Origin of the sequence: Novosphingopyxis sp. YJ-S2-01, from assembly GCF_016093175.1 — a bacterium.
Classification (GTDB): domain Bacteria; phylum Pseudomonadota; class Alphaproteobacteria; order Sphingomonadales; family Sphingomonadaceae; genus Novosphingopyxis; species Novosphingopyxis iocasae.
In genome coordinates, this window is record NZ_JAEDAI010000001.1 from 1,095,674 (window position 1) to 1,151,018 (window position 55,345).

The window sequence follows — 55,345 nt, forward strand, 5'->3', positions numbered from 1 at the left end:
ATCGCTAGCGTCAGCATTTTTCTGTTCGGCGGGCTCGGATATTGGGCCAATGGCCTCATCTATTCCAGCGCCAAGGCGCTCGATATGATCGAAACGCTGCGCGGTTCAGCCCTCTATCTGGGCAGTGCCATGGCCACCAGCTCGGGCACGACGCTGGCTTTGATGCTCACGCTCGTCGGTTTCATGATGCGTCTCGATACCGAGTTTGACCGTTCGGTGTACAAGCGGATCAAGAATATTGCGCTGTTCAGCACGCTGTCGCTGGCGGGATCGGTGATCCTGCTCCTGGTGTTGACGCTGCCGATCGGACAGTTCGAGAAGGTACCGGCGCAGTGGTATCCGATCCTTTACACCGTGATCTACACGCTGGTGATCTTCCTCGCGGGTCTGCTGGTGGGTACCGTGACGCTGGTGTTCGGCACCGTGCTTCTGTTGATTCAAAACGTGACGCCGGGCGACGAAGCCTAGTCGCCTGATCGCCCCGGGCACGTTTCCGGCGGCTGCGCGTTCGCAGCGCCATGAAACCACAGCATCAACGGTACCCCTATAGTGCGATCGTCGATCGCCCTTCGTTCGATTGGCCCGGTGGACGCCGTGTCGCGCTCTACATCGGCGTAAACCACGAAGTCTTTCACTTCGGCAAAGGGCTGGGTGCGACGCTGGCGCCCTCTCAGACCGAGCCTGATGTGATGAACTACGCCTGGCGCGATTACGGCAACCGCGTTGGCGCGTGGCGCATGTTCGATCTCTTTGACGAACTGGACCTCAAGACCACCGCGCTCGTGAATGCCGAACTGGTCGAGCGTTGCCCGCGGCTGGTGGAAGCGTGCCGCGACCGGGGGGACGAGATCGCCGCGCACGGCATGACCAATGCCGAGGCGCAGGGGGCGATGGACGAAGCGGCAGAACGCGCGATGATCGAGCGGACGACGCAAGCGCTCGCCTCGATGGGCGCAAGGCCGCGCGGTTGGCTCGGCCCCTGGATATCACAGAGCGAGCAGACGCCCGATCTGCTTGCGGAGGCGGGCTATGACGATCTGCTGGACTGGGCGCATGACGATCAGCCGGTCTGGTTCGAGACGCGATCCCGGCCCATCCTGTCGGTGCCCTATTCGCAGGAGATCAACGACATTCCGGCGATCGTCGCACGTCAGCAGGAGGCGGAAGGCTTTGCGACGATGATCGAGCGCGCGGTCGAGCAGCTATTGATCGACGGCCGGAAGCATCCGGTGGCGCTTGGCATCGCGCTGCATCCCTATGTGATGGGGCAGGCACACCGCCTTCCGGCTCTCCGCGAAGTGCTGAAAAGGCTGCGCGAAAAAACCGACGAGGGCATCTGGTGGACCACCGCGGGGGAAATTGCCGACCATCATCGGCGGATCGAGAGCGCGAACGACACAAGCCGATAGCTTCAAGGCTCAGCCGACCCAATGAAAAAGCCCGCCGGATCGTCTCCGGCGGGCTTTTTCTTTTTCGAACCGAAAAGCTTGGGAAGCTTATTCCGGAGCCGGGCCTTCGCCAGCGCTGTCGGTGACGACTTCACCGAGCGGATCGCTGGTCGCCACAGCGGCGTCCGCGTCCTGCTTCAGTTCGGCCTCATGCTCTTCGGCGGCAGTCTGCGCGGCGATGAGCTCTTCCTGGATCTTGCGCTGCTGGGCACGTAGCGCCGTATCGCGGCTGTTGGCCGCAATGCGCACGCGGTTCATCGCCGCGCCGGTACCGGCGGGGATGAGGCGGCCCACGATCACATTCTCCTTGAGGCCCGTCAGAACGTCCTTCTTTCCTTCGACCGCGGCCTGCGTGAGCACGCGCGTGGTTTCCTGGAACGAAGCGGCCGAGATGAACGAGCGCGTCTGTAGCGAAGCCTTGGTGATGCCGAGCAGCACCGGCTTGCCTTCCGCAGGCGTCTTGTTCTTGCCCAGCTTGGCGTTGATCGCGTCCATCTCCTCACGGTCGACCTGCTCTCCGGGGAGGAGAGTGGTGTCGCCGCCGACGGTGATCTCAACCTTCTGCAGCATCTGACGAACGATCGTCTCGATGTGCTTGTCGTTGATCTTCACGCCCTGCAGTCGATAGACTTCCTGGATTTCGCTCACCAGGAACTCGGCCAGCGCCTCGACGCCCATGACTTCCAGGATGTCGTGCGGGTTCGGAGAACCGCCGATCAGGTTATCGCCCTTGCGGACGAAATCGCCTTCCTGAACGTCCAGCACCTTGGTCTTGGGGATCAGGTACTCAACCGGATCGCCCTCTTCCGGAACGATCGCGATCTTGCGCTTGGCCTTGTAGTCGCGAACGAACTCGACCTTGCCCGAGATCTTGGCGATGATCGACACATCCTTCGGGATGCGCGCCTCGAACAGCTCGGCAACACGCGGCAGACCGCCGGTGATGTCGCGCGTCTTGGCAGCTTCGCGGCTGACACGAGCCAGCACGTCGCCCGCTTCCACCTGCTGACCGTCTTCGACCGACAGCATGGTGCCGGGGCCGAGGAGGTACTTCGCAGCTTCGCCCGAATCCTCGTCCAGCAGCGTCAGGCGAGGACGCAGGTCCTCCTTCTTGCCACGGCCGGTTTCGCGATATTCGGTGACGACGCGCTGGGCGATACCCGTCGCTTCGTCGGTCTGCTCGGTGAGCGTCTTGTTGTCGACCAGATCCTGGAACTTCACCATGCCCGGCTTTTCCGTGATCACCGGCTGGGTGAACGGATCCCACTGGGCCAGCTTATCGCCGGGCTTCACGCTGTCGCCATTGTCGACATCCAGCACCGTACCATAAGCGATGCGGTGGACGGCCAGCTCGCGGCCTTCCTTGTCCGTGATGACCAGCTCGCCCGAGCGGCTCATCGCCAGACGGCGGCCACGCTTGTCGACGATCGTCGGCAGGTCGCGCAGTTCGATCACGCCTTCATGGCTGGCTTCGAGGTTGGACTGCTCGTTGAGCTGTGCCGCGCCGCCGATGTGGAACGTCCGCATCGTCAGCTGGGTGCCGGGCTCACCGATCGACTGGGCGGCAATCACGCCGACCGCTTCGCCGATGTTCACGGGCGTACCGCGGGCGAGATCGCGCCCGTAGCACTTGCCGCACACGCCGACCTTGGATTCACAGACGAGAGGGCTGCGGATCTTGAGCGACTGCAGGCCCATCTCCTCGATCTTGGCGACGGCATATTCGTCCAGCATGGTGCCGGTCTTGTAGACCACTTCGCCATCCTCGACGATGTCCTCGCCGATGGTACGGCCCAGCACGCGCTCGCCGAGCGAGGCGATGGTGGAGCCGCCCTGGATGATCGCGCGCATTTCGAGCAGACGCTCGGTGCCGCAATCTTCCTCGACGATGGTGCAATCCTGGCTGACGTCGACCAGACGGCGGGTCAGGTAACCCGAGTTCGCCGTCTTGAGCGCGGTGTCGGCCAGTCCCTTACGGGCGCCGTGGGTGGAGTTGAAGTATTCAAGGACGGTCAGACCTTCCTTGAAGTTCGAGATGATCGGCGTCTCGATGATCTCGCCGCTCGGCTTGGCCATCAGGCCGCGCATACCGGCAAGCTGCTTCATCTGGGCCGGGCTACCACGGGCACCGGAGTGGCTCATCATGTAGATGGCGTTCACTTCGGCTTCGCGGCCATTCTCATCCTTCGGCGTGGCCTTCAGCTTTTCCATCATGGCGTTCGCCACCTGGTCGCCGCAACGGCTCCAGCAGTCGATAACCTTGTTGTACTTTTCCTGCTGCGTGATCAGACCGTCCTGATACTGCTGCTCATAGTCCGCCACGGTGGCCCGCGCGTCCTCGACCAGCTGAATCTTCTCTTCCGGAATGATCATGTCGTCCTTGCCGAAGGAGATGCCGGCCTTGAACGCGTTGCGGAAGCCCAGCGTCATGATGGCGTCGGCGAACAGCACCGTGTCCTTCTGGCCGGTGTGACGATAGACCTGATCAATCACATCGCCGATTTCCTTCTTGGTGAGCAGGCGGTTGACCAGCTCGAAGGGCACCTTGTGGCTCTGCGGCAGACATTCGGCCAGCAGCATACGGCCCGGCGTCGTTTCGACGCGCTTCATATACTGCTTGCCGTTCTCGTCCGCCTGCGGAACGCGGCTGACGATCTTGGAGTGCAGCGACACCGCGCCCACTTCCAGTGCCTGATGCACTTCGGCCATGTCGGACAGCATCATGCCTTCGCCGGGCTCACCCTCACGGTCCATCGAGAGGTAGTAGAGACCCAGGATCATGTCCTGTGAAGGAACGATGATCGGCTTGCCGTTGGCAGGCGACAGGATGTTGTTGGTGCTCATCATCAGCACGCGCGCTTCCAGCTGCGCCTCGAGGCTCAGCGGGACGTGCACGGCCATCTGGTCACCGTCGAAGTCGGCGTTGAAGGCCGAGCAGACGAGCGGATGCAGCTGGATCGCCTTACCCTCGATCAGCACGGGCTCGAACGCCTGGATGCCGAGACGGTGGAGCGTCGGTGCGCGGTTGAGCATCACGGGATGCTCACGGATCACCTCGTCCAGGATGTCCCAGACTTCCTTGCGCTCCTTCTCGACCCACTTCTTCGCCTGCTTCAGGGTCATGGAGAGACCCTTGGCATCGAGACGGGCATAGATGAACGGCTTGAACAGCTCGAGCGCCATCTTCTTGGGCAGGCCGCACTGGTGCAGCTTGAGTTCCGGCCCGGTCACGATGACCGAACGGCCCGAATAATCGACGCGCTTGCCGAGAAGGTTCTGACGGAAGCGGCCCTGCTTGCCCTTCAGCATGTCGGACAGCGACTTCAGCGGACGCTTGTTGGCGCCCGTGATCGTACGGCCGCGACGGCCGTTATCGAACAATGCGTCGACCGATTCCTGCAGCATGCGCTTTTCATTGCGCACGATGATGTCCGGTGCGCGCAGCTCGATCAGGCGCTTCAGGCGGTTGTTGCGGTTGATCACGCGGCGATAGAGATCGTTCAGATCCGACGTCGCGAAGCGGCCACCGTCCAGCGGCACCAGCGGGCGCAGTTCCGGCGGAATGACCGGCACGACTTCCAGGATCATCCATTCCGGGCGGTTGCCGGAATCGATGAAGCTTTCGACCACCTTCAGGCGCTTGATGATCTTCTTGGGCTTGAGCGTGGACTTGGTGGTCTCCAGCTCTTCCATCAGATCGTCGCGCTCACGCTCCAGATCGAGATCCATGAGCATGATCTTGACCGCTTCCGCGCCGATGCCGGCGGAGAAGGCGTCCTCGCCATATTCGTCCTGCGCTTCGAGCAGCTCGTCCTCGGTCAGCAGTTGGAACTTCTCCAGTGCGGTGAGGCCCGGCTCGATCACGACATAGTTTTCGAAGTACAGGATGCGCTCGAGCTGCTTCAGCTGCATGTCGAGCAGCAGGCCGATGCGGCTCGGCAGGCTCTTCAGGAACCAGATATGCGCAACCGGCGCGGCCAATTCGATATGGCCCATGCGCTCGCGGCGGACCTTGGTGACGGTCACCTCGACGCCGCACTTTTCGCAGACGATGCCCTTATACTTCATGCGCTTGTACTTGCCGCACAGGCACTCGTAATCCTTCACCGGACCGAAGATGCGGGCGCAGAACAGGCCGTCACGCTCGGGCTTGAACGTACGATAGTTGATCGTCTCCGGCTTCTTGATCTCGCCGAAGGACCAGCTGCGGATGCGCTCGGGGCTCGCGAGACCGATCTGGATCTCGTCGAACGTCTCGGGCTTGGCGACCGGATTGTTGAATTTGCTCAGTTCGTTCATTTTTGTTCCTCTTTGGACCGATAGGCCCATTCAGATACTGTCAGGGTCGGTGGGGGAGGGCGGCCGCGGCCGCCCCGACCCTTATTCGGCCGCCTGCGGAAGCGCGTCCGGGCCGTCCTCGCCGTCTTCGCTGTCGTAGCTGCGCAGATCGACGTTGAGGCCGAGCGAGCGCATTTCCTTCACGAGCACGTTGAAGCTTTCCGGAATACCCGCCTCGAAGGTGTCGTCGCCCTTGACGATCGCTTCGTAGACCTTGGTGCGGCCGATCACGTCGTCCGACTTCACCGTCAGCATTTCCTGCAGCGTGTAGGCCGCGCCGTAGGCCTGGAGCGCCCAGACCTCCATCTCACCGAAGCGCTGTCCGCCGAACTGCGCCTTACCGCCCAGCGGCTGCTGGGTGACTAGGCTGTACGGCCCGATGGAACGCGCGTGGATCTTGTCGTCCACCAGGTGGTGCAGCTTCAGCATGTAGATGTAGCCGACGGTCACCTTGCGGTGGAAACGATCGCCCGTACGTCCGTCGTAGAGCGTGACCTGGCCCGAGGTATCGAGCCCGGCGCGCTCCAGCATCTCGGACACGTCCGCCTCGCGCGCACCGTCGAACACCGGGGTGCCCATGGGAACGCCGAAGGTGGTGTGCTCGGCCAGATCGATGATCTCGGCATCCGAACGCGCCTTGATCTCCTCGTGGTAATCCTCGCCATAAGCGGTGAGCAGGCGCTCACGGATCGCTTCGGGCGGGGAGCCCGCTTCCGGATTGGGGTTGGCATGGCGCCAGGCGTCCAGATCCTGCTGGATCTGCTGCCCAAGACCGCGTGCGGCCCAGCCCAGATGCGTCTCGAAGATCTGCCCGACGTTCATGCGCGAAGGCACGCCCAGCGGGTTCAGCACGATATCGGCATGCGTCCCGTCTTCGAGGAACGGCATGTCCTCGATCGGCAGGATGCGGCTGATGACGCCCTTGTTGCCGTGACGGCCGGCCATCTTGTCGCCCGGTTGCAGCTTGCGCTTCACCGCCACGAAGACCTTGACCATTTTGAGCACGCCGGGAGCCAGCTCGTCGCCGCGCTCCAGCTTCTCGCGCCGGTCTTCGAACTTCTCGACGATCAGCTTCACCGCTTCGTCATACTGGGCCTTCACCGCTTCGAGGTCCGACTGAACTTTGTCGTCGGCAACCGCGAACTTCCACCATTCGTGCTTCTCGGTCTCTTCCAGAAGCTCTTCGGTCAGCTCGCTGCCCTTCTTCACGCCCTTGGGCGCTGCGGTTGCGGTCTGGCCAACCAGCATCTCGCGAAGCCGGTTGTAGGTGGCGCGGTTCAGAATGGATCGTTCGTCCTCGCGGTCCTTCGCAAGGCGTTCGATTTCCTCGCGTTCGATCGCCAGAGCACGCTCGTCCTTGTCGATGCCGTGACGGTTGAACACGCGAACCTCGACCACCGTGCCGGCAACGCCGGGCGGCAGACGCAGCGAGGTGTCACGCACGTCGGACGCCTTCTCACCGAAGATGGCGCGCAGAAGCTTTTCTTCCGGCGTCATCGGGCTTTCGCCCTTCGGCGTGATCTTACCGCACAGGATATCGCCCGGATGCACTTCGGCGCCGATATAGACGATGCCCGCTTCGTCGAGGTTGCGCAGCGCTTCCTCCCCCACATTGGGGATGTCGCGGGTGATGTCTTCCGGCCCAAGCTTCGTATCGCGGGCCATGATCTCGAATTCCTCGATATGGATCGAGGTGAACACATCGTCCTTTACGATGCGCTCGGAGATCAGGATCGAGTCCTCATAGTTATAGCCGTTCCAGGGCATGAACGCGACGAGGCTGTTCTTGCCGAGCGCCAGCTCACCCAGCTCGGTCGACGGACCGTCGGCGATGATGTCACCGGCGGCGACATGCTCGCCCACCTTCACCAGCGGGCGTTGGTTGATGCAGGTGTTCTGGTTCGAACGCTGGAACTTCTGCAGACGATAGATGTCCACACCGGACTTGCCGGCTTCGACTTCGCCCGTCACGCGGATCACGATACGGGTGGCGTCCACCTGATCGACGATACCGGCGCGCTTGGCGCCGATCGCCGCGCCCGAATCGCGGGCCACGGTGGCTTCCATGCCGGTGCCGACCAGAGGCGCCTCGGCGCGCACCAGCGGCACGGCCTGACGCTGCATGTTGGCGCCCATCAGTGCGCGGTTGGCGTCATCGTTTTCCAGGAACGGAATCAGGGACGCACCGACCGACACCAGCTGCTTGGGGCTGACGTCCATCAACGTGATGATGTCGCGCGGCGCCATCAGGAATTCGCCCGCCTGACGGCTGGAGACGATATCCTCGACAAACGCACCGTCTTCGGTCAGCTCGGCATTGGCCTGGGCCACCGTGTGCTTCTGCTCTTCCATCGCGGAGAGATAGACCACTTCGCTGGTGACCTTGCCGTCTTTCACCAGACGGTAAGGCGTCTCGATGAAGCCGTATTTATTGACGCGGCTGAACGAAGCGAGCGAGTTAATCAGGCCGATGTTCGGGCCTTCCGGCGTCTCGATCGGGCAGATACGGCCATAGTGCGTCGGGTGAACGTCGCGGACTTCGAAGCCTGCGCGCTCACGCGTCAGACCGCCCGGCCCGAGGGCCGAAACGCGGCGCTTATGGGTGACTTCCGATAGCGGATTGGTCTGGTCCATGAACTGCGAGAGCTGGCTGGAGCCGAAGAACTCGCGCACGGCAGCCACAGCGGGCTTGGCGTTGATGAGGTCGTTCGGCATCACGGTCGACACGTCGACGGAGCTCATGCGCTCCTTCACGGCGCGCTCCATGCGCAGCAGGCCGACGCGGTACTGGTTTTCCAGCAGCTCGCCCACCGAACGCACGCGGCGATTGCCGAGATTGTCGATATCGTCGATCTCGCCCTTGCCGTCCTTCAGGTCGACCAGTTCCTTGACTACGGCGAGGATATCCTCGGTACGCAGCGTCGTCACCGTGTCCTCGGCATCGAGGTCGAGGCGCATGTTCAGCTTCACGCGGCCCACGGCGGACAGATCGTAACGCTCGGGATCGAAGAACAGGCCTTCGAACAGCGCATCGGCGGTCTCGCGGGTCGGCGGCTCGCCGGGGCGCATGACGCGGTAGATCGCGTCGAGACCCATGTCGCGGTTTTCGGCCTTATCGGCCTTCAGCGTGTTGCGGATCCAGGCACCGGTGCTGAAGTGATCGATGTCGAGCAGTTCGAGCGTCTTGATCTTGGCATCGTCGAGCTTTTCCAGATTCTCCGCGGTGACTTCGTCGCCCGCTTCGATGTAGATTTCGCCCGTCTTTTCGTTGATCAGATCGAACGCGCTGTAGCGGCCGAAGATTTCCTCGGTCGGGATCAGCAGCTCTTCCATGCCGTCGTTCTGCGCCTTCTTGGCGGCGCGCGGCGTGATCTTCTGACCGGCGGCGAAGACGACTTCGCCGGACTTCGCGTCGACGATGTCGAACGCCGGCTTCTGGCCGCGCCACGCTTCGGCGACGAACGGAATCTTCCAGCCGTCCTTCGCACGCTCGAACGTCACGCGGTCGTAGAAATGACCCAGGATCTGCTCGTCGTCCATGCCCAGGGCATAGAGCAGCGTCGTCACCGGCAGCTTGCGCTTGCGGTCGATACGCACGTTGACGATGTCCTTGGCGTCGAACTCGAAATCGAGCCACGAACCGCGATAGGGGATCACGCGTGCGGCAAACAGGAACTTGCCGGACGAGTGGGTCTTGCCGCGGTCATGATCGAACAGGACGCCCGGCGAACGGTGCATCTGCGAAACGATGACGCGCTCGGTTCCGTTGATGAAGAAAGTGCCGTTCGACGTCATGAGCGGCATGTCGCCCATGTAAACGTCCTGCTCTTTGATATCGAGCACGGAGCGGGCTTCAGTGTCGGGATCAACCTCGAACACGATGAGGCGCAGCGTCACCTTCATCGGCGCGGCATAGGTGATGCCACGCTGGCGGCATTCCTCGACGTCGAACTTGGGGTCTTCCAGTTCGTAGTGCACAAAATCGAGCTCGGACGTTCCGGCGAAATCGCGGATCGGGAAGACGCTGCGCAGCGTCTTTTCCAGGCCCGACACATAATCGATGGACGGATCGGAGCGCAGGAACTGCTCATAGCTCTCGCGCTGAACCTCGATCAGGTTCGGCATCTGGATGACTTCGTGAATATCGCCGAAGATCTTCCGGATGCGCTTCTTGCGCGTGGGAACATCGACCATCGTGTCGGAAAGCTTGGTTGCCATGTCAGTTTGTGCCTCGTTGAGCCGCAATAAATGTCTCGAAGCGCTGGGGCCGAATACGCGAAAAGGCCGCACGGCTTACTCCCCGGAAGGAGGCCTGCAGCTGTTTCTGACGCATCGGTAGGACCGGCCGATCAATTCTTGAGGTGCGCTGCGCGACGGCGACCTGTCCCGATCGGGGCGGTTGAGCTTGGATATAGGGCAGTGGAGCCGTTTGGTCAAGCTGGCCGGGAACCGAATGGCGCTCATAGGGTTGGGAAGAACAAACAGAAAACGAAAGGCCAAGAAATGACCGATCATATCGAAAACCCGAAATTGCAGGATCATCCAGCAGACAATGCCGAGAAAGATCCGGAAAACTGGGTGACGGGCGATGAGCCTATGACGGGCGCACAGAAAAGCTACCTGACCACGCTGTGCGAGGAGGCTGACGTTGAGCTGCCCGAAAAGGGCATGACCAAGGCCGAAGCTTCCGAGCGGATCGACGAGCTGAAAACCAAACTCGGAAAATAACGCTTCGCAATGCCGAAAAAAACCGCCGCCTCGGCAAGAGCTGGGGCGGCGGTTTTTTATGAGCAGGAAGCGCGTTGCCGCGTCAGATCACCGCAAGCTGCCGGTTGGTCAGCTTGCCGCCATATTGTTTCTGCAGGCGCACCTTACGGGCCAGATCTTCGATGATGACCTTTGAAAAGTCCACGTCGGTCAGATCCTCGATATAGGTGAGCCCGCCCGGCGTATCCACGTTCACCTCCATCATCTTGTCGCCCGCGATATCGAGTCCGGCCAGATACATCCCGTCATCGATCAGCTTGGGGCCGACGATCTCGGCGACTTTCAGCATGTCGTCGGTCGGCTCGATCATCTCCACGCCGCCGCCGGCCGAAATGTTGGAGCGCATGTCCTCACTCTGCGAAAAGCGGCGCATGATCGCGTAGCAGTTGTCCACTTTCAGCGGGCGGCCGTTGAGCGTAATCATGCGAACATCGCCTTCGGCCGCTGCGGGGAGATATTCCTGAATGATGGCATAGCCGTCGCGCGTCACAGCTTCGATGATCTGGTTGAGGTTCTTCTTATTGCCCTCATCGATGATGAAGACGCCCTGGCCGCCCGATCCCTGCAAAGGTTTAATGACGCCTTTTCCGTCATGCTTTTCCAGGAAGGATTTGATCTCGTTCGCCTCGCGCGTGATGCAGGTGGCGGCGCGCACCTCTTCGGGGAAATTCTGGAAATAGGTCTTGTTCACCGCATCGGTGAGGTTCTCCGGATCGTTCAGCACGATCACCCCATGGCTGGCCGCAACCTGCGCAAATAGCAGGCCCGCGGGCGGCGCCCAGTCGCGCTCGCCAAGCTCCTCCGCCGGGTCGGAGCGCAGCATGAGCACATCATAATCCTCCACGCAGATGCGCTGTTTTTCGTTCTCCGGATCGTGGAGATGCTTGAGATAATTGCTGTCGTTCTTGAATTTCTTCTGCTGGCCCAATGTCGCCATCGCGCAGATCGAGCCCTCGGCATCGTAGATGAAGTCGCCCAGCCCGATCAGCGCCACTTCATGCCCCAGCGCACTGGCTTTGCGCGCCAGGCGGATGGTGGTGTAATTGTCCTTTTCGGTTTCGACCTTGTTGACGGCAAATGCTATTTTCATGACTCGGAACTCTCTTGATATAGCTGCGTGATATCGAGCGTGCGGACACGGTCGAGGCGTTTCATGGCGTCGAGATCATCGAGGTAGCGCGGCAGCAGATCCGGCTTCAGCAATAGACCTTCGTCGATCAGTCGCTCCAACGTGTGGAGCTGCTTCAGCGCGAACTTGCCGACAAACAGGATCTCGAAATCACCGCCATTGGCGAGATAGTCCATGATCTCCATGATCCCGCGCAGGTAGACCGCGTCCTTGGTCAACCCGCCGCCGCGTTTGGCGCGCAGAGCGGTGTGAAAAGCGCTATGCTCATCAAGCTTATAGTCCTCGTACAGCGTCGCGAAGATTTCCGGCATCTCGCAATCGAGCACCGCCATATGCGCTGCTTCCACGCGCGCCGCGAGCACACGCAGGCGGGAGGCGGGCAGGTAGCCGCACAGATATTCGGCAAGGACGGCAAGTCCTTCCTGCATCCGATCATAATCGGCGAGGCCGCATTCCAGAACGCGGAGCGGTTGCAGGCGGCCATTGTGGCGGGTGACGCTGTGCGTGCCGATCTCATGCGCCAAGAGAGGGATGATGCGCGCGCGCTCGATCTCGTAATCGCAGGCGACATGCAGATTGCCCTGTATGGTGACGAGCTGCGTGCCGCGATTGGGGTTTTTCACCACTTTCTGCCGAAACTCGGAGCTCCGCTCACGATAGGCGGCCATTTCTTCCTCGCCGCATGCGATCACCGCGTCGGCGTCCGCATCGCGCGGACCGGCATCGATCACCGGCACCTCATCGCGAATGGTGCGCGCTGCGGCGAGCAGGCTTTCGGACACATTGCCGAACAGGTCCAGACTGGTCAGGACGAAGCCGGGCCTGTCGCGAAAACGCACGAGCTCGATCTGCCGATCCAGTTCGCGCTGCTTCTCGATCAACAGCGCCTCGAACATCGGGCTATCGAAATCATGGAAGTGCAGCGACAAAAGCTCGCGCCGCATATCGGTGAGATTATCTGGCAGCGCCTCATATTCGAAGGCCGGTGCCTTCTTGAAGCCGCTGTCCTTGAAGCCCGTCCAAATCGCATCGATATTGGTCGGCGTCAGACGGCCGAGCCAGTCGATCTCGTCTTCCAGTTTCTCGAGATGCTCATCGATCCGCAGCGTCTGCGGGTGCAGTTCGATCGCGTCCTGTGCCTCGCTCATCGGCCCGCCTCCGCCATGTTCCTGAGTGTGGCCCGCGCACCCTCGACCGCGAGCAGCAATCCCTGGCGAAGATGCTGGAGCGCGAAGATGTCCGCCTCTTCGCTCCATTCGTCCATGAAGATCTTCTTATATTCCAGCGTCATGACACAGGCATCCGGCCCGTAGATGCTGTGCAGCCATTCAGGAAAATTGCCACCATCTTCCCAGCGGACGTTGATGCCGACCGATGGCGCGCTGCCATTCACCGGCACGCTGCCCAGCGTCTCGGCAAATTGATCCAGCAGATCGCCGTAGACATCCTTGTTCAGCGTGGTCGCGCCGATATCGATATCCGGGTTCTTTTCGGCCGGGGCAGGCGCGCCATCCGGCCCTTCGCGTTTGAAATTATAGCTGTGAATGTCGAGGAGCAGGATGCGGCCATGCTCCTTGATCCGATCATCGCACAACCGCCGCATCGCGCGGTAAAAGCGATCGTGAATCTCGCGGCTCTTCTCCATAAGCTCATCGGGCAGCGCGTCGTCCCAGATGCGCAAGTCCCAGGTCTTGGCCGGATCGCGTGTGATGCAGATATCGCGCGGGCGATTGAGATCGCATTCGAAGCGCGAGACATTGGCGCGCACGCTGGTATCGGCCACGGTCAGGAAGTAATCGGTGAGAGGGTCTTCCTCGCGCAGGCGGCCCTTGTCCTCGATCGCAAGATAAGGCTTCAGCTCTTCGCGGATGCGATGTCCGGAATGGATGGCGGTGGCGATGATAGGGCCTTCGCCGGTCTGGACCTGCCAGTCGGCCCCATCGGGCGTGGTTGTATCGGGAGAGTAACGGTTCATATGCCCACCAATGGGCGGGCGCGCGATTGGTTCACCGGGCCGCGCCGCCGGGCGTTCCCTAATCCGCTAAGGGCGGCGCTTATTCGCTAGGGGCTTGGCTTATTCCCCTGCGAACGCGATCAGGTGCCGTTCGTCGATGCCCGCTTCGCGCAACCGGGCTGCGCCGCCCAGATCGGGCAGGTCGATCACGAACAGCGCCGTCTCCACCACCGCGCCTGCGCCGCGCAGCAGCTCTACCGCTGCAAGCGCCGTGCCGCCGGTCGCGATCAGGTCATCCACCAGCAGCACGCGCTGGCCGGGCCCCACGGCATCGGCATGCATTTCAATCCGGTCGGTGCCATATTCGAGCATATAGTCGATGCCCACGCGCTGGCCCGGCAACTTGCCCGGCTTGCGCAGCATGATTTTGCCAAGGCCCAGTACGTAGGACAGGGCCGAGGCAATGATGAAGCCGCGCGCCTCGAGCCCTGCGATCAGATCATAGTCTTCCCCTTCGACCAGCGCGGCGAGCCGATCGATCGTCTGCCGGAACCCATCGCCATCAAGAAGCAGGGTGGAGATATCGCGAAACAGGATGCCGGGCTTGGGATGATCGGGAATGGTCCGCACCAGCGCGGCGAGATCGGCGTTATCGGTCGCGGAGGCATCGGTCATCGGCATCTATTCCGGCGTCGGGAGAGGAGCTTTCGTGAAGCCGCACGCCCCGCGCCTGTCAAGCGAAGCGATGGAGCAACGTCCGCCGGATATCGTAATTCGATAAATCCGCTTGCCAGCCTGCGAGATCAGATATATCGAAAATCGATAAGTGATTTATCGGAGGACAATATGAACGAACCCATGAACGACGGCGTTCTGAAGGCTGCCGCCATCATCATCCTGATCTTTCGCACGCTGATGTGGATTGCGTTCGGTGCCCTCCTGATCCTTCTTCCGGTCCTGTGGATCTATGGCGGCAATCTCGACAGCGAGATCCTGAAGGCCGGTGCAGACTCGTCCGATCCGATGATAAAGATGATGATAAGCGCCGTGGTGGCAGGGGCGGCTGCGGTGATCTTCCTTTTCATTCGTTTCCTCACCGAACTGCAGGGCATCGTCGCTTCGGTGGGGCAGGGCGATCCGTTCGCGCGGGAGAATGCGCGGCGGTTACGGCGAATGGCCTGGCTCGCGCTGGCGATGGAGATAGGTGCCGTCGTGCTGGGGCTGATCGGCCTGTGGGCGGCCGCTTATTCAGACAAGATCGATATCGATTTCGACATTTCGGTTACGGGCATCCTGCTCATCTTACTTTTGTTCGTGCTGGCCCGGGTGTTCGAGCGCGGCGCGGACATGCGCGAGGAAATCGAGGCCACGGTCTAATGGCAATTCAAGTGCGCCTCGATGATCTTCTGCACGAGCGACGGATGACGCTGACCGAATTGGCTGACCGCGTTGGAATCACGCTTGCTAATCTGTCGATCCTGAAGACGGGCAAGGCCAAAGCCGTGCGTTTTTCAACGCTGGAGGCAATTTGCGATGCGTTGGATTGTCAGCCGGGTGATCTTTTGATATATTCGCCCTAAGGGAGAATAGCATGCCGAAACTTGGTGTTTTGTTGCTCGCGGGGGCTCTGCTCGGCCTTGCTGGTTGTGCGGAACAGAGCGAAAGCGGACATAAGGAGAAGCCGACCTACTCCATCCCCGTGCCACTGGCCTGAGCCACTTCTCTTTCGCAAGCTATTAAGGCGGCCCCGCGGGAGCCGCCTTTTTTGTGCCCGAAGGCGGGCGCGCCTTGCGAGTCGCGGAGCCAATAAAAAAAGGCGGCCTCCACCGGGGAGACCGCCCTTTTTCGTAATCATGTTCCGGCCCGGGAGGCCGGAGCTGAATTACTTCAGCTCGACGGTGCCGCCGGCTGCTTCGATCTTGCTCTTGATCTCTTCGGCTTCGGCCTTGTTCACGCCTTCCTTGATCGGCTTGGGCGCGCCTTCGACGAGAGCCTTGGCATCGGTGAGGCCCAGGCCGGTGATGGCGCGGACTTCCTTGATGACCTGGATCTTCTTGCCACCGTCGCCGGTGAGAACCACGTCGAACTCGTCCTTTTCTTCGGCTGCGGCTTCACCGCCACCAGCTGCCGGGGCCGCAACGGCCACGGCTGCGGACGCGGACACGCCCCACTTCTCTTCGAGGGCCTTGGAAAGCTCGGCGGCTTCCAAGACGGTGAGTTCGCTCAGCTGTTCTACGAGCTTTTCGATGTCTGCCATGTTCAATACGCTCCGTTTTTCTAATCTATCTACGCCGCTGCCAGAAGGGCAGCCGGCTTTGGTTCAATGGTAGTTTTATGCGGCTTCCTTGGCGCCATAGGCACCGAAGACGCGGGCCAGCTGGCCGGCCGGCTCGGCGACGACGCGGGCGATCTTGGTTGCCGGAGCCTGGATGAGGCCGACGATCGTTCCACGCAGTTCATCGAGCGAGGGCATGGACGCCAGGGCTTTGACACCGTCCGCATCGAGCAGGGTCTCACCCATCGCACCGCCGACAATTTCAAGCTTGTCGTTGGTCTTGGCGAACTCGATCGCAACCTTGGCGGCAGCGACGGGGTCCGACGATGTGGCGAGCGCCGTCGGACCGGTCAGCATGTCGCTGATCTGGCCGTAGGGCGTTCCGTCGAGAGCGATACGGGCAAGGCGGTTCTTGGCGACCTTGTAGCTGGCGCCGGCTTCACGCATCTGAGAGCGCAGTTCGGTGGACGCTGCCACCGTAAGCCCCAGATTGCGCGTGACGACGACCACGGCAGCATCGTTGAACGTGGCGTTCAGCGATTCAACCGACTCGGTCTTTTCAGCACGGTTCATGCTTTTCTCCTTGTCCATGAAGAGCCGATCGGAATCGGTTCTCCACACGCGAAAATCGAACAGGGCAGCGGGCCGCCCGGCTCGTTACGATATGTCCGTGGGGAAAAGGTGAGCCACGCGCCGCCGCGAAGAACGGGATGCGATGGCAGGGGCGGCGGTGCCGCGCCCAAATTTCAACTGTCCCCGTCTAGGCTGGAAATTAAGCCCCCCAAATCAGGGGCACCGGCTGTCTCGGACGGTGAGCGACCGGCAGGGCCGATCAGTCGGGGCGGGTAATTAGCGTTCGGCGCGGTAAAGTCAAGCGCAGCTCCGTAGGACTGCCCGCCCACCGAACCTATGTTGAATGGAAAAATGCGCGGGCGGCGCGAACTGTGCAAGGCGGCGGACGTTGCCCTTTCCGAACCCCCAAAGGAAAGGCACGCACTCATGAGCGACAAGCAGCATTTCATCGAGCCCATCGACGAAGAGCCCCGGATGCCGGGCTCCGAAGCGGACATGGATGACAAGCCGGAATGGCGTCCACGTTATGCCGGTTCGGACCGGCTAACGGGCAAGACCGCGATCGTTACCGGCGCGGACAGCGGCATCGGCCGCGCTGTCGCCGCACTGTTCGCGCGCGAAGGCGCCGATATCGCGATCGTCTATTATGCCGAAGAGGAAAGCGAGGACGCGCGCCGCAGCAAACAAATCGTCGAAGAAGAAGGACGCAAGGCGATCCTCCTGCGCGGAGATCTCGGCGACAGCGAGTTCGCGCGCGACGTGGTTCAGCAAGTGATGGACGAGTTCGGCCAGCTGGATCTGCTGATCAACATCGCGGGCGAACAGCATCCCGATTACAATCTGGAGGATATTACGGAAGAGCAGCTGCGCCGCACCTTCCAGTCCAACATCTTTTCCATGTTCTTCCTGACCCAGGCCGCTCTGCCGCACATGAAAAAGGGCGCGGCGATCGTGAACTGCACCAGCGTCACCATGTATCAGGGGCAGCCGATCCTGCTCGATTACAGTTCGACCAAGGGGGCGATCACCGCTTTCACGCGCTCTTTAAGCCAGAATGTAATGGACCGCGGTATTCGCGTGAACGCCGTTGCGCCCGGCCCGATCTGGACGCCGCTCAACCCTTATGGCGGTCAGCCACCGGAAGAGATGGACGATTTCGGTGAAGACACGCCCATGGGGCGTCCCGGCCAGCCCAATGAGGTGGCGCCGAGCTTCCTGTTCCTTGCTTGCGAGGATGCCAGCTATATGAGCGGCCAGGTGCTCCACCCGAACGGCGGCATGATCGTTCAGAGCTGACGCGGTTCCCGATAAGCCCGCGACCGCGTCGTCACCCGGCGACGCGGTCGATCACTTCGTCGATCGCTGTGTAAACCGCATCGAGCTGCTCCTCGCTGATGCAATAAGGCGGCATCACATAGACCGTGTTGCCCAGCGGACGCAGCAGCACGCCGCGTTCGCGGAACATTGCAAGCATCCTGGGTGCAAGGTCTGACAGATAGCCCTCTGCCGCGCCGACATCGACTGCGGTGATCGTGCCGAGTTGGCGGGGATTGCGCACGGCGGGATGCCGGGCGAGCGTGGCCAGCCGCTCCGTCTGCCGCTGCGCCAAAGTAGCGATTCGCTCGCGCACCGGCTCTTCGCGCCAGATCGCGAGGTTGGCATTGGCCGCGGCACAGGCGATGGGGTTGGCGGTGTAGCTGGACGAATGAAAGAACATGCGCCCGCGATCCTGGCTGAAATGCGCTTCGTAGATCGGCTCGCTCGCCATCGTCACCGCCAGCGGGATCGCGCCGCCGGTGAGGCCCTTGGAGAGGCAGAGGATGTCGGGTACAACCCCGGCTTGTTCGCAAGCCAGCAGCGTGCCGGTGCGGCCCCAGCCGGTCATTACCTCATCGGCGATGAATAGCGTGCCGTACGTCGCGCAGATGCGTGCCATTTCGGCCAGGGTGTCTGCGCCATATGTCAGCATGCCGCCCGCGCCGAGCAGCAGCGGCTCGACGATGAAAGCGGCGGCACCTTCGCGGCAGGCGGCATCGAGCGCGTCCAGCGCCGCCTGCTCCGCGCCCGTGGCGGGAAAAGGGATGGAGGTGACGTCGAACAGCAGCGGCTGATAGGCGCGGTTGAACGCGCCGCGCGCGCCGACCGACATCGTCCCGATCGTATCGCCATGATAGCCATGGTCCATCACGACGATGCGGTGCCGCTCCTCACTGCGATGCAGCCAGTAGCCGAGCGCCATTTTCAGCGCGACTTCGACGCTGGTGGAACCGGAATCGGAGAAGAACACGCGCGTCAGGCTGTCGGGCATGATGGCGCGCAAACCCGCTGCCAGCGTCTCGGCAGGCTCGTGCGTCCAGCCCGCGAAAATGATCTGGTCCAGCCGCGCGGCCTGATCGGCGATGGCGGCGGCGATCCGCGGGTTTGCGTGGCCGTGCGTCGTCACCCACCAGGAGGAAATGGCGTCGATCACCTCTGCGCCGTCCTCCAGCTGCAATACCGCACCTTTGGCGGAGGCAACCTGGGGGATCGGCTCGCGAAGGCCATGCTGCGTGAACGGGTGCCAGATGGAGGAGCGGGTCATGCGAATTGCTCCAGTTCGAACGCACTCGCAAAGGCGGTGGCCAGAGTCTGAGGCGTGAGCGGATCGAGCAGCGGCAGGCGGCCCAGCCGCGGCACGCCGCCGATCGCGCAGATGGTAGCCTCGCTGTCCGGTTCCGGTTCGCCGATGAAGGAGATGCCGAGGATGGATACTTTGCGCGAACGCAGGGCCTCGATCGTCAGCAGGCTGTGATTGATCGTGCCGAGCGCGGTGCGCGCGACGATGATGGTGGGGGCTCCCCAACGTGCGAAGAGATCGGCGTAAAGCAGATCGCGCGTCACCGGCACCAGCGCGCCGCCCGCGCCCTCGACCACCAGCGGCCCCGCAATATCCGGCAAATCGAGCTGTGCCGGATTGATCGTCACGCCGTCGATCTCGGCCGCGCGATGCGGCGAGCAGGGCGTGGTGAGGCGGAAAGCCTCGGGCAGAATCTTGTCTTTTGGCACACCCAAGGCGGCAACGCGGCCGCTGTCGCTGCCGTCGTCCAGGCCCGCCTGCACCGGCTTCCAGTAATGCGCCCCCAGCGCAGCGGCGAGGCCCGCGGCAAAGACGGTCTTGCCGATATCGGTATCGGTGCCGGTGACGACGAGAGGGCGGTTCATAGAAGCTCCTTCAAGGTATCGGCCAGCGCGTGGATCGCGGCCTCGTCGGTGTTGAGCGTGATCGAAACTCGCAACCGCGCGGTGCCGGGTGGCACCGAGGGCGGGCGGATGCCGCGCACGTCGAAACCGCGGGCCTGCAACGCGGCGGCGACGGTCATGGTCCGGGCGTCGTCGCCCAAGATGATGGGCTGGATATGCGTTCCGCTTGGCGTGATGCCGAGCGGTCCGAAGGCGGTCTTTGCGGCGTCGATCAATGTCCGCAGGCGTGTCCGGCGCTCATCCTCTACCGCCGTCGCTGCCAGTGCCGCGCGCACGACCGCCGCCATGAGCGGGGAGGGGGCGGTGGAGAAAATGAAGCTGCGGCCCCGGTTGATCAGGAAATCGCGCAACGGCGCGGGCGCCAGAATCAGCGCGCCTTCGCAGCCCAAAGCCTTGCCGCAGGTGGCCAGAAGCACCGCATTATCGTGGCCCTGAAGCCCGGCAGCGAGGCCCCGTCCCTGCGGGCCACAGGCGCCCACGGCATGCGCCTCGTCGACCAGCAGCATGGTGCCCTCGCGTTCTGCCAATGCGACGAACTCGGCCACCGGCGCTGTATCTCCGTCCATGCTGTAGAGCGTCTCGAACGCAATCCAGACGGTGCCGCGCCCGCCCTCGCGCCGCCACGTCGCAATCGCAGCGGCGGCGGCGGCCACATCATTATGCTCGAACGAACGGGCCGGGGCGCGGGATAGGCGCATCCCCTCATGCGCGCTGGCATGGATTAGGGCGTCGTAGAGAATCAGATCATCCGGTTGCGGCAGCGTGGCGAACAGCAGGCTGTTGGCGGCAAATCCTGACCCCACATAGAGCGCCGATGGCGCGCCGAAGAAGCGCGCAGCCTCTTCTTCCAGCGCCTGATGTTCTGAACCGTGACCGCGCAGCAGCCGCGACCCGCCCGAACCCAACGGCACCCCGCGTTCGAGCGCAGCGATCGCCGCGCCGCGCAAAACGTCCGACCCGGCGAGGCCGAGATAGTCGTTGGACGAAAAATCCCGGCCCGCGGGCAGGGCGAGCGCGCGGCGACGGCCCGCCTGTTCCAGACGCTGAATATCCTGCTGGTAGAAATCGGAAAGTGTCACGGCGGCACCGTCCCTAAGCGAGGCGAGCCGGGCTGCAAAGGCTTGCCGCGCCGGACGACTGCTAAGCCAGCGGGTGGAACGGCGGGCCCACCCATGCGTCCTCCATTTGTCTCTCCCAGCACAGGAAAATCCCATGAAAGTTCTCATCGCCGGCGCCACCGGTCTTACCGGCCAGCGCGTCGTCCGCCAGTTGCTCGATGCCGGTCACCAGCCCGTCGCGCTCGTCCGCGACAGCTCCGATACCTCCGTGCTCGCCGATGGCTGCGAAACGCGCGACGGTGATCTCACCGATCTGGCGGACGATGTCTGCGACGGCATGGACGCGGTGATCTTCGCCGCCGGTTCGGGCGGCAGCACCAGCGCCGAAATGACCGACAAGGTAGACCGCGACGGTGCGATCGCCTTGATCGACCGCGCGAAGGCGGCGGACGTGAAACGTTTCGTGATGCTGAGCTCGCGCGGTGCGGAGAACCCCGATCCGGACTCCAAACTGTACCATTATCTGCAGGCCAAGCACGCGGCGGACGAGCATCTGAAGGCATCGGGGCTTGTTTATTTCATTGTCCGCCCGGTGACGCTGACGAAGGAAGAGGGCAGCCGGGACATCCGCATGGGCGAAGACGTCGATATCGAGGGCAAAGCGGCGCGGGGCGACGTGGCGGCGGTTCTGGTGCGTGCGCTCGACGACGATGCGCTGAAGAACAAGGCCTATCTGATGGATTCCGCAGACGCCTGATATGAAGAAGGCCGGGCGTCGCCGCCCGGCCTCTTTTCGATCTCAGATCGGTTTTTGGCGCTTATGCGCCGGGGACGTCGGCCAGATCGACCTTCACGCCCGGGCCCATGCTGCTGCTGAGCGAGACCTTGCGGACATATTTGCCCTTGGAGCCGCTCGGCTTGGCCTTGGCGATCGCGTCGGTGAACGCGTCGAAGTTCTTGCGCAGTTCGGCATCGGGGAAGCTGGTCTTGCCCAGCGAACCGTGGATGATGCCGGCCTTTTCGACGCGGAACTGCACCTGACCGGCCTTGGCGGCCTTCACGGCGCCCTCGACATCGGGGGTGACGGTGCCAAGCTTCGGGTTCGGCATCAGGCCCTTGGGACCCAGTACCTTGCCGAGGCGGCCGACAACGCCCATCATGTCCGGCGTCGCGATGACGCGGTCATAATCGAGATTACCGGCCTGCATGTCTTCCATCAGGTCTTCGGCGCCAACCTTGTCGGCACCCGCAGCGGTTGCCGCTTCAGCCTTGTCGCCGCGCGCGAACACCGCAACCTTCATCTCCTTGCCGGTGCCGGCGGGGAGCGAAACCATGCCGCGGACCATCTGGTCGGCGTGACGCGGATCGACGCCCAGGTTCATGGCGACCTCGACCGACTCGTCGAACTTGGCGGTGGCGAGTTCCTTCACCAGCGCGATGGCCTCATCGACGCCGTAGAGCTTTTCGCTGTCGACCTTGCCCTCGAGGGCCTTCTGCTTCTTCGTCTGCTTTGCCATTATCTCAGCCCTCCACCACTTCGAGGCCCATCGACGTAGCGGAGCCCTCGATGATCTTGGTTGCCGCTTCGATGTCGTTCGCGTTCAGATCCTTGAACTTCGTTTCGGCGATTTCCTGCAGCTGGCTGCGCTTGATCTTGCCGATGAAGCCCTTGCCGGTGGTGCCGGAGCCCTTCTTCAGATTGGCGGCCTTCTTGATCAGGAAGCTCGCCGGGGGCGTCTTCGTGATGAAGGTGAAGCTGCGATCCGCATAGACCGTGATCTTGGTCGGGATCGGCATGCCCTTTTCAAGTTCCTGCGTGGCGGCGTTGAACGCCTTGCAGAATTCCATGATGTTCACGCCGCGCTGACCGAGCGCAGGGCCGATCGGCGGGGAGGGGTTGGCGGCGCCCGCGGGCACCTGCAGGTTGATGAAACCCGTTACTTTCTTGGCCATGATGGCCTCCTTTCATTCTACCGAGCGCGCATTGACGAGCCCGATCAACTAAGCGGTATTAGCGGCAGATCATCACCTGCCTCCCGCGCGGTACACCCGCTCCCAGAGGGAGAGGGAATTCTTGGAAGCGCGCGCCCTTAGCGCATGCGCCGGTCCGGCAACAGCCGGAAAGCTTATTTTGCGAGTTCGACCTGTTCGAAGTCGAGTTCCACCGGCGTGGCACGGCCGAAAATGGAAACCGACACCTTCACGCGGTTCTTTTCGAAATCCAGCTCTTCCACCACGCCGTTGAAGCTGGCGAACGGACCGTCGAGAACCTTGACCTGATCGCCAATCTCGTAATCGACCGAGACCTTCTTCTTCGGTGCGTTGGCGGCTTCCTCCTTGGTGTTGAGGATGCGCGCGGCTTCGCTTTCGCTGATCGGCTGCGGCTTGGTCGCGCCCAGGAAGCCGGTTACTTTCGGCGTGTTCTTGACGACGTGATAGACATCGTCCGTCATCTCCAGCTTCGCCAACACATATCCGGGGAAGAACTTGCGTTCGGACTGAACCTTCTTGCCGCGGCGAACCTCGGTCACGGTTTCGGTCGGCACTTCGACCGATTCGACGAGCTGCGACAGGCCGAGGCGCTCGGCTTCCGCGATGATCGCGTCGCGCACCTTGTTCTCGAAACCGGAATAGGCGTGGATGATGTACCAGCGTTGCATCGGGTCTAAAATCTTTCTCGTTCAGCCGGCGAGCGACAGCAGGAAGTTCACGATCGCGTTGAAGATCGCATCGACGCTGGTGAAGAACACCGCGAGAATCGCCGTCATGATCAGCACCATGATCGCGGTCTGCGTCGTCTCCTGGCGCGTCGGCCAGACGACCTTCGACACCTCGGTGCGCACCTGGCGGAAGAACTCTCCGGGATTGGTCTTGGCCATAGCCTCGTTCGCCTCAGTCATTTCGTGTCTTGCCGGTAAGCGGGATCGCTCCGGGACGCTTTGTCCGGAGCGATATAGGCCCGCATGTCGGAAGAGCCAGCCCTTTAGCGCGCGCGAGGGCCGATGGCAAGGCTTCGCGGCGGCGCACAGGATCGGGAAAGTCCGGGCGGTGGCAGGAGTGGAGGGATTCGAACCCCCGGCATTCGGTTTTGGAGACCGACGCTCTACCAGCTGAGCTACACTCCTATCGCCGGAAGGCGCACCGCTTAGCCGGGGGCGGGGGGAAGGGCAAGGGTGAAGGTTGCCGATTGCCTATCCGCTGGCCGCTCCACTGGTGCTGCGCGCGGCGGGCGCTATAAGACGGCGCGATGCCGCTCGACCTCGAACTTCTCGTCATGGCCTATGCGAACGGCGTCTTTCCGATGTCCGATGCGCGCGACGATCCGGAAACTTTCTGGATCGAGCCGGAACGGCGCGCCATCATTCCGCTCGATGGTCTGAAACTATCGGGATCGCTAAGGAAAGTGATCCGGCAGGACCGGTTCACGGTAACTACGGACAGGGCCTTCCCGCAGGTGATTGCGATGTGCGCCGAAAGCGCCGCCGATCGCCGCGAGACATGGATCAACGCGGAGATCGAGAACGCCTTCACTGCCATGCACGCCCATAGGCTGGCCCATAGCGTCGAATGCTGGCGGAACGGCGAGCTGGTTGGTGGGCTTTACGGCCTCGCACTCGGCCGGGCCTTTTTCGGTGAGAGCATGTTCAGCAGGGCGACGGATGCGTCCAAGGTGGCGCTCGCCTGGTTGGTCGCGCGGCTTCGCGTCGGCGGCTTCCGGCTGCTCGACTGCCAGTTCATGACCGATCACCTGAAAAGCCTTGGCGCGGTGGAGATCAGCCAGCAGGCCTATCTATCGCTTCTGGCCAAGGCGGTGCCGCGCGATCCGCGGGCGGCCATCGGCGCGGCTGGCGGAGCCGCTCAGGCGGCGGTGTCGGCGCCGCCCGTGCCCGGCATCTCGGCATCATCCGGCGCTTCCTCGACCGTGGGAGACTGGTCTTCGCTCGACCGGCTATTGGCACCGGATGGGCTTTCGGTGGTGACGCCGTCCAGTTCGGCATCCTCGCCCGGGAAACTCATTCTGCAATCCTTGACCCAAACGTCGTAGAGTCCGCTTTCGACCACATTGGCCGCAGGATGGTTCTTGAAAAGCCAGCCGGAAAAAACGCGCTTGAACTGATCCGGTCCGTTCTGGCCGCTGCGTTTGGCATTCACGAAAAGCTGCACGAAGCCGCCGGCATCCGCATAGGTTTCCCACGGCGCGGTCTTCTCGCAGGCGCGCAGGCGAATGATCACCTGATTGCCGATGCGCACCGACTCGCCCGGCTTCAGTTCGTAATCCTGGGATTTGCCGTTACGCTTGTTCAGGAAGCCGATCACCGCGACGCGCTCGGCCATCGGGGTGCCGATCCCCTCGGTCACCGGTTCCACGCCGAGATTGCCTTTAGCAGCCTCGACCGTGGCGGAAGCGCGCGGCTGCGGAAGCTGGTCCTCATTATTGCCGCAGCCGGAAAGCAGAGCGGCCGCGCCGAGGACCAAGGCCGGGGCGCCGAAGGCGGCTGCGCGCCTCATGCGTCGCCGGGCGTCCATGCCTCATAATCGCCGGTGGCACGCGCGCGCTTGCCGCCACGTTCCAGCGCACCGGCCGGACGATAGGCGCGGTCCGTGCCGGTCAGGTTGCCGGTCGGCTCCTTTTCCCAGATGCGCGCAGGAGGCAGAAAGCTTTCCGGCTCTTCATCATAGGTGCCGTGCAGCCAGCCATGCCATTCGGGCGGCACGCGGCTGGCGTCGTTCGCGCCATTGTAGATGACCCAGCGCCGTTCGGGCTGGCCCTCTTTTGCTTCCTTGCGAAAATAGACATTGCCCAAATGGTCCTCACCGACGCGAGAACCGTGGCGGGCATTGTAGATCGCCGTGCCGATGGTGGCACCGTTCCACCAGGTGAAGATTTTGCCGAGAAAGGACATGGGCTAGCCGATTAAGCGGAGCGAGCCGCTGGCGCAATGGGGAATGGTCCTTGCAGAGGCGTACAAGGTTTCGCGGGCGCGGTGCCGATCAGTCCTCGTTCGCGGCCCAGCGCACCGTATCGCCCGGCGCGATGCCGAGAGCGGCCGCCCGTCCGCCCGCCAGTTCGAGCACTGCGATGACCGGCTCGCCCGATGCGTGCGGGCTTTCATCATAAGGCACGGCATTGGCGGCAATACTCTCGATCGTCCCGTCGCGCCGGATGAAAAGGAGGTCGAGTGGGATGACCGTGTTCTTCATCCAGAAGCTGGCCACACGTTCGCGCGGGAAGGGGAAGAGCATGCCCCGGTCGCCCGCCAGATCGGTGCGGAACATCAGCCCGCGGGCCTGTTGTTCGGGCGTTTCGGCCACTTCCACGGTGAAGGGAAGTGTCTTGCCGCCGCTCTGGATACAGAGCTGAACCTGCCGGAGACCTGCCTCGGAAGCGTCTGCAGGCGTACCAGGCGCGCAGGTTGCATCGCCACCGGTTTGTGCAGCGTCTTGCTGATTGCCCGGTGCGCCCTGCGAGCAGGCGGCCAGCAGCGCCAGCGCGCTGGCAAGAGCGATCGGCCCGCGCATCGGAGCGATCAGACCCGGTGATCCTGCCGCACGGTCACGGCGAGTGGACCTTTCTTGCCCTCGCCAATCTGCACCATCAGCCGGTCGTCTGGGCTGGCCGGGCCCATACCCGCCTCGCGCAGGGTCTCCATGTGAAGGAAAATGTCATCCGCCACGTCGGGCGATTCGAGGAAGCCATAGCCGCGCACCCGGCTGAACCATTTTACCGTAGCCGAGATAAAGCTGTCGTCGCTGTCGATGGCGTGCAGGCGGTGTTCGTGATGACGGTGGGCGCGGTCGCTCTCTTCGGCGCATTCCGGATCGAAGGAGATAAGTTCGACAACATGGCGGCCTTTGGGGCCGTCGCGAAATGTGCATTCAACGTCGCAGCCTTCGGGAAGATCGCGGCGCCCATGCGGCTCGATCGTCGAGCAATGGATCAGGATGTCGTCGCTGCCGTCGTCGGGAATGATAAAGCCGAAGCCGCGCCGGCGGTCGAACCATTTGATCTGCCCGCTAGCGCGAAGCATCTGGGTGGTTCCACCCGGCTGGTTGTCATTGGCATCCGCAGGATGGTCCATATCGGCCGGTCTGCTTTCCAGCGGCATCACGCACGCTCCTCTGGTCATTCCCAATACCCGGTGCCTGACCGCCTGCGCGGTAAGGACCACAAAGCCAGCCGGCGACTGACATTTGTTTAGTTTTATACGCCTACCACGAAATCCTCAGAGCAGCGAGAAATTTAAGGATTAGCGTCCGAAAGCAACGGTTTCCGTAACGCAATTCCGGTGCTTATTCATACGGATCCGGTTCGGATCCTGGCGGCGACTCGACGAACAGTCGTGCCAGTCTCAGATCATGCCCTGCCCGCAGAAAGGCGGCGATCTGCTTCTGTCGCCGGTCCGGATCGGCCGCTTCGGCGGCGAACGGACCGATGCGGCGCTTGCGCGCGAAGCGGCGGGCGCTGTCGAAGGCGGCGGCGCGCGCTTCTTCCTCCGCCGCGGCCCGGTCCTGCTCTTCTATTCCCGCGGCATATAGCGCCTCGCCCACCCGCCGTACGCCATAGCCGCGCGCGGTGAGGGAGCGCGCTTTCATGCCGGCATAGACCTCGTCGTCCACGAAGCCGAGTTCGTCCATTTTTGAAACGAGCGCATCGATATCGGGTGTGCCTTCATCCTCCCACCCGCGTTCGCGCAATTTGCGCGCAAGATAGGAGCCGAGCTTGTGACGGGAGGTTGCGTAGCGCCCGACATAGCGTATCGCGAGCTCCCGCAGGCGCTCTTCGTCCAGCGGCCGGAGTGGCTTGCGGCGGCGCTCGGACGATTGCAGATTGTTACGCACGCCACCTTCCTGCCATAAGCGGGCCGGATTTTGAACTTGTAACCCCGCCATGTAGCGGTGCATGGAACGCTTTTATGCTCGCGACGTCTCGCCGTACGCGCGTGGAGGGGAGGCTGAACCCGTGTTCGGGGGAGGTCGATCGAAGGTTGAGATACATATGAATGAACTGGTTTCCACCCCCACGCGGGACGATCTGGAGCGACGCTTCTCCGATTTCGATACGCTGGGAGGGGCTCTGGATTACGCGGCGAGCGGTGTGCGCGGGCTGAATTTTCACGACATGCGCGGAAAGCTCGCGCGGCCTTATCCCTATCGCGATCTGCGTGAGGATGCGTTGGCGGCTGCGCGGCGCCTGATCGCTGCCGGAGTGAAGCCTAAGGACCGGGTGGCCCTGATTGCGGAGACCGGGGCCGATTTCGCTGCACTGTTTTTTGGCGCGATCTATGCCGGTGCCTGGCCGGTGCCGCTGCCCTTGCCCACCAGCTTCGGTGGGCGCGATCATTATGTGGACCAGCTTTCGGTTCAGCTGAAGAGCTGCGATCCGGCGATCCTGCTTTACCCTGCAGAGCTTGGCGAGATGGCGGGCGCTGCGGCCGATCTGTGCGGCTTCAAGAGCATAAGCTGGGAAGATTTCGCCGGCGCCGCGGAAAGCAGCGATCCGCTGCCCGAGGCCGGGCCGGACGACATTGCCTATCTGCAATATTCCAGCGGCTCGACCCGCTTTCCGCACGGCGTTGCCGTTTCGCACAAGGCCGTGCTTAGCAATCTGGCGGCGCATGGCCATGGCATGAAGCTGGAGCCTGCAGACCGCTGCGTTTCCTGGCTTCCCTGGTATCATGACATGGGTCTGGTCGGCTGCTTCCTCTCGCCGGTCGCCAATCAGGTTTCCACCGATTATCTGAAGACGGAAGATTTCGCCCGTCGCCCGCTCGCCTGGCTGGACATGATTTCCGCGGCGGACGGCACGGTGCTGAGTTATTCGCCCACCTTCGGCTATGACATCTGCGCGCGTCGCATCGGCAGCCAGTCCAAGGTATCCGAACGCTTCAATCTCGCGCGCTGGCGCGTGGCGGGCAACGGCGCGGACATGATCCGCCCGGATGTGATGCAGGCTTTCACGGATGCGTTCGCGCCCGCCGGCTTCAACTCCAAATCTTTCCTGCCGAGCTACGGCCTTGCCGAAGCGACCTTGGCGGTATCGATCATGCCGCCGGGCGAGGGCATTGTGGTGGAGCTGGTCGAGGAAACCGAACTTAGCGGCGAAAGCGGTGAAGACGGGCGGCCCAAGCGTTTCCGTTCCATCGTCAATTGCGGGAAACCCGTGCTGGGCATGGAAGTCGAGATCCGCTCCGACAGCGGCGAAGTGCTGCCTGAGCGCTCGGTCGGTAAAGTCTGGTGCCGTGGGTCTTCCGTCATGGAAGGCTATTTCCGCGATGAGGAGGCGACCGACGCCTGCATGGTCGGCGGCTGGCTCGATACGGGCGACATGGGCTATGTGTCCGCAGGTTACGTTTACATCGTCGGCCGCGCCAAGGACATGATCATCATCAACGGCAAGAACCACTGGCCGCAGGACATCGAATGGGCGGTGGAACAGCTTGCCGGGTTCAAGGCCGGGGACATCGCAGCCTTCGCGATCACCACGCCCGGCGGCGAGGAAACGCCTGCAGTTCTGGTGCAGTGCCGCACCTCCGATGATGCCGAGCGTGCGCGCCTGCGCGATGCGATCCGCGAAAAGGTCCGCTCGGTCATCGGTATGAACTGCGTGGTAGAGCTTGTACCCCCGCGCACGTTGCCGCGCACCAGTTCGGGCAAACTCAGCCGGGCCAAGGCACGCAATCTGTATCTTTCGGGCGAAATACAGCCTTATTCGATCGCAGCCTGAAGCGCGCCGGTCATTTTTCGCATTTCACGGCTGATCGGGTGATGGCTTACTTTTGAGTAACCATCGCGGGGTATACAGCTCCCCGTGACTGAACTGATCTCTCCATCGCCGCACCCCGATCGCGTGCCGTTCATGGCGCTGCTGGGCCTGAACCGGTCCGGTACGATGGACTGGGGCCATGTGCGCGCGATCCAGCTGGAAAATCTGCGCGATAAGTCGCTGATGCGTCTGATCGCCAGCCTCGGTACGATGCTCGTCATCGACCTGCTGTTCTTTGCCGACCATGACCTTTTGATCCTGGGGGGTTGGTCGCTGGCAGTGATCTTTTTGCAGTTGCACGTGTACCGCGCCAATATGCGCGGAGACTTTATCGGTCGGAAGACGGTGAGCCTGCGCGAATTGCAGTCTGTCCAGCTTCGCGCCATCGGGCCTGCCGTGCTCTGGGGGGCACTACTGATCTATTGCGGCCTAGAAGGGTCTTCGCGGGACCTGATTCTCGCTTATGCTGTCTTGCTCACGCTGATGGTGGGCTCGGCCACGATGATGGCGACGGTACCGCTGTCCACCATCATCTTCGTCTCGGTCACCGGAATGAGCGCCTGCGCCGCCTTTTTTCTGGCCGAGCAGGTCGTAATCGCAGCTTCCAGTCTGGGCGTCACGGTGCTGCTGATTTTCGCAGCCCTTAATTCGGCGCGCAATCATGTCGGCGAGCATCTCGCGCGGCTGACACTCTTGGAAAAGAGCGAGACGGTGAGCCTACTGCTGCGCGAATTCGAAGACAGCGGGGCTGACTGGCTGTGGCAGACTGATACCGCGCGCCGCGTATCGCGTGTGAGCCCGCGCTTTGCCTATGCGCTGGGGCGGGACGCCTCGGATATTGACGGCCTGCCCTTCCTTCAGCTTGTGGCGGGCGAAGCGTGGGAGAGCGGCGATTTTCCGCCCGCGCTGCATCTACTTGCCGAAAAATTGAACAAGCGCGAGGCGTTCAGCGACCTGCTGGTGCCGGTCATGATCGACGATCGGCAATTGTGGTGGGAGCTTTCGGCATCGCCGCGGCTGGGAGAGGATGGCAGTTTCCTTGGGTTTCGCGGCGTGGGTTCGGACGTTACCGCGCAGCAGGAAAGCCAGAAGAAAATCTCGCATCTCGCCCGGTTCGATACTCTGACGGGCCTGCCCAACCGCCTGCAGCTGACCGAGGCGCTAGGCGAAGCAATGCGCGATGCGGACAAATGGCGTTCGCGCTGCTGCTTCCTGATGATCGATCTGGACCGGTTCAAGGCGGTTAACGATACGCTGGGCCATCCGGTGGGGGACAGGCTGCTCGGCCGTGTCTCCAAACGCCTGCAGTCGATCATGAGCGATAACGAGCTGTGCGGCCGCCTGGGCGGGGACGAGTTCGCGGTTGTCGTCAAGGATGGCAGCGATAGCGCCTACATCACGCGCCTGGCGGATCGCATTATCGCGACCTTGTCCAAACCTTATGAGGTGGACCAGCACACGCTGTTCATCGGCGCCAGCATCGGCACCGCGATCGGCCCGCGCGACGGCAAGACGGTCGAGATGCTGATGCGCAGCGCTGATCTGGCGCTCTATCGCTCCAAGGACGCGGGCGGCGGAAGTCATACGCTGTACCAGCCGAGCCTCCACGCCGACGCCGAAGAGCGCCGCGTGATGGAGATCGAGCTACGCCAGGCGCTCGAACGGGGCGAACTGCATCTGCAATATCAGCCGGTAGTGGATGCCGAGGATTATACCGTCACCGGCTTCGAGGCGCTCTTGCGCTGGAACAGTCAGAAATTCGGCCCCGTTTCCCCCGCCAAATTCGTGCCGCTGGCCGAAGAGGCGCGGCTGATCGCACCGATAGGCGCATGGGTTCTGGAACAGGCCTGCCGCGATGCGGCGCAGTGGCCGGACATGGTGAAGGTGGCGGTCAATGTATCGGCGGATCAGCTGACGACCCCTGGTTTCATCGAAACGATCAGCTCCGCTCTGGAACAAAGCGGGCTGCCCAAGCGGCGCTTGGAGATCGAGGTGACGGAGAGCATCTTCGTGCGCGGCGGCATGGCCGAAAAGATGCTGAGCGAGGTCAACGATCTGGGCATCAAGCTATCACTCGACGATTTCGGGACGGGCTATTCGTCGCTCGGCTATCTGCGCAAGACGCGCTTCGACACCATCAAGGTGGATCGCAGCTTCGTGCAGGGCGCGGCCAAGAACGTGCCTGAAAGCATCGCCATCATCCGCGCCGTGGTAGCGCTGGCGGACAGCCTCGGCATGGCGACCACTGCGGAAGGCGTGGAAAATGAGGAAGAGCTGCGCATGATCCAGCAGCTCGGCTGCTCGAAAATCCAGGGCTATTATTTCGGCCGACCGATGGGCTTCGAGGATGCACTCGCGCTGTTCCACCAGCGCGATTCGGACGTCGCCTGATCGCGTCTTTCGCCACTGCCGTCAGAGCAGATCGCGCACCTTTTCCTGCGGCCGGCAGAGTGCAGCGCCCTTGTCCGTTTCCACGAAGGGGCGCTCGACCAGGATCGGATGCTCGGTCATCGCTTTCAGAATGGCCTCATCGCTCGCGCTCTCGTCGGTCAGGCCCAGTTCCTCGGCGGGCGAGCCGCGCACGCGCAACGCCTCTCGCGGCGTCAGCCCGGCTTTCTCGAACAGACGCTCCAGCGTAGCCCGCTCCCAGCCTTCGTCGAGATAGCGCACGACGGTCAGCTCTACGTCCGGCGTTTCCTCCAGGATCGCCAGCGTCTTGCGCGATGTGCCGCATTTGGGGTTGTGCCAGATGGTGGCCTTCATAGGATGCTCCTGAAAAGTACGCGACGCTATTCGATAATCGCTTGCGCCGGGCTTCGACAAGATCAGCCCGAGTGGAAGCGACGAAAAATGTATGCGCGGTTCAGCCGCCCAGCGCGTTTTTGTGCATTTTCCCGTTCTCGACATAATGCGCCACGCCCGCGCGCATGCCCGCTTTTGCTTCGTCGGTCAGGTCGCGCACCTTCTTCGCGGGGCGACCGACCCAGAGTTCGCCTTCGCCGATATGCTTGCCTTCGGGCAACAGCGCGCCCGCGCCCAGCATCGCGTCGCTCTCGATCACGCAGCCGTCCATCACGATGGCGCCCAGCCCCACGAATGCGCGCGCTTTCAGCACGCAGCCGTGGACCATCGCCATATGGCCGATCAGCACGTCTTCGCCGATCAGCGTGGGGAAGCCGTCCGGATGGCCCGGCATCGGCCCGTCGCAATGCACCACGCTGCCGTCCTGCACATTGGAGCGCGCGCCGATGACGATGCGGCTGACGTCGGCGCGCAGCACGCAATTGTACCAGATGCTCACCTGCGGGCCGATCTCGACATCGCCGATGATGCGGGTGCCCGGGGCGATGAAGGCGCTGTCGTGAATGCGCGGTGCCTTGCCGTTCACTTCGGCGATGGTGACGTCGTCTCTCATGCTCATCTCCACAATTGCATCAGCGGCAGGACCGAGGCGAAATCGTCGGTCCAGCGGGTGAAATCTTCGCGCCCTTCGACGGGCGACCAGGCGGGCGTCGCGAAGCTGCGCGGATCGCCGGTTTTTAGCGGGCCGGTCAACTCGGCAAGCTTGGCCTTGCTCGGGCTGATGGCCACCCATTGCGAGGTGCGCAGGCCGTCCCCTTCCAGTTCGGGGCCGATATAATCCCAGCGCTTGGCGATGGCCCAGCCGCGCGCCGCGGCCTCTTTCTCCAGCACCGGCTCCAGATCGATATAGCGGTTGGAAATATGGATCAGCAGCATCCCGTTTTTCGACAGCGCGCGGGCATAGGCATCGAACGCCTCGCGCGTTAGCAGGTGCACGGGGATCGCGTCCGAGGAGAAGGCGTCGATGGCCAGGATGTCGATGCTGCCCGGCGGCGCTTTGGCGATGGTGAGCCGCGCATCGCCCAAACGGATCGGCACATCGGGCGCGCAGCGATCGATATAGCTGAAATATCCGCCGTTGCGGGATAGGCTGATCACCGTCGGATCGATTTCGAAGAACTGCCAATTCTCGCCTGGGCGTTTGTAGCAACTGAGCGTGCCGGTGCCGAGGCCGACCACCCCGATCGAGGCGTTCTGCCCGTATAGCGATGGTGCTTGCGTCATGGCCTGCCCCACTCCGGAGGTCATGCCATAATAGCTGATCGGCCGGGTGGGCTGATCCGTCAGCTGCATACCGTGCATGGTGGTTCCGTGCGATAGCCAGCGCAGGCGCCCGCCTTGCGCGGCGTTGACGCTGTAGACGCCGAAATAGCTGCGGGTGCGCAGATCGCTCCAGCTCAGCGCGGCATTGTAGTAGCCGCCATTGGCGAACAGCAGAGCGGCCACCACCATCACATAGCCGATGCGCTGTCCGATCACTAGCGCGCCCAGCGCCAGGATGATACCGAGCAGAATGATCCGCAGCGGCCCCATTTCGAGGTCCACCTTCAGCGCGATATAGAGCGCCACCGCCAAAGCGAGCAGGCCGATCGCGATGGCGACACGGCGCATGCCGGCCTCTCCGAATATCTCTTCCTCGCCGATCGAGAACAGGCGTCGTTGCGGGATCAGGGCGGCGGCGGCCAGGATCAGGATCGGATGCTCCCAGGTCCAGTCGAAGACGAGCGGGGCGATCAGCGCGCAGAACAGCCCGCCAAGTGCGCCGCCCACCGACATCATCAGATAGAAGCCGGTCAGATGCTCAGGCGCCGGGCGGGTTCGGTACATCTCGCCATGCAAGGCGACGGCAACGGCGAACAGCATCACGAGGCTGGAGCCGAGCTGCACGAGCACCGCATTGCCCGGCGTCATGAAGGCGAGGGCACCGCAGATCAGCAGGATCGAGGGCGTCAGAAGCGTGATGATCCGCGTCGGCGCGCGGCGGGTGGCGAAGGCGACGGTAAAGCTGAGGAGATAGAGGCCGAGCGGGATCGCCCAGATCAGGGGCATGGCGACGAGATCGGTGGTGAGATGCGTCGTCGTCGACAACATGAGGCCGGAGGGGACGGCGGCCAGCAGCACCCAGCGCAGCCTGTCGCGCAATGAGGGCGCCGGCGTCTCTTCCGCTTCGCTCCGCTCCCGCTCCGGGCGGTCCAGTGGTGCCGCCTGCACCAGCGCCCAGGCACACGCCGCCACCAACAGCAGCAACGCGCCGTAGAGCAGCGACCAGAGGAAGCTTTGCGAATTGAGCGTGAGGAACGGCTCCACCAGCAAGGGATAGGCGAGGAGCCCTGCAAAACTGCCGAAATTGGAGGCGGCGTAGAGCGCATAAGGCTCGCCCTCCTGCCCGGACAGCGCGTACCAGCGCTGCATCAGCGGGGCCTGCGCGGACACCATGAAAAACAGCGGGCCGATCGAGGCGAGCAGAAGCCAGGGCACCCACAAGGCGGTCGATCCGTCGCTGGGCGGTTGAAATCCGGCAAGGCCTACCGGCAGCCACAGCATCGCGAGCGCGAACAGCCCGACATGGATGCCCGCCTGCGTGCGCCGACGCAGCGCCGCGATCCGGTGCGCATAGGCATAACCCGCCAGGAGCAGCGCCTGATAGACCAGCATCGCGCTGTTCCACACGGCGGGCGCACCGCCGAGGCGCGGCAGCGCCATGCGTGCCAGCATCGGCTGGACCAGGAACAGCAGGAAGCTGCCCGTCAGGATCGTGACGACGAACAGCCAGCGCTTGCCCGCCAGCGCCGTGGGTGCAGATGAGGAGGCGAGGGTAGCCATGTTGGTTTGCTACGATCCGTTCGCCCTGAGCTTCGACAAGCTCAGCCCGTACGGATGAATATTGTAGTCCGGCATCACTTCGCCAGCAGCCGCGCGGCCACGGGGGCGTGATAGCTCAGCACGCCGCTGGCGCCCGCGCGCACGAAGCCGGTGAGGATCTCCATCAGGATCACGTCCCGCTCGCCCGCGCCCGCCGCGGCCATCGCCTCGATCATCGCATATTCGCCCGACACCATATAGGCGTAGACCGGCAGATCGAACCGATCCGCGGCCATGCGCACGATATCGAGATAGGGCAGGCCCGGCTTCACCATCACGCTGTCCGCACCTTCGGCGATGTCCAGCGCGATCTCGCGCATGGCCTCGCCGGCATTGGCCGGGTCCATCTGATAGCTTTTCTTGTCGCCCTTCAGCAGCCCGCCGGAGCCGACGGCATCGCGGAACGGCCCGTAAAAGGCGGAAGCATATTTCGCGGCATAGGCCATGATCTGGACATTGGCGTGGCCCTCCTGCTCCAGCGCCTCGCGGATCGCGCCGATGCGCCCGTCCATCATGTCGGACGGCGCAACGATGTCACTGCCTGCCGCGGCCTGGTTCAGCGCCTGCGATACCAGCGCATCGACGGTGGCGTCGTTCACGACATAACCCGCCTCGTCGAGCAGCCCGTCCTGCCCGTGGCTCGTATAGGGATCGAGCGCGACGTCGGTCAGCACGCCGATATCGTCGCCGACCGCATCCTTGATCGCACGGATGCCCGCACACATCAGATTGTCCGGGTTCGATGCCTCCTCGCCATCGTCGCTGCGCTTTTCGGGCGGCGTGTGGGGGAAGAGAGCAAGGCAGGGAATGCCGAGGTCGATCGCCTCACGCGCCTTGTCGGCAAGACCGGAAACCGGAATGCGCGAGACGCCGGGCAGGCTGCCTACCGGCTCTTCATCCTCGCCATTGGCGATGAACAGCGGCCAGATCAGGTTGCTCGGGTGCAGCCGGTTCTCCCGCGCCATTTCCCGGCTCCACTTGTGGGCGCGCGATCGGCGCAGGCGCGTGGCGGGATAGGCGTAGTTCGGCATGGGAGGCTCTCCGGGCAGCCGGCGTGCGCGCGGCGTGCCTCAACATTCGGCAGGGTGAAGCGCGATGCTTAACCCGCGGGCCGCCCGGCCTCAAGCGGCGCCTTTATGCTCGAGCCGATCGATCTCGCGCACCGGCTCGGCCTGGCTGCGCGCGGTGGTGAACTGGCCCAGCGCCGCGCCGGGCTTTACCGACTTCAGTTGGCGCAGCAGCGCCTTGAAGCTGGCAAGCTCGCGGCCCGAAAGCTGCGCACGCTCGATATATTTTACCGAAAGCGGGTTCACCGTGCGGCCGCCCTTATAAAGCTCGTAATGGAGATGCGGACCGGTGGAGAGGCCGGTGGAGCCGACATATCCGATAATCTGTCCGCGCCGCACGCGCTGGCCGCTGCGCGCGGCGATCCGGCTCATATGCGCATAGCCCGTGGCGATGCCGCCGGCATGCTGCAGCTTCACATAATTGCCGTGCCCGCCATGACGGCCGGAGAAGGTCACGCGGCCATCGGCGGCGGCGTAGATCGGCTCGCCGTAGCGCGCGCGGAAATCGGTGCCCGCGTGCATGCGGGCATAGCCCAGCACGGGATGGAAGCGGCGGCCATAGCCGGAGGTGACCTTGCCGCCGACAGGGCGCAGCATTTCGCCGCTGGAACGGCCGACGCCGGAGGCTTCATACCATTGCGTCGATCCGCCGCTGGTCCAGCGCAGCATCTGTACCTTGTCCTTCCCGTCGCGGATAATGCCGGCATAGCGCAGATCGCCTACCTCCACCTCGCCGGTTTCGGCGCGGCGATAGTCGAGCACGAGATCGAATTCGTCAGAGGAGCGGATCGCGCCGATGCTCATCTGCTGGCCGATCACCTGCAGGAACTTCTGCACCGCATCGGCGGGCGCACCGGCGGCGCGGGCCGAACGATAGAGCGATCCGCCCACGCTGCCGCGCACGCGCAACGGCGTATCGTCCACCTTGATCGGATCGCGCTTCAGCTGGAGCACGCCGTCGACGCGCTGGATTTCCAGATTGAGATCGAAGCGCGCACGGAAAGCGAGGCTTTCGAGCGGGCGGGGCTGCGTTTTGGAGGCGCGGCGACCCAGCACCAGATCGATCCGCGTGCCCGGATCGATGTCCGACAGCGTCATCGCCTGGCTCACCATCGCTTCAACCTTGGCGGCATCGTCGCCGCCCACGCCCGCGCGCTTCAGCACGCGCTCGAAGCTGTCGCCGCGACCGAGCGTTGCGGACATGTCGATCTGCGGCCGTTCGGGGCTGGAAGCGAGCGGCACCACCGCATCCGTTGCCGCCATGCGCCGCCCAGTGTCGCCGCCATAGGCCAAAGGCGCGATCATATAGGCGCGCGATTCCTGGAACGCGTCGCCGCTCAGCGTTTCGGGCTGGATGCCGTAGATCGGTTCGAAGGCTGGGCGCAGCGCGATGGCGCCGGCGATCAGCAGCAGCAGCGTCGCGACCCCGCGCCACCAGCGCAGCGAACCGATATCCTCGCCTAGGTCGACCGAAAGCTCGAACAGCGGCAGCGCGGCCACGCGCTCGCGGAACTTATGGCCTGCGGGTACCGTCGGGGCGAGCGCGCCGCTGAGCGACAGCGTCGCTGCGCCCGCTCCACCGACCGGAAAGTCATCGCGTCCCTTGAACAACCCCGAAACCCTTTCGCGGACGGCACCCGTGCCGCCCGGCCTCCAATGAGGCACCGGTTGTGGCGGAACAGGGTTAAAGTCAATTTAAACGGCGGCGGATCGGGACTTTTCAGCGACAAGTCGTGCGCGCCGGAAGATGAGCCGCTGGAACCCGTGCTTTCTTCCGTGCCGAAGTCCTGAGCCTGTCGAAGGACGCTTCTCCGATCAGCGCAGCCTACAATCGATAGGCGCCCTTCGACAGGCTCAGGGCTACGGCATCTCAACTAGGCTGGTGATCGCTCCGCTTGCTTTTCGCGGCGCTTCCTCCGATCTTGGGGCAGCGCCATGGCCAGCCTTTCCCCGATCACCGCCGTTCTCGGTCCCACCAATACGGGCAAGACCCATCTCGCGGTCGAGCGGCTGACGGCGCATTCTTCCGGCATGATCGGCTTTCCGTTGCGCCTTCTGGCGCGCGAGGTGTATGACCGGGTCTGCGCGATGAAGGGCGCGAACCGCGTCGCGCTGATCACCGGGGAAGAGAAGATCGAGCCGCCCGACGCGCGCTGGTATCTGTGCACCGCGGAATCGATGCCGCTGGATCGCGAACTGGGCTTCGTCGCGCTGGACGAGGCGCAGCTCGGCGCCGATCCGGAACGCGGCCATGTGTTCACCGACCGGCTGCTGCGCGCGCGCGGGCGGGAGGAGACGATGATCCTCGGCTCCGAGACATTGCGGCCTTTGGTGCGGCATTTGCTGCCGGAAGCCGAAATCGTCACGCGCCCGCGTTTTTCGACACTGAGCTATGCCGGGGCGAAAAAACTCTCGCGCTTGCCCCGGCGCAGCGCGATCGTCGCCTTTTCGGTGGAGGAAGTCTACGCCGTGGCCGAAATGCTGCGGCGCTTCGCGGGCGGCGCGGCGGTGGTGATGGGCGCGCTCAGTCCCTCCACCCGCAACGCGCAGGTGCGCATGTTCCAGGAGGGCGAGGTCGATTATCTGGTGGCGACGGACGCCATCGGCATGGGCCTGAATCTGGACGTGCGCCATGTTGCCTTCGCCTCGCTCCACAAGTTCGACGGGCATCGGCGGCGGCGGCTCACCGTGCCGGAAATGGCGCAGATTGCCGGGCGCGCCGGACGGCACCAGACCGATGGCAGCTTCGGCGTTCTGACCGGTAAGGGCGGCGAATTCACGCCCGAGGAGATCGAAGCGATCGAGGAACATCGCTTCAAGTCGCTGGAAAAGCTCTATTGGCGCGAAAGCGATCCACGCTTCACCAATATCGATACGCTGATCGGCGATCTGGAAGCAAAGCCCGCCGATCCGGTGCTGTCCGCCGCGCCCGAGGCGGTAGACCTCGCGGTGCTGAAGCGCCTCGCCGATATCCCCGAAGTCATGGACGCCGCGCGCGGAACCAAGGGATTGAGGCGGTTGTGGGCTGCGGCATCGCTACCCGATTTCCGGCAAGTGGGGCCGGAACATCATGCCCGTTTCGTGGCCCGCCTGTGGCGGCATCTGGCAACCGGACGGCTGCCGCGCGCACAAGTGGCGCAGGAAATCGCGCGGCTCGACGATATGCGCGGGGATGTCGAGGCGCTGGCGCAGAAGATCGCGGCGACGCGCACCTGGAGCTACATCGCGCACCGCCCGGATTGGGTGGAGGCGCGTGAAGAAATGGCCGATCGCACGCGCGAGCTGGAACAGAAGCTGTCGGACGCGCTGCATGATCGGCTGCGGCAACGTTTCGTCGATCGCCGCACCTCGGTTTTGCTCAGGAAGATGGGCAAGGATGCCTCACTTCTGCCCGTTTCGCTTGACGAACGCGGCGCGGTGCTGGTTGATGGAGAAGAGATCGGCACGCTCGACGGTTTCCGGTTTCGTCCGGCGGCCGATGCGCGGGCCAGCGAAAGTCGCCTGCTGTTGGCGGCCGCGGAACGGCATCTCGGAGGATTGATGACGCAGAAAGCCGGCGAATTGGCCGCATCGGACGATAGTGAATTCACGCTCGAACCCAATGGTGACGGGCGCCCCGCGGTCATGTGGCGCGGCGGTGAACTGGGCGTGCTGGAGCCGGGCAAGACTTTGTTGCAGCCTGTGTTCAAGCCCGCCAAGGCGCTGAACGGGCTGGAGGGATCGGATCTTGCCGCGGTGACCGCGCGAGCCGAAACCTGGCTAACCGCACGGATCGACAAGCATCTGGGCGGCGTCACCGCGCTGCTCACGCTCTCGCAGAGCCCGCATGCGCCGGGGCCTGTCCGTGCGCTCGCGATCCAGCTGGCCGAGCAGGGCGGGGTGGCCGCGCGCGCCGATGTCGCCGATGCCGTCCATGCGCTCGACAAGGATCAGCGGGCCGCTGCGCGCAAGGCGGGCATCGTCTTCGGCGCGCTGGATATCTATCATCACCTGGCGTTGAAGCCGGGCGCGGCGCGTTGGCGCAGCGCGCTGGATGCGGTGATGACGGGCAAGCCGATGCCGGAGCTGCCGCCCGAAAGCGCGGTGCATCTGTCCGACTGGCGTTTTGCCAATGCGCGCGATTGCCGCAATGCGGGCTACCGCCGCTTCGGCACCGAACATCTGCGGATCGATCTGGTCGAGCGGCTGGCGAAGAAGGCGCATGAGGCGCGGGGCCAGGCGCGCGATTTCGATATCGATCTGGCGCTGCCCACCTCGCTCGGTCTTAGCGAAAAAGGCTTCGACATGCTGATGCGCGACGCCGGTTTCCGGCGCCTGCCGCCTGCCGAGCCCAAGGAAGAGGCGGCGGAGGAAGAGGCTGGCCAGGAAGAGGCGCAGGGCGAGAAGGCGGCTACTGAGGCTTCGGTCAATCCGCAGCCCGAGGCCTTGCCGGAAACGGTCGAAGCGCCCGATGCTGAAACTCAGCCTGCCGAAAGCGATCCTGCGGAACCGCCGTTGGCCGAGCCGGATGCCGCGGGCGCGGTTTCGACCGCCGAAGCGCCCGAAAGCGCTGCTGTGCAGAACGCCGACAGCGTGCCCGAACCGTCCGAAGCTGCGACGTCCGAAGCTGCGCCTTCCGACGCCGCGCCTTCCGAGGCGGCAGGCGAGACGGCCAAGCCTGCGCCCGCACCGAGCTATCCGGTGCTGCGCTATCGCTGGGTCGGCCTTGCCAAGGCGGGGCGCGATCAGGACCGCAAGGGGCCGCGCCGGCACGGCAAGCCGGGCGACAAGTCCAAAGGCAAGGGGCCGAAGGGTGACGGGCCCCGCGGCGGGCCGAGGGGCAAGCGTCATGACGGCCCTCCGCGCGACAAGCAGCCGCAGGGCGCGCTCGCCGAACAGCTGGCGGCGCTCACGGGCCGCCGCTGAGTGGAGGCGGAGCTGCGGATCGACCGCTTGCTCTGGTTCCTCCGCCTGTCCAAAAGCCGCGCCAAGGCGCAGGCGATCGTCGCTGCGGGCCATGTCCGCCTGAACGGTCGCCATGTCGAACGCGCTAGCGCTTGCGTAAAAGCGGGCGACGTCATCGCGCTGCCGCTGAACGACACAGTGCGGATTGTGCGCGTGCTCGCTCTGCCTGCGCGGCGCGGCCCGCCCGCCGAGGCGCGTGCCTGTTATGAGGAACTTTAGCTTGGGGGCGGCGCAGGAAAATCAGTCGCTTTGCCGCAGCGGCAAGGATTGACTTGCAGGGCCGCCGCGCCATAGCAGGACGAAACCAAGCCTAAAGCCTATCCGGAGCCTGTTGCGCCATGACTTACGTCGTCACCGAAGACTGCATCAAATGCAAATATATGGACTGCGTGGAGGTCTGCCCGGTCGATTGCTTCTATGAGGGCGAGAACATGCTGGTGATCAATCCCAGCGAGTGCATCGATTGCGGCGTGTGCGAGCCGGAATGCCCGGCCGAGGCGATCCTGCCGGACACCGAGGACGGCCTCGAAAAGATGCTGGAGATCAACACCAAGTTCTCTGCCGAATGGCCGAACATCACGGTCAGCCGCGAAGCCCCCGCCGATGCGGACGAGCATAAGGGCGAAGAGGGCAAGTTCGAGAAATATTTCTCGCCGGAGCCGGGCGAAGGCGATTGAGCTTCAAGCGTAATCGCCTGCCACCAATGAAATTCTTCCCGGCACCTGTACCAATCGAACAGGTGCTGGAAATAATCTAACGAATCTGTTACAATGATATGTGTAACGGATGGCGTAATCGTGCGTCCAACCGTGATGGGTCCCCGTAAGGGTTATAAAATCATTTCAGACCAGCGTTCGGCGACGCCGCCCGGCCCGGGGCGCGCCTCTCCCGTTCCCTCCCGAAAGGCTAGTTTATGGCTTCCAATGCGGTTCTCTTCGATGTTGGCGATTATGTCGTCTACCCCAAGCACGGTGTGGGCCGTGTGATCGAATTGCAGAATGACGAAATCGCAGGGATGCAGCTCGAGCTCTATGTGCTGCGCTTCGAGAAGGAAAAGATGACGCTGCGCGTTCCGACCAACAAGGCGGAGAGCGTGGGCATGCGCAAGCTGTCCAGCGACAAGACGCTGAAGCAGGCGATGGAAACGCTGAAGGGCAAGCCCAAGGTGAAGCGCACCATGTGGTCCCGCCGTGCGCAGGAATATGAAGCGAAGATCAATTCGGGCGACCTCGTGTCGATCGCCGAAGTGACGCGCGACCTGTTCCGTCCGGACGATCAGCCCGAACAGAGCTATTCCGAGCGCCAGATCTTCGAGGCTGCTTCCAGCCGCCTTGCGCGCGAACTGGCCGCGATGGAAAAGACCGACGAGCCTGCGGCGCTGCAGAAAATTCTCGACATCCTGAACGAGGCTGCGCCGCAATATTATGATCAGCCCGAAGAGGCCTGATCCGGCGGCTTGCCGAACTGAAACGAAGAAGGGGCGTCTGCGGGCGCCCTTTTTTCTGTCTGCGAGCGACATTCAGCGATCGACGAACCATCCTTGCAGGGAGCTGCCCTGCATTGTATTGCTGCATTAACACAGCAAAGGATGGTTCGATGAACAAACTGCTCCTCGCCCCGATCATGGCTTCCTGCCTGGCGGTTTCCGCCTGCGGCTATTCGGTGTTCGACGCGGTGGACGATGTCCGAAGCGCGACCAAGAGCGAGCTGGACGATGCCAATCCCATCACGGCGCAGGCCGCGACGGTTGCGGCGTTCGATGAGCTGGGCGCGCTGGGGCCGGACCGCGTGGTGTTCACCATCGGAGACAGCTTCTCGATCCGCGCAGACGCCCCCGCCGATCTGCTCTCCCATCTGCGCTATGAGCTGAAGGACGGTCATCTTCTGGTCGGTCGGGACAGTTATCGTTGGGATGGCGAGGACAAGGCCACGATTTACGTCACGGGCGCGTCGTTGAAGGCGCTGAACGGCATGGGATCCGGCATGATCGAGGTCGACGCGATGCGCGTGCCAGGCGTGGAGATCAACAATGCCGGATCGGGCACCATCCGCGTTGCGGACGTGCAGACGAGCCAGCTCGAGGTCAGCATGGCCGGCTCCGGCAACATCATGCTGGCGGGCAGGGCCGCCAGCTCGGACATTTCGATCGCCGGATCAGGCAATGTCGATGCCAGCAAGCTGATGAGCGACAATAACGACGTCTCGATCGCGGGATCGGGCGATGTGACGCTGCGTTCGGACGGCCGGGTGGAAGCCAGCATCATGGGTTCGGGCGATGTCACCGTGCTGGGCACCGCCAAATGTGATCTGTCCTCGATGGGATCGGGCAAGCTGAACTGCGGCGGCTAATCCTTTGCTCTCCCGATCGAACTGGGCCATGATCCCGGCGATGCCGCGTTCCGGGACCAAGACCATGCCGATCCGCCTTCTGCTGACGCTCTGTGCCGTCGCCCTCGCCGCTGCGCCTGCTGCCGCCAAGGAGCGCAGCTTCGTCATGGGTGGGTTCGAGCGGCTGGTGGTGGAAGGCGATATCGCAGTCGATGTGAAGACCGAAGCCTCGCCCGGCGCCAGCGCGGAGGGCACGCAGGAGCAGCTTGATCGGGTCCAGTTCAGCCGCGCGGGCACCACGCTCACCGTCCGCCTCCTTTCACCCGTGCGGACGGGCCGCGGAGAGGTGAAGGACGGCGGGCCGCTTCAGGTGAGCTTGTCGACCCGCAAGCTTTCGCAGCTGATCCTGCGCGGCAATGGCCGTGTGAACGCCGATGCGCTGGATGATCGCAGCGTGCGCGTGATGCTGACGGGCAATGGCACCATCGATATCGGACAAGTCACCGCCGATCAGCTTTACGTAAGCGCGGTGGGTGCCGGAACGGTGGCGATGGACACGGGCATGGTGCGCGAAGGCAATGTGCAACTGAACGGCGCGGCCAGCTGGCTGGCGCCCGGCCTGGTGCTGGAGCGGCTGGACCTGACCCATAGCGGACCGGCCAACAGCGCAGCCGAGGTGGAGGAGTTTGCCAAAGTCATGAACAATGGCCTGGGCAGCATTGCGATCACCGGACCCGCCTCCTGCGATATCCGCACCACCGGTTCCGCCCGCATCGCCTGCGGGAACGGAAAGGACCTGCGTCAGACGATCCGCTGACGCGCAGTCGCCAAACCGCTTAGTCGCCGTAGACGCGGTCTGCCTGAGCAACGACGTCCGAGGCGCGCACCGCCGATATGATACGCATGAGGTGGTGCAAATCGTGCACCTCCAGATCGATCTCGAACGTCTGGAACGGTCCGTCGCGGCCCACCAGTCGCAGGTTCAGGATATTGGCCTTGTGCAGCCCGAAAATCCCAGCGACTTCGGCCAGCGCGCCAGGCCGGTGCTGGAGCGTAATGCGCAGACGCGCCGCCGCACCCTCGCTGCCTTCACCCCAGCGTAGATCGATCCAGTCCGCATCCACACCGTCGGCAAGCCGGGCACAGTCGATCGCATGGACCTCCACCGGCGTGCCTTCGCGGCGCAGGCCCACGATGCGATCTCCGGGCACCGGCAGACAGCAATCGGCCAGTTCATAGGCGACGCCCGGCGTCAGTCCGCGGATGGAGATGGCGCGGTCCTGCCCCGGAAAATCGCGCTCTGCCCAGTCCTCGCTATGGCCCGGGATCAGCGCCTCGATCAGATCGCGGTCGGACAGTTTGCGCATGCCGATGGCGTGCATCAGATCGTCCTCGCTATCGTAATCCAAGCGCTCCAGGGCGGCGGAAAGCGCTTTCTTTCCGATCTTGGCGGGCAGACGGTCGACGATTTCCTCATACATCATCCGGCCCAGCTGAATCAGCTCGGCCCGTTCCTGATGGCGGACATAGCGGCGGATGGCGGCGCGTGCCTTGCCGGTGGTGACATAGCTGAGCCAGCTGGGCTGCGGCTCCTGTTTGTCGGACTTCAGGATTTCCACCATGTCGCCATTGTCGATCGGCGTGCGCAGCGGCACGTGGCGGCCGTTGATCTTCGCGCCCACGGTCCGGTCGCCCAGATCGGTGTGAACGGCATAGGCGAAGTCGATCGGCGTCGCACCTTTTGGCAACTGGTGCAGCGCACCCTTCGGTGTGAAGGCGAAGATCCTGTCCTGATACATCGCCATGCGGGTATGCTCGAGCAGCTCCTCGGCATCCTGGCTGGTTTCCAGAATCTCGACGAGATCGCGGATCCAGCCGGCCTGCCCGTCGGGCCGCTCCTGCTGCTTGTAGCCCCAATGCGCGGCCAAGCCGAACTCGCTATCGCGGTGCATGTCTTCGCTGCGGATCTGCACTTCGACGCGCCGGTTGCGATCGAACATCAGCGTGGTGTGGATCGACTGATAGCCGTTGCGCTTGGGCGTGGAGATGTAATCCTTGAAGCGCCCGGGCACCATCTTCCAGCGGCTGTGAAGCACGCCCAGCGCCTGATAGCAGTCGGCGACGTTCTTGGTGATGATGCGGAAGGCATAGATATCGGTCAGCTGTTCGAAGTTGACATGGCGCTCCTGCATCTTCTTCCAGATGGAGTAGGGATGTTTTTCGCGGCCCTCCACATCGGCCTCGATGCCCTTTTCTTCGAGCGCGAAGGCGATGGAATTGGCGACGGCGGTCAGCTGATCGCCGCCTTCCTTGCGGATCTGTTCGAGCCGGCCGGTGATGGTGCGATAGGCATCGGGCTCCAGCTGCTCGAAAGCGAGAAGCTGCATCTCGCGCATATATTCGTACATGCCCACGCGCTCGGCGAGCGGCGCGTAGATATCCATTGTTTCGCGCGCGATGCGGCGGCGCTTGTCTTCTTTACCGATATAATGAAGCGTGCGCATATTGTGCAGCCGGTCGGCCAGCTTCACCAGCAGCACGCGCAGATCGTCCGAAATGGCGAGCAGGAACTTGCGCAGGTTTTCCGCGGCACGCTCGTCTTCGGTCTGCGCTTCGATCTTGGACAGTTTGGTGACGCCGTCCACCAGCCGCGCGACGTCTCCGCCGAACTTCGCGCCGATCTCGTCGACCGTGGTCAGCGTATCCTCCACCGTGTCGTGGAGCAGAGCGGTGATGATGGTGTCTTCGTCCAGCTTCAGGTCGGTCATCAGACCGGCCACTTCGATTGGGTGGCTGAAATAGGGATCGCCGCTTGCGCGCTTCTGGCTGCCATGTTTGGCGACGGAAAAGACGTAGGCGCGGTTCAGCCGGTCCTCGTCGACGGAAGGATGATAAGCGCGCACGCGCTCGACCAGTTCATATTGGCGCAGCATTGCTTCTCAAGATGAGGCACCCACGCCGCGATGCAACAAAAAAGCGCGCCGGAACGGCGTCCGGCGCGCTGATTTCATCGTCGGTGGCGGGCACCGATCGTCGGGGGCGAATTACTTCGCGCGGCTGTTGCACTTTTCCAGCGCCTTGGCGTCCAGCGCCTCGCCCTCGGCCGAGAAGCTGGCGACGGCACCGAATTCGCGCACAAACGAGGCGCAAACGATGTTGGCGCGGCTGTTGGCCTTGGTGCCGGTGCATTCGGTGCCGCTGCACATGAACATGGCATCGCGCACGACGGAGCGGCGGGCCTCGACCGGCTGCACCAGCTCTGCACGGTAGAAGGCGCCGTCCGATTGCGCGGCGTAGGCCTGCGGCGCGGCAGTGAAAAGAGTGGCGGAAACGGCGAGCGCACCGGCAAGCATGCCGAGGCGAGGAGCGATCTGGGAGAGGGTGTTTCGCATGGGGATGATCCTTCGCTTGCGAGCTTTGGGAGGCACCTTGTTAGGTTGCGAATCACTACCTATATAAATGGGTATTACTTTGCAACCTATTTTCGGAAATTCGTTTGCATAATGCGCCGCAGAGCCGTTTACTGTGGCCCCCGAGTATTGGAGAGATCATGGCCAAACTGCGCGAACCGCTACGCGAAATCGCCGAGTGCGGACTCCCCGCCGCGCTGGAAGCGGTGGGCGAGCGCTGGTCGTTCATGATCCTGCGTGCGTCCTTCAACGGGGTCCATCATTTCGAGGAATTTCTGAGCGAACTCAGCATCGCGCGAAACATTCTGTCGGGCCGTCTGTCCAAACTGGTCGAGGTGGGCATCCTGAAGCGCACGCCGTCACCGGACGATCGGCGCAAGATCATCTACCAGCTGACCGACAAGGGGCTGGACCTGCTGCCCGCCATGATTGCGCTGCGCCAGTGGGGCGAGCGGTGGGAGACCGGCGTGCCGTCCAACCCCGTGCTGTGCGATGAGCGGGACCGGCGCCCGATCAAGCCGGTCAGCATTCGCGCGCATGATGACCGGGAGATCGACCATCAGGGACTCTGCTGGATCGACGAGTGCGAATTGCGGGAGCGCGGCCGGGATGGCGAGAACCAGGCGGTGAAAAAGCTCGCCGCCATCTGAGGGCGGGGCCGGGAAACTTTTAAAACGGCATTTTCAGCCGTAGCATCATCCGTTTACTGACGATGCCGGGCGCGATCGTTTCGGCCTCCACTTCCGCGGCGGCGCGCGTCCCGTTACCGAGATCGATTTCGGCCTTGTCGTTCGTTTCGAACCGCAGATCGAGGCCGCCCACCCGATATCGATCCGGATCGGCCCGCACCACGATGACATTGTCCGTCACTTCGGACGGTAGCTCGGGAAGCTGCGAGAGATCGAAGGCGGTGAGTTCGTCCGCGGCGTCATCGCTGGCGGGGCGATCGGGTGGGGCAGGTGCGTCCGGCGGCGCGCCCGCCTGCAAAAGCAAAAGCCACAAGAGCCCGTTCGCGCTCACTGTTTCGTGCCGTGTAATGCAGATACCATCGCGCTCCCCCGCGTCCGTCCGTGCCGTTTCTAGCATGAGCGGTCGATGCGGGAACGCTAAATCGGTTGGGGCTCTCGGCACTTGCCGTTATGGGAAGGGGGGATGGCGATCGTCGATCTTCCTTTCGAACCGTTCTTTTCCAACAAGAACCGGGCCTTCTGGAACCTGCATTCGGCTGGCTGGGCGGGCATTCTCGTGTTTCGCGCAGCGACGGGCCTTGCGAACGGGCAGCCGCTGAGCTTTCTGGTACCCGTCATCGTATCGACCATTACCGGCTATTCGATTTCGCTCATTCTCTCCAGCATCTACCGCGTCGTGTTCGATCGGCAATCGGCGGTGCTGTGGGGCACGTCGGTCGTCAGTCTTTCCGCGGCGATCGGGGCCTATGCCTTTATAGACGCCTGGGTGTTCCAGACCGTCAATCCCGTGTCCGACACCAATTTCGTCCGCCTGCTGGTGGGGCAGCTGTTCATCGACGGTATCCTGCTGTCGGCCTGGTCCGCACTCTACTTCGCGATCAACTATTATGTGCGCGCCGAGGAGCAGGCCGATCAGCTCTTCCGGCTGGAGGCGCAGGCTACCAGCGCGCAGCTCACCATGCTGCGATACCAGCTCAACCCGCATTTCCTGTTCAACACGCTGAACAGCATTTCCACGCTGGTGCTTCTGAAGCAGACGGAGCCGGCCAATGCCATGCTGTCCCGCCTGTCCTCCTTCCTGCGCTTCACGCTCGTCAACGAAGCGTCGGCGCGCGTGACGCTGGAGAAGGAAGTGGAGACGCTGAAGCTCTATCTCGATATCGAAAAGATGCGGTTCGAGGATCGCCTGCGCCCCTCCTTTGAGATCGACGAAGAAGCCTGTGACGCGTTGATTCCGTCGCTATTGCTGCAACCGCTGGTCGAAAACGCCATCAAATATGCCGTGACGCCGAAGGAAGAAGGCGCCGACATTCGGGTGCGCGCGCAGTTGCTGGGATCGCGCGTGCGCATATCGGTGGCCGATACCGGCCCCGGCATGGCAGGGGCCAAGCCGAGCAAGGCGACATCGTCCACCGGCGTGGGCATGGCCAATACACGTGAACGACTCACCCAGGCCTATGGCCCGGACCACCGTTTCGACATATCGTCACCTCCCGGCGGGGGGTTTGAGGTGATCGTCGAGATACCATATGAACACAAGGTCGAGCCGGGGAGCGAGACCAGCGATGCATCAGGGGGCACGCCTGAGCGCAGAGGAATGATAAACGCATGACCATCCGCACCATCGTCGTCGATGACGAGAAATTGGCCATTCAGGGCCTGGAGCTGCGCCTTGCCAAGATCGACGATGTCGAGGTCGTCGCGACCTGCAACAACGGGCGTGAGGCGATCCGCAAGATCAAGACGCTGAAGCCCGATCTGGTGTTTCTCGACATCCAGATGCCCGGCTTCGACGGATTCTCCGTGGTCCAGGGCGTGATGGACATCGATCCGCCGATGTTCGTCTTCGTTACCGCCTATTCGGACCATGCCGTGCGCGCGTTCGAGGCGCAGGCGATCGATTATCTGATGAAGCCGGTGGAGGAAGAGCGGCTGGCCGACACGATGGTGCGCATTCGCGAACGGATGGGCCATCGCAAGCAGACCGAAGAGGTCGAGCGGCTGCGCGAGGTGATCAACGAAGTCGCGCCCGAGGCGGTGGAAAACATCGCCAATGACGATGAAATGCACGGCCGATACGAGCAGCTGATCAACGTGAAGGACCGCGGCCAGATCTTCCGCGTCGACGTCGATACCATTGAACGGATCGATGCCGCCGGCGATTATATGTGCATTTACACCGCGGACAATTCGCTGATCCTGCGCGAGACCATGAAGGACCTGGAAAAGCGCCTCGATCCGCGCGTTTTCCAGCGCGTCCACCGTTCCACGATCGTCAATCTCAATCAGGTGCGCCAGGTAAAGCCGCACACCAATGGCGAATGCTTCCTGGTGCTGGGTTCGGGCGCGCAGGTGAAGGTCAGCCGCAGTTACCGCGAGGTGGTCGCCCGCTTCGTACACTGAACGGGCTGTAGAGCGCGGTGTGCGAAAGGATCGCATCACCACGAACCGTAAGCCTTGAGGCTGTCGAAGGGCGCATCTCGCACGAGAACCCGGTTCATATCGGATAAGCGCCCCTCGACAAGCTCAGGACTGCGGACTTGTTTGACGGGTGCGGGGCGAAGTGCGCGCCTAACGCCGTGCCTCGAAAAACTTCCTGAGCAGCGCTGCGGCTTCTTCCTCGCCGATCCCGCCATAGACCTCGGGACGGTGATGGATCGTCGGTTGCTCGAACAATCGCGGCCCATGCGTCACCGCGCCGCCTTTGGGATCGGGCGCGCCGTAATAGAGCCGCCGGATGCGCGCATGGGCAATCGCGCCCGCGCACATCGCACAGGGCTCCAGCGTTACGTAAAGATCGCAGCCGTTCAGCCGATCCGTGCCGAGCGCTTGCGCGGCATCGCGGATTGCGGCGATTTCGGCATGGGCGGTAGGATCTTGATCGGCGATCGGACGGTTGCCGCCGCGCCCGATAATTTCGCCTCCATGCACGACAACGGCACCGACGGGAACTTCGCCCGCATCGGCCGCCGCGCGTGCAAGATCGAGCGCCGCGCCCATGAAGAGCGCGGCGCGCTGAAGCGGCACGGAGTTATTCCGTCAGTACGACGTAGACCGCATAAACCTGCCCTGGCAGGTACAGCAAAATGGTCAGAACCAGGTCGATCCAGAAGGGTCTGGAAACACCCTTATGGATCAGCACCGCGACGGGCGGCAGCAGGATTGCCAGGATGATGAGGAGGATTTTTTCCATGACGATTACTGCTGGTCCGCCGGCTCGACATTGATGTCGGGCACCGTGACCTTTTCCTTATCGGTGGTCACATCCACCTCGGGCACGGCCACTTCAGTGGTTTCGGTGCCCACGTTCACGTCGGCGGTATCGACGTCATATTCGGGCAGCTGACCGGCATCGGCTTCGACATTCAGTTCGGGTGCTTCGCCCTCTTCGGTTTTATCGACGCTGCAGGCGGCGAGACTGAGGCCCAATGCGGCAACGGAAATCAGCGGCAGGGATTTGGTCATCAATAATTCCAATTGTTTCGGTTTCGATTCATTCGGTCAACGGCCCCCTGCGATGGGAGTTCCGTTCATTCCCGCAGCCGGTTTACGCTGGCCCCCTGTGCTCCCGCTCATTTTGAAAGGAGCGGCGACGCGTCCTGCCCCTCCAGAAAAGGGGGGCGAAAGATTGCAGTTTTTTGAAATCCATGTGAAGTAAATATGATCGTCTGTTGCTCTTGCCGCGCGGGGGCGGGATAAGGGCACATGGCGCAAGGCGAAAAAAAGAATGATCGACCGATCGAGCGAATCCAGCAGAATGTGCTGGCTCGCAGCGAACGGCGACTGCTGAATTGGCTCTGCGCGCGGCTCCCCGCGTGGGTGACCCCCGATCGTCTTACCACATTCGGGATGGTCGGATCGCTCGCCATCTTCCTAGGTTATGCGCTGAGCGGAGAAGGGCGCGACTGGCTGTGGCTCGCGGTTGCCGGTTACTTTGTTCAATGGTTCGGCGATTCGCTGGACGGCAGTATCGCACGCTGGCGGAAAATCGAGCGTCCGCGCTTCGGCTATTTCATCGATCACAGCTGTGACGGCATCACGACGCTGCTGATCCTCGCGGGACTGGGCCTGAGCCCCTTTCTGCGCCTCGACATCGCGCTGCTGACGTTATCGGGCTATCTGCTGCTGTCGATCCACGCCTATCTTTCGGTCCATGTAATGGGCGAGATGAAGCTGTCCTACCTCTCCGCCGGCCCCACGGAATTGCGGTTCGTGCTGCTGGGACTGACAGCGATGATGTATGTGATGGGTTCGACAGCTAATTGGGTGGCGGGACTGTCGCTGTTCGATTGCCTGATCGGCGCGGTCGGCGTGCTGTTCATCGTGCTGTTCGTGATTCAGACGATGACCGTGGCGCAGCGGCTCGCTGCGGGCGGTGAACAGCGCTAGCGAGGTTTTAGCGGCCGTTTGTGCGCACTTCGGCATCGGGCGTGTTGACGCGCACCGAGCCGGGATCGGCGCGCACGCCGGAAGCATCTATGGTGGCCGATGGGCTGTCGATCGCGATTTCCGGGGCGCGTGCGTCCACGCTGGCGTTCACATCCGCCGATTCGTCCGGCAGCACCACCTCATCTGCGTTCGTGGCGGCGGCGGGATCGACCTCGGTGCCGCCCGTCATGTCGCCCTGCGCGGTTTCTCCGGTCGCTTCGGCCGCAGGCGTGTCGCTGGTCGACCCGCATGCGGCGAGCGACGCGGTGAGGGCAAGACTGGACAGGGCGAGAAGAACGGGGCGCATGGGATTGGCTCCTTGCTGTATTGATCGTCGGTTCATGGTCATAACGGATGCGCAGCGAACGCGGTTCCGGGGCGGGAAACCGTGCTACAAGATGCCAGGGGGCGTTGACGCGTCCTGTGATCCCGGCTAAAGGCCCCGCTTTCCATTCCTCAGAGACGACCGGGAACGAACGATGTCGCGCATCTGCGAACTGACGGGCAAGGGCCGCATGATCGGCAACAATGTGAGCCACGCCAACAACAAGACCAAGCGGGTCTTCCTGCCGAACCTGCAGGACGTGACGCTGCTGTCCGACGCGCTGGACCGGGGCTTCAAGTTCCGCGTCTCGACCGCCGGCCTGCGCTCTGTCGAGCATAATGGCGGCCTCGACAACTGGCTGATGAAGACCTCCGACACCAAGCTGAGCGATCGCGCCCGCAAGGTGAAGAAGGAAGTCACCAAGAAGCTTGCCGCCGCCTGAGGGCGGACACAAGCACGTCCCTTACGAAATTTCGAAAACCCCGCTGTCCGAGCCAGGACGGCGGGTTTTTTGCGTGTGCTGCGACCGCAGTTGCATGGCGAGATTCGGATAAGGTCAGGCGCGGGTGATCAGGGCGGTCTCGCTAAGCTCGATCACCGGCACTTCCCACGGATGCGCTGCCAGGACCGCTTCGATGGCACGGTCTACGGCCTCTTGCGGCGCATCCGACGGGATGTAGACCGTCAGGATCGCCGTCGGAGACAGGGCCGCCGTTCCGGCCTCTCCCAGCGTGGGCCGGGCGTCCGGGCCGGGCGTGAAGCTTTCCAGGCCGGTCGTGAGCTCGATCACGGACCGGTAGATACCGAAATCACCGAGCGGATTGTCGGCGCGGATCAGGTCGACGATGGCTGTGAACGCGCCCGCCTGCGCCGCCGTCGGCAGCTCCCCGCGCATCAGCGTCGCAAGCGCTTCCCGATCGATCGGGCAATAGACCTTCAGGGCCCTTACGGCCCGCACGCCATGCCCGGACGTCACGGCGCAATTCTTCCCAGCCGCCAGCGCAGCAACCGGACGAACGCTTCCGGATCGTCCAAGCGGAAGGCGATTTTGCTATAGGCGCGAGAGCCCTTGAAGAGCGAGGGCCGCTGAACCGGCGGGTCGAGCACCAGCAGGATATTGGGCCATGCCAGCAGCGCGGCGTTGAAGCTTCCCGGTGCGCGCACCTGCGCTCCGCTAAACCCGGTTTCGATGCGCGCGATCGATTCGATCGGGACCAGCTGATCGATCAAAAACCCCGTGCGAACGCGCACGCCCTCCGGCGTCAGCAGAACCGGCCGGAAGCGGAAGGATTTGATGAAGCCGACCAGATAGACGAACCCGGCGTCGCTGATCACGAACAGGATCATGGCTGCCGTGCGACTCCAATGGCCCAGCAGCAGATGATAGACGGTCATTTCGATCGCGCTCAGCACCAGCATGACGGCGCACATCGGCGCCAGATGGCGGTAATAGGAAAAGGCGCGGCAGTCCGCCGGAACATCGGCCGGCCCGCCCCAGCGGAACAAGGCCATGTAAAGGATCGTCAGTTCCGCCGCGGCTAGGCGCACCAAGGCGGGCGGCAGGACTTCGGAGGCGGCGGCGACCCATCCGGCTTTGCGGTCCTCGTGGCCGCGCAGCGATTTGCCCGCCCGGATCAACCCCCATGCGAAATGGCCGACCAGAAACGTCCCCATGACGGCGAGAATGGCCGGAGTCGCCAAGGCCATGTCCCGCAAGGCATGCGGTGCGCCGGCCAGAACGGTAAAGCTTGCCATGGCCAGCACGCCGAGCACCGCTTTTGCGCCGGGCTTGCCGGATGAGCGGGCGAGGAGCGATAACATCATCGTGTCGGACGCGATCCACCAGAAGAGCAGCAAGGCGATGAGCGGATAGGCCGCCGCGAGCGAGGTGCGTGCGGCGAGGCCTGCGAGGACGAGGATGATGAAAGGTGCCGCCTTGATGGCCAGCGTCCGCTGCCACGGCCTGCCGAATTGATCCGCCGTCATGCCAACCCCCCGTCTTGCTGCCAGGTACAGGATGCCTTTGCGGCCTTTCTTCTACGCTTTTTGCAGAGGACTGGCGAGGCGAATCGCGCTTGCGGACGAAGATTCAGTTCAGACTGTCGAAGCCCGGGCCGGTCGTGGCGGAAGGCTCCTTGGGCAGAGCGAACTTCATCAGCAGGGTTCGCTGGAAGGCGTTGAAATTGTCGTCGCTGGCGATCCAGACGATGTTTTGTCCGCCCTCCTGCGTGACTGCCAACGCTTCCATGTTATCGACTGCCAGCGGCGATTCGAGCTTGGCCAGCAGCGTGCCGCGCACCCGCGCGCCGGGGCGGATCGCATCGCCGTCGATCACCGTCAGGGCTGCCGAAAGGCCGGTGGGGAAGGCAAGGCGGCGGTTCAGCACCAGCAGCCGCCCGTCCGGCAACACCTTGGCATCGGTGGCGTGGAAGCCCTCGGGCGGCAGATAGGCGAAGCGTTGCGGCTCCACCTTCGCGCTCGGCTGGCCCGGCCAGATCAGGCCCTCATAGCCGCCGCCTTTCGCCTCGCCATATTCGGCGATCAGGATGAAGCGGCCATCGGTAAGGCGGGCCAGCGCCTCGCCTCCGCCATTGCTGGGCCAGCGCTTCATCGCCTTGGGGCGGATCGTCTCCAGTTCCCGGCTGAGGTCCGGCGAATAGCGGCGTAGCGAAGAGCGGTTTTCAAAGCTGATCCAATATTCCCCAGGTTCCGGCACCCGCACGATCGATTCCGAATCGCGCTCCTCATATTCCGGTTCTTCCTTCTGATTGCCGCGCCAGGGCAGCGGACGGATGAACGGATCGACGATCGCGCCGTCCGGGGCGATGCGGAAGTCAATCAGCGTCGCGCCGTCGCCCAGCGCCACGAAGCGGCCATCCGGCAG

General features: G+C 63.2%; 56 protein-coding genes, 1 tRNA gene and 1 pseudogene (2 of these 58 cut by a window edge). 22 read left to right on the forward strand and 36 right to left on the reverse strand.

Annotation, left to right across the window (positions count from 1 at the left end; genetic code table 11):
- Window positions 1–468, forward strand: the 3' portion of a protein-coding gene (locus tag I6A82_RS05335) for a hypothetical protein (RefSeq protein WP_187335419.1). It extends 24 nt beyond the left edge of the window; 468 of the gene's 492 nt are visible here — the last part of the coding sequence; its start codon lies off the left edge, out of view; it ends in the stop codon at window positions 466–468.
- A 50-nt stretch (window positions 469–518) separates the two neighbouring features.
- Complete coding sequence (locus I6A82_RS05340) at window positions 519–1,409, forward strand: polysaccharide deacetylase family protein (protein ID WP_198094051.1); 891 nt, start codon at window positions 519–521, stop codon at window positions 1,407–1,409.
- 87 nt (window positions 1,410–1,496) lie between these two features.
- On the opposite strand, the gene rpoC is transcribed toward I6A82_RS05340, so the two are convergent.
- Both rpoC and rpoB read right to left on the reverse strand, forming a co-directional pair.
- Entirely contained in the window at window positions 1,497–5,747 is a 4,251-nt protein-coding gene (rpoC, locus tag I6A82_RS05345; protein WP_198094052.1) for a DNA-directed RNA polymerase subunit beta', read from the reverse strand.
- An 81-nt stretch (window positions 5,748–5,828) separates the two neighbouring features.
- Window positions 5,829–10,004 (reverse strand): DNA-directed RNA polymerase subunit beta, encoded by a 4,176-nt coding sequence (gene rpoB / locus I6A82_RS05350; protein ID WP_232343302.1) that lies wholly within the window; start codon window positions 10,002–10,004, stop codon window positions 5,829–5,831.
- A 285-nt stretch (window positions 10,005–10,289) separates the two neighbouring features.
- On the opposite strand from rpoB, the gene I6A82_RS05355 reads away from it, so the two are divergent.
- Window positions 10,290–10,514: a DUF3072 domain-containing protein gene (locus I6A82_RS05355; protein ID WP_198094053.1), complete on the forward strand. Its 225-nt coding sequence runs from the start codon at window positions 10,290–10,292 to the stop codon at window positions 10,512–10,514.
- A gap of 82 nt (window positions 10,515–10,596) precedes the next feature.
- On the opposite strand, the gene I6A82_RS05360 is transcribed toward I6A82_RS05355, so the two are convergent.
- From I6A82_RS05360 to I6A82_RS05375, 4 genes are all read right to left on the reverse strand, one after another.
- On the reverse strand, window positions 10,597–11,643 hold the full coding sequence (locus tag I6A82_RS05360; protein WP_198094054.1) for a glutathione synthetase: 1,047 nt from the start codon (window positions 11,641–11,643) through the stop codon (window positions 10,597–10,599).
- Entirely contained in the window at window positions 11,640–12,830 is a 1,191-nt protein-coding gene (locus I6A82_RS05365; RefSeq protein ID WP_198094055.1) for a tyrosine/phenylalanine carboxypeptidase domain-containing protein, read from the reverse strand. The genes I6A82_RS05360 and I6A82_RS05365 overlap by 4 nt, the downstream gene beginning before the upstream one ends.
- On the reverse strand, window positions 12,827–13,657 hold the full coding sequence (locus I6A82_RS05370; RefSeq protein WP_198094056.1) for an N-formylglutamate amidohydrolase: 831 nt from the start codon (window positions 13,655–13,657) through the stop codon (window positions 12,827–12,829). Before I6A82_RS05370 ends, I6A82_RS05365 begins: the two co-directional genes overlap by 4 nt.
- A gap of 99 nt (window positions 13,658–13,756) precedes the next feature.
- Window positions 13,757–14,311: an adenine phosphoribosyltransferase gene (locus tag I6A82_RS05375; protein ID WP_198094057.1), complete on the reverse strand. Its 555-nt coding sequence runs from the start codon at window positions 14,309–14,311 to the stop codon at window positions 13,757–13,759.
- Between the two features lie 171 nt (window positions 14,312–14,482).
- On the opposite strand from I6A82_RS05375, the gene I6A82_RS05380 reads away from it, so the two are divergent.
- From I6A82_RS05380 to I6A82_RS14620, 3 genes are read left to right on the forward strand one after another with little or no spacing between them, the layout of a single operon-like run.
- Window positions 14,483–15,013, forward strand: a complete 531-nt coding sequence (locus I6A82_RS05380; RefSeq protein ID WP_198094058.1) for a DUF2975 domain-containing protein — start codon at window positions 14,483–14,485, stop codon at window positions 15,011–15,013.
- Window positions 15,013–15,216 carry a helix-turn-helix domain-containing protein gene (locus I6A82_RS05385; RefSeq protein ID WP_198094059.1) on the forward strand — a complete coding sequence of 68 codons (204 nt, stop codon included), beginning with the start codon at window positions 15,013–15,015 and terminating at the stop codon, window positions 15,214–15,216. Before I6A82_RS05380 ends, I6A82_RS05385 begins: the two co-directional genes overlap by 1 nt.
- 11 nt (window positions 15,217–15,227) lie before the next feature.
- On the forward strand, window positions 15,228–15,350 hold the full coding sequence (locus I6A82_RS14620; RefSeq protein ID WP_269750368.1) for a hypothetical protein: 123 nt from the start codon (window positions 15,228–15,230) through the stop codon (window positions 15,348–15,350).
- 168 nt (window positions 15,351–15,518) lie between these two features.
- On the opposite strand, the gene rplL is transcribed toward I6A82_RS14620, so the two are convergent.
- Window positions 15,519–15,893 (reverse strand): 50S ribosomal protein L7/L12, encoded by a 375-nt coding sequence (gene rplL, locus I6A82_RS05390; RefSeq protein WP_187335429.1) that lies wholly within the window; start codon window positions 15,891–15,893, stop codon window positions 15,519–15,521.
- A gap of 75 nt (window positions 15,894–15,968) precedes the next feature.
- Window positions 15,969–16,484: a 50S ribosomal protein L10 gene (gene rplJ / locus I6A82_RS05395; RefSeq protein WP_187335430.1), complete on the reverse strand. Its 516-nt coding sequence runs from the start codon at window positions 16,482–16,484 to the stop codon at window positions 15,969–15,971.
- A 426-nt stretch (window positions 16,485–16,910) separates the two neighbouring features.
- Between rplJ and I6A82_RS05400 the strand changes: the two genes are divergently transcribed.
- On the forward strand, window positions 16,911–17,780 hold the full coding sequence (locus I6A82_RS05400; protein ID WP_198094060.1) for an SDR family oxidoreductase: 870 nt from the start codon (window positions 16,911–16,913) through the stop codon (window positions 17,778–17,780).
- A gap of 31 nt (window positions 17,781–17,811) precedes the next feature.
- Here the strand turns inward: I6A82_RS05400 and I6A82_RS05405 are convergent, their stop codons facing one another.
- From I6A82_RS05405 to I6A82_RS05415, 3 genes are read right to left on the reverse strand one after another with little or no spacing between them, the layout of a single operon-like run.
- Window positions 17,812–19,065, reverse strand: a complete 1,254-nt coding sequence (locus I6A82_RS05405) for an adenosylmethionine--8-amino-7-oxononanoate transaminase (RefSeq protein ID WP_198094061.1) — start codon at window positions 19,063–19,065, stop codon at window positions 17,812–17,814.
- Complete coding sequence (bioD, locus tag I6A82_RS05410; RefSeq protein WP_198094062.1) at window positions 19,062–19,685, reverse strand: dethiobiotin synthase; 624 nt, start codon at window positions 19,683–19,685, stop codon at window positions 19,062–19,064. The genes I6A82_RS05405 and bioD overlap by 4 nt, the downstream gene beginning before the upstream one ends.
- On the reverse strand, window positions 19,682–20,803 hold the full coding sequence (locus I6A82_RS05415; protein WP_332310931.1) for an 8-amino-7-oxononanoate synthase: 1,122 nt from the start codon (window positions 20,801–20,803) through the stop codon (window positions 19,682–19,684). The genes bioD and I6A82_RS05415 overlap by 4 nt, the downstream gene beginning before the upstream one ends.
- 133 nt (window positions 20,804–20,936) lie before the next feature.
- Here I6A82_RS05415 and I6A82_RS05420 point away from each other — a divergent pair, with 133 nt between their 5' ends.
- Entirely contained in the window at window positions 20,937–21,539 is a 603-nt protein-coding gene (locus I6A82_RS05420) for an SDR family oxidoreductase (protein WP_198094064.1), read from the forward strand.
- A 61-nt stretch (window positions 21,540–21,600) separates the two neighbouring features.
- Here I6A82_RS05420 and rplA read toward each other — a convergent pair whose 3' ends face one another.
- The 5 genes from rplA to I6A82_RS05445 form a co-directional block, all read right to left on the reverse strand.
- Window positions 21,601–22,299, reverse strand: coding sequence for a 50S ribosomal protein L1 (gene rplA / locus I6A82_RS05425; RefSeq protein ID WP_198094065.1), 699 nt, complete (start codon window positions 22,297–22,299; stop codon window positions 21,601–21,603).
- Between the two features lie 4 nt (window positions 22,300–22,303).
- The gene (gene rplK, locus I6A82_RS05430; RefSeq protein WP_187335437.1) at window positions 22,304–22,735 is read right to left on the reverse strand and encodes a 50S ribosomal protein L11; all 432 of its coding nucleotides are present in this window, start codon (window positions 22,733–22,735) and stop codon (window positions 22,304–22,306) included.
- Between the two features lie 173 nt (window positions 22,736–22,908).
- Entirely contained in the window at window positions 22,909–23,442 is a 534-nt protein-coding gene (gene nusG / locus I6A82_RS05435) for a transcription termination/antitermination protein NusG (protein ID WP_187335438.1), read from the reverse strand.
- 21 nt (window positions 23,443–23,463) lie between these two features.
- On the reverse strand, window positions 23,464–23,661 hold the full coding sequence (gene secE / locus I6A82_RS05440) for a preprotein translocase subunit SecE (protein WP_187335439.1): 198 nt from the start codon (window positions 23,659–23,661) through the stop codon (window positions 23,464–23,466).
- A 170-nt stretch (window positions 23,662–23,831) separates the two neighbouring features.
- Window positions 23,832–23,907, reverse strand: a tRNA-Trp gene (locus I6A82_RS05445).
- Between the two features lie 122 nt (window positions 23,908–24,029).
- Here I6A82_RS05445 and aat point away from each other — a divergent pair.
- Window positions 24,030–24,827 carry a leucyl/phenylalanyl-tRNA--protein transferase gene (gene aat / locus I6A82_RS05450; RefSeq protein ID WP_198094066.1) on the forward strand — a complete coding sequence of 266 codons (798 nt, stop codon included), beginning with the start codon at window positions 24,030–24,032 and terminating at the stop codon, window positions 24,825–24,827.
- Between the two features lie 35 nt (window positions 24,828–24,862).
- Here aat and I6A82_RS14685 read toward each other — a convergent pair.
- From I6A82_RS14685 to I6A82_RS05475, 5 genes and pseudogenes are all read right to left on the reverse strand, one after another.
- Window positions 24,863–25,309 (reverse strand): annotated as a pseudogene (locus I6A82_RS14685) (DUF2155 domain-containing protein); the annotation flags it as partial.
- Window positions 25,288–25,686 carry an NADH:ubiquinone oxidoreductase subunit NDUFA12 gene (locus I6A82_RS05460; protein ID WP_187335441.1) on the reverse strand — a complete coding sequence of 133 codons (399 nt, stop codon included), beginning with the start codon at window positions 25,684–25,686 and terminating at the stop codon, window positions 25,288–25,290. The gene I6A82_RS05460 and the pseudogene I6A82_RS14685, both read right to left, overlap by 22 nt.
- A gap of 88 nt (window positions 25,687–25,774) precedes the next feature.
- A complete protein-coding gene (locus I6A82_RS05465) occupies window positions 25,775–26,302 on the reverse strand; it encodes a DUF192 domain-containing protein (protein WP_198094067.1) in 528 nt (175 codons plus the stop codon).
- Between the two features lie 8 nt (window positions 26,303–26,310).
- Window positions 26,311–26,952 (reverse strand): cold-shock protein, encoded by a 642-nt coding sequence (locus I6A82_RS05470; RefSeq protein WP_198094068.1) that lies wholly within the window; start codon window positions 26,950–26,952, stop codon window positions 26,311–26,313.
- A gap of 121 nt (window positions 26,953–27,073) precedes the next feature.
- Window positions 27,074–27,622, reverse strand: a complete 549-nt coding sequence (locus tag I6A82_RS05475) for a regulatory protein RecX (RefSeq protein WP_332310932.1) — start codon at window positions 27,620–27,622, stop codon at window positions 27,074–27,076.
- A gap of 157 nt (window positions 27,623–27,779) precedes the next feature.
- Between I6A82_RS05475 and I6A82_RS05480 the strand changes: the two genes are divergently transcribed.
- Window positions 27,780–29,507 carry a fatty acyl-AMP ligase gene (locus I6A82_RS05480; RefSeq protein ID WP_198094069.1) on the forward strand — a complete coding sequence of 576 codons (1,728 nt, stop codon included), beginning with the start codon at window positions 27,780–27,782 and terminating at the stop codon, window positions 29,505–29,507.
- 84 nt (window positions 29,508–29,591) lie between these two features.
- Window positions 29,592–31,937 carry a putative bifunctional diguanylate cyclase/phosphodiesterase gene (locus I6A82_RS05485; RefSeq protein WP_332310933.1) on the forward strand — a complete coding sequence of 782 codons (2,346 nt, stop codon included), beginning with the start codon at window positions 29,592–29,594 and terminating at the stop codon, window positions 31,935–31,937.
- Window positions 31,938–31,958: 21 nt separating this feature from the next.
- Here the strand turns inward: I6A82_RS05485 and arsC are convergent, their stop codons facing one another.
- From arsC to I6A82_RS05510, 5 genes are all read right to left on the reverse strand, one after another.
- Window positions 31,959–32,309, reverse strand: coding sequence for an arsenate reductase (glutaredoxin) (arsC, locus tag I6A82_RS05490; RefSeq protein WP_198094070.1), 351 nt, complete (start codon window positions 32,307–32,309; stop codon window positions 31,959–31,961).
- Window positions 32,310–32,409: 100 nt separating this feature from the next.
- Window positions 32,410–32,967 carry a gamma carbonic anhydrase family protein gene (locus I6A82_RS05495; RefSeq protein ID WP_187335446.1) on the reverse strand — a complete coding sequence of 186 codons (558 nt, stop codon included), beginning with the start codon at window positions 32,965–32,967 and terminating at the stop codon, window positions 32,410–32,412.
- Window positions 32,964–35,231 (reverse strand): hypothetical protein, encoded by a 2,268-nt coding sequence (locus tag I6A82_RS05500; RefSeq protein WP_198094071.1) that lies wholly within the window; start codon window positions 35,229–35,231, stop codon window positions 32,964–32,966. The genes I6A82_RS05495 and I6A82_RS05500 overlap by 4 nt, the downstream gene beginning before the upstream one ends.
- 74 nt (window positions 35,232–35,305) lie before the next feature.
- Window positions 35,306–36,301 carry a porphobilinogen synthase gene (hemB, locus tag I6A82_RS05505; RefSeq protein WP_198094072.1) on the reverse strand — a complete coding sequence of 332 codons (996 nt, stop codon included), beginning with the start codon at window positions 36,299–36,301 and terminating at the stop codon, window positions 35,306–35,308.
- A 90-nt stretch (window positions 36,302–36,391) separates the two neighbouring features.
- Window positions 36,392–37,948, reverse strand: a complete 1,557-nt coding sequence (locus I6A82_RS05510) for a M23 family metallopeptidase (protein ID WP_198094073.1) — start codon at window positions 37,946–37,948, stop codon at window positions 36,392–36,394.
- 324 nt (window positions 37,949–38,272) lie between these two features.
- Here I6A82_RS05510 and I6A82_RS05515 point away from each other — a divergent pair, with 324 nt between their 5' ends.
- The 6 genes from I6A82_RS05515 (at window position 38,273) to I6A82_RS05540 (ending at window position 44,426) form a co-directional block, all read left to right on the forward strand.
- On the forward strand, window positions 38,273–41,242 hold the full coding sequence (locus tag I6A82_RS05515; protein WP_198094074.1) for a helicase-related protein: 2,970 nt from the start codon (window positions 38,273–38,275) through the stop codon (window positions 41,240–41,242).
- The gene (locus I6A82_RS05520) at window positions 41,243–41,500 is read left to right on the forward strand and encodes an RNA-binding S4 domain-containing protein (protein ID WP_442945059.1); all 258 of its coding nucleotides are present in this window, start codon (window positions 41,243–41,245) and stop codon (window positions 41,498–41,500) included.
- Between the two features lie 119 nt (window positions 41,501–41,619).
- Window positions 41,620–41,958: a ferredoxin FdxA gene (gene fdxA / locus I6A82_RS05525; protein ID WP_187335451.1), complete on the forward strand. Its 339-nt coding sequence runs from the start codon at window positions 41,620–41,622 to the stop codon at window positions 41,956–41,958.
- Window positions 41,959–42,194: 236 nt separating this feature from the next.
- Window positions 42,195–42,728, forward strand: coding sequence for a CarD family transcriptional regulator (locus I6A82_RS05530; protein WP_187335452.1), 534 nt, complete (start codon window positions 42,195–42,197; stop codon window positions 42,726–42,728).
- 149 nt (window positions 42,729–42,877) lie between these two features.
- Entirely contained in the window at window positions 42,878–43,630 is a 753-nt protein-coding gene (locus I6A82_RS05535) for a head GIN domain-containing protein (RefSeq protein WP_198094075.1), read from the forward strand.
- A gap of 40 nt (window positions 43,631–43,670) precedes the next feature.
- On the forward strand, window positions 43,671–44,426 hold the full coding sequence (locus tag I6A82_RS05540) for a GIN domain-containing protein (RefSeq protein ID WP_198094076.1): 756 nt from the start codon (window positions 43,671–43,673) through the stop codon (window positions 44,424–44,426).
- Window positions 44,427–44,445: 19 nt separating this feature from the next.
- Here the strand turns inward: I6A82_RS05540 and I6A82_RS05545 are convergent, their stop codons facing one another.
- Both I6A82_RS05545 and I6A82_RS05550 read right to left on the reverse strand, forming a co-directional pair.
- A complete protein-coding gene (locus I6A82_RS05545) occupies window positions 44,446–46,542 on the reverse strand; it encodes a RelA/SpoT family protein (protein ID WP_198094077.1) in 2,097 nt (698 codons plus the stop codon).
- Between the two features lie 111 nt (window positions 46,543–46,653).
- Window positions 46,654–47,001 (reverse strand): CC_3452 family protein, encoded by a 348-nt coding sequence (locus I6A82_RS05550; RefSeq protein ID WP_232343303.1) that lies wholly within the window; start codon window positions 46,999–47,001, stop codon window positions 46,654–46,656.
- Window positions 47,002–47,159: 158 nt separating this feature from the next.
- Here I6A82_RS05550 and I6A82_RS05555 point away from each other — a divergent pair, with 158 nt between their 5' ends.
- Window positions 47,160–47,669 (forward strand): winged helix-turn-helix transcriptional regulator, encoded by a 510-nt coding sequence (locus I6A82_RS05555; protein ID WP_198094078.1) that lies wholly within the window; start codon window positions 47,160–47,162, stop codon window positions 47,667–47,669.
- 19 nt (window positions 47,670–47,688) lie between these two features.
- On the opposite strand, the gene I6A82_RS05560 is transcribed toward I6A82_RS05555, so the two are convergent.
- Entirely contained in the window at window positions 47,689–48,039 is a 351-nt protein-coding gene (locus I6A82_RS05560; protein WP_198094079.1) for a hypothetical protein, read from the reverse strand.
- 132 nt (window positions 48,040–48,171) lie between these two features.
- Here I6A82_RS05560 and I6A82_RS05565 point away from each other — a divergent pair, with 132 nt between their 5' ends.
- Window positions 48,172–49,320 carry a sensor histidine kinase gene (locus I6A82_RS05565; protein WP_198094080.1) on the forward strand — a complete coding sequence of 383 codons (1,149 nt, stop codon included), beginning with the start codon at window positions 48,172–48,174 and terminating at the stop codon, window positions 49,318–49,320.
- On the forward strand, window positions 49,317–50,111 hold the full coding sequence (locus tag I6A82_RS05570; protein WP_187335459.1) for a LytR/AlgR family response regulator transcription factor: 795 nt from the start codon (window positions 49,317–49,319) through the stop codon (window positions 50,109–50,111). Before I6A82_RS05565 ends, I6A82_RS05570 begins: the two co-directional genes overlap by 4 nt.
- 168 nt (window positions 50,112–50,279) lie before the next feature.
- Here the strand turns inward: I6A82_RS05570 and tadA are convergent, their stop codons facing one another.
- Genes tadA through I6A82_RS05585 form a run of 3 tightly spaced genes read right to left on the reverse strand, consistent with a single transcriptional unit; the run spans window position 50,280 to window position 51,173 of the window.
- A complete protein-coding gene (gene tadA / locus I6A82_RS05575) occupies window positions 50,280–50,708 on the reverse strand; it encodes a tRNA adenosine(34) deaminase TadA (RefSeq protein WP_198095500.1) in 429 nt (142 codons plus the stop codon).
- A 31-nt stretch (window positions 50,709–50,739) separates the two neighbouring features.
- The gene (locus I6A82_RS05580) at window positions 50,740–50,901 is read right to left on the reverse strand and encodes a YqaE/Pmp3 family membrane protein (protein WP_187335460.1); all 162 of its coding nucleotides are present in this window, start codon (window positions 50,899–50,901) and stop codon (window positions 50,740–50,742) included.
- Between the two features lie 5 nt (window positions 50,902–50,906).
- On the reverse strand, window positions 50,907–51,173 hold the full coding sequence (locus I6A82_RS05585; RefSeq protein ID WP_198094081.1) for a hypothetical protein: 267 nt from the start codon (window positions 51,171–51,173) through the stop codon (window positions 50,907–50,909).
- Window positions 51,174–51,413: 240 nt separating this feature from the next.
- Here I6A82_RS05585 and I6A82_RS05590 point away from each other — a divergent pair, with 240 nt between their 5' ends.
- The gene (locus I6A82_RS05590) at window positions 51,414–52,097 is read left to right on the forward strand and encodes a CDP-alcohol phosphatidyltransferase family protein (protein WP_198094082.1); all 684 of its coding nucleotides are present in this window, start codon (window positions 51,414–51,416) and stop codon (window positions 52,095–52,097) included.
- A gap of 7 nt (window positions 52,098–52,104) precedes the next feature.
- Here I6A82_RS05590 and I6A82_RS05595 read toward each other — a convergent pair whose 3' ends face one another.
- Window positions 52,105–52,443, reverse strand: coding sequence for a hypothetical protein (locus I6A82_RS05595; protein ID WP_198094083.1), 339 nt, complete (start codon window positions 52,441–52,443; stop codon window positions 52,105–52,107).
- 172 nt (window positions 52,444–52,615) lie between these two features.
- Between I6A82_RS05595 and rpmB the strand changes: the two genes are divergently transcribed.
- The gene (gene rpmB / locus I6A82_RS05600) at window positions 52,616–52,903 is read left to right on the forward strand and encodes a 50S ribosomal protein L28 (RefSeq protein ID WP_198094084.1); all 288 of its coding nucleotides are present in this window, start codon (window positions 52,616–52,618) and stop codon (window positions 52,901–52,903) included.
- Window positions 52,904–53,017: 114 nt separating this feature from the next.
- Here the strand turns inward: rpmB and I6A82_RS05605 are convergent, their stop codons facing one another.
- From I6A82_RS05605 to I6A82_RS05615, 3 genes are all read right to left on the reverse strand, one after another.
- Window positions 53,018–53,437, reverse strand: a complete 420-nt coding sequence (locus I6A82_RS05605; RefSeq protein ID WP_198094085.1) for a hypothetical protein — start codon at window positions 53,435–53,437, stop codon at window positions 53,018–53,020.
- Entirely contained in the window at window positions 53,434–54,447 is a 1,014-nt protein-coding gene (locus I6A82_RS05610) for a hypothetical protein (RefSeq protein ID WP_198094086.1), read from the reverse strand. Before I6A82_RS05610 ends, I6A82_RS05605 begins: the two co-directional genes overlap by 4 nt.
- A gap of 103 nt (window positions 54,448–54,550) precedes the next feature.
- A protein-coding gene (locus tag I6A82_RS05615; protein ID WP_198094087.1) for an esterase-like activity of phytase family protein crosses the window boundary here: on the reverse strand, window positions 54,551–55,345 show its 3' portion. Its footprint extends 240 nt past the window's final position; the window shows 795 of its 1,035 coding nt (coding positions 241–1,035); its start codon lies off the right edge, out of view; the stop codon is at window positions 54,551–54,553.

Excerpts from the sequence above, each read along its gene's own strand:
- I6A82_RS05365 (WP_198094055.1), bottom strand. The coding sequence starts at position 12,830 with ATGAGCGAGGCACAGGACGCGATCGAACTGCACCCGCAGACGCTGCGG.
- rpmB (WP_198094084.1), top strand. The coding sequence starts at position 52,616 with ATGTCGCGCATCTGCGAACTGACGGGCAAGGGCCGCATGATCGGCAAC.
- I6A82_RS05595 (WP_198094083.1), bottom strand. The coding sequence starts at position 52,443 with ATGCGCCCCGTTCTTCTCGCCCTGTCCAGTCTTGCCCTCACCGCGTCG.
- I6A82_RS05340 (WP_198094051.1), top strand. The coding sequence starts at position 519 with ATGAAACCACAGCATCAACGGTACCCCTATAGTGCGATCGTCGATCGC.
- tadA (WP_198095500.1), bottom strand. The coding sequence starts at position 50,708 with ATGGGCGCGGCGCTCGATCTTGCACGCGCGGCGGCCGATGCGGGCGAA.
- I6A82_RS05465 (WP_198094067.1), bottom strand. The coding sequence starts at position 26,302 with ATGCGCGGGCCGATCGCTCTTGCCAGCGCGCTGGCGCTGCTGGCCGCC.
- I6A82_RS05555 (WP_198094078.1), top strand. The coding sequence starts at position 47,160 with ATGGCCAAACTGCGCGAACCGCTACGCGAAATCGCCGAGTGCGGACTC.
- rpoB (WP_232343302.1), bottom strand. The coding sequence starts at position 10,004 with ATGGCAACCAAGCTTTCCGACACGATGGTCGATGTTCCCACGCGCAAG.
- I6A82_RS05460 (WP_187335441.1), bottom strand. The coding sequence starts at position 25,686 with ATGTCCTTTCTCGGCAAAATCTTCACCTGGTGGAACGGTGCCACCATC.
- hemB (WP_198094072.1), bottom strand. The coding sequence starts at position 36,301 with ATGCCGAACTACGCCTATCCCGCCACGCGCCTGCGCCGATCGCGCGCC.
- rplA (WP_198094065.1), bottom strand. The coding sequence starts at position 22,299 with ATGGCAAAGCAGACGAAGAAGCAGAAGGCCCTCGAGGGCAAGGTCGAC.
- I6A82_RS05515 (WP_198094074.1), top strand. The coding sequence starts at position 38,273 with ATGGCCAGCCTTTCCCCGATCACCGCCGTTCTCGGTCCCACCAATACG.
- fdxA (WP_187335451.1), top strand. The coding sequence starts at position 41,620 with ATGACTTACGTCGTCACCGAAGACTGCATCAAATGCAAATATATGGAC.
- I6A82_RS05545 (WP_198094077.1), bottom strand. The coding sequence starts at position 46,542 with ATGCTGCGCCAATATGAACTGGTCGAGCGCGTGCGCGCTTATCATCCT.
- I6A82_RS05535 (WP_198094075.1), top strand. The coding sequence starts at position 42,878 with ATGAACAAACTGCTCCTCGCCCCGATCATGGCTTCCTGCCTGGCGGTT.
- rplK (WP_187335437.1), bottom strand. The coding sequence starts at position 22,735 with ATGGCCAAGAAAGTAACGGGTTTCATCAACCTGCAGGTGCCCGCGGGC.
- I6A82_RS05375 (WP_198094057.1), bottom strand. The coding sequence starts at position 14,311 with ATGACCGATGCCTCCGCGACCGATAACGCCGATCTCGCCGCGCTGGTG.
- arsC (WP_198094070.1), bottom strand. The coding sequence starts at position 32,309 with ATGAAGGCCACCATCTGGCACAACCCCAAATGCGGCACATCGCGCAAG.
- bioD (WP_198094062.1), bottom strand. The coding sequence starts at position 19,685 with ATGAACCGCCCTCTCGTCGTCACCGGCACCGATACCGATATCGGCAAG.
- I6A82_RS05480 (WP_198094069.1), top strand. The coding sequence starts at position 27,780 with ATGAATGAACTGGTTTCCACCCCCACGCGGGACGATCTGGAGCGACGC.
- I6A82_RS14620 (WP_269750368.1), top strand. The coding sequence starts at position 15,228 with ATGCCGAAACTTGGTGTTTTGTTGCTCGCGGGGGCTCTGCTCGGCCTT.
- I6A82_RS05530 (WP_187335452.1), top strand. The coding sequence starts at position 42,195 with ATGGCTTCCAATGCGGTTCTCTTCGATGTTGGCGATTATGTCGTCTAC.
- rplL (WP_187335429.1), bottom strand. The coding sequence starts at position 15,893 with ATGGCAGACATCGAAAAGCTCGTAGAACAGCTGAGCGAACTCACCGTC.
- I6A82_RS05380 (WP_198094058.1), top strand. The coding sequence starts at position 14,483 with ATGAACGAACCCATGAACGACGGCGTTCTGAAGGCTGCCGCCATCATC.
- I6A82_RS05570 (WP_187335459.1), top strand. The coding sequence starts at position 49,317 with ATGACCATCCGCACCATCGTCGTCGATGACGAGAAATTGGCCATTCAG.
- I6A82_RS05420 (WP_198094064.1), top strand. The coding sequence starts at position 20,937 with ATGAAAGTTCTCATCGCCGGCGCCACCGGTCTTACCGGCCAGCGCGTC.
- I6A82_RS05565 (WP_198094080.1), top strand. The coding sequence starts at position 48,172 with ATGGCGATCGTCGATCTTCCTTTCGAACCGTTCTTTTCCAACAAGAAC.
- I6A82_RS05610 (WP_198094086.1), bottom strand. The coding sequence starts at position 54,447 with ATGACGGCGGATCAATTCGGCAGGCCGTGGCAGCGGACGCTGGCCATC.
- I6A82_RS05495 (WP_187335446.1), bottom strand. The coding sequence starts at position 32,967 with ATGAGCATGAGAGACGACGTCACCATCGCCGAAGTGAACGGCAAGGCA.
- secE (WP_187335439.1), bottom strand. The coding sequence starts at position 23,661 with ATGGCCAAGACCAATCCCGGAGAGTTCTTCCGCCAGGTGCGCACCGAG.
- I6A82_RS05550 (WP_232343303.1), bottom strand. The coding sequence starts at position 47,001 with ATGCGAAACACCCTCTCCCAGATCGCTCCTCGCCTCGGCATGCTTGCC.
- I6A82_RS05580 (WP_187335460.1), bottom strand. The coding sequence starts at position 50,901 with ATGGAAAAAATCCTCCTCATCATCCTGGCAATCCTGCTGCCGCCCGTC.
- I6A82_RS05540 (WP_198094076.1), top strand. The coding sequence starts at position 43,671 with ATGCCGCGTTCCGGGACCAAGACCATGCCGATCCGCCTTCTGCTGACG.
- I6A82_RS05400 (WP_198094060.1), top strand. The coding sequence starts at position 16,911 with ATGAGCGACAAGCAGCATTTCATCGAGCCCATCGACGAAGAGCCCCGG.
- I6A82_RS05385 (WP_198094059.1), top strand. The coding sequence starts at position 15,013 with ATGGCAATTCAAGTGCGCCTCGATGATCTTCTGCACGAGCGACGGATG.
- rplJ (WP_187335430.1), bottom strand. The coding sequence starts at position 16,484 with ATGAACCGTGCTGAAAAGACCGAGTCGGTTGAATCGCTGAACGCCACG.
- I6A82_RS05405 (WP_198094061.1), bottom strand. The coding sequence starts at position 19,065 with ATGACCCGCTCCTCCATCTGGCACCCGTTCACGCAGCATGGCCTTCGC.
- I6A82_RS05500 (WP_198094071.1), bottom strand. The coding sequence starts at position 35,231 with ATGGCTACCCTCGCCTCCTCATCTGCACCCACGGCGCTGGCGGGCAAG.
- I6A82_RS05585 (WP_198094081.1), bottom strand. The coding sequence starts at position 51,173 with ATGACCAAATCCCTGCCGCTGATTTCCGTTGCCGCATTGGGCCTCAGT.
- I6A82_RS05370 (WP_198094056.1), bottom strand. The coding sequence starts at position 13,657 with ATGAACCGTTACTCTCCCGATACAACCACGCCCGATGGGGCCGACTGG.
- I6A82_RS05355 (WP_198094053.1), top strand. The coding sequence starts at position 10,290 with ATGACCGATCATATCGAAAACCCGAAATTGCAGGATCATCCAGCAGAC.
- I6A82_RS05360 (WP_198094054.1), bottom strand. The coding sequence starts at position 11,643 with ATGAAAATAGCATTTGCCGTCAACAAGGTCGAAACCGAAAAGGACAAT.
- nusG (WP_187335438.1), bottom strand. The coding sequence starts at position 23,442 with ATGCAACGCTGGTACATCATCCACGCCTATTCCGGTTTCGAGAACAAG.
- rpoC (WP_198094052.1), bottom strand. The coding sequence starts at position 5,747 with ATGAACGAACTGAGCAAATTCAACAATCCGGTCGCCAAGCCCGAGACG.
- I6A82_RS05590 (WP_198094082.1), top strand. The coding sequence starts at position 51,414 with ATGGCGCAAGGCGAAAAAAAGAATGATCGACCGATCGAGCGAATCCAG.
- aat (WP_198094066.1), top strand. The coding sequence starts at position 24,030 with ATGCCGCTCGACCTCGAACTTCTCGTCATGGCCTATGCGAACGGCGTC.